This is a genomic window from Enterobacter cloacae complex sp. P14RS (genome assembly GCF_014895895.1).
GTDB lineage: Bacteria > Pseudomonadota > Gammaproteobacteria > Enterobacterales > Enterobacteriaceae > Enterobacter > Enterobacter bugandensis.
Genome location: NZ_JADBQM010000014.1, coordinates 1 through 56669, shown reverse-complemented (window position 1 = coordinate 56669; position 56669 = coordinate 1). Strand labels below are relative to the sequence as shown.

The 56669-nt window shown below is 59.0% G+C and carries 54 protein-coding genes and 1 pseudogene (1 of these 55 running past the window's edge); 25 read left to right on the top strand and 30 right to left on the bottom strand.

Going from position 1 to position 56669, the window contains the following annotated elements; genetic code table 11:
* The 3 genes in view from entF to fes are tightly spaced (at most 10 nt apart) and all read right to left on the bottom strand, a layout consistent with a single transcriptional unit that may run on beyond the window.
* Window positions 1–384 carry the beginning of an enterobactin non-ribosomal peptide synthetase EntF gene (entF, locus tag IM295_RS12835; RefSeq protein ID WP_193066778.1) on the bottom strand. It extends 3474 nt beyond the left edge of the window, so the window shows 384 of its 3858 coding nt (coding positions 1–384); the start codon lies at window positions 382–384; the stop codon falls past the left edge of the window.
* Complete coding sequence (locus IM295_RS12830) at window positions 381–593, bottom strand: MbtH family NRPS accessory protein (protein ID WP_028012289.1); 213 nt, start codon at window positions 591–593, stop codon at window positions 381–383. Before IM295_RS12830 ends, entF begins: the two co-directional genes overlap by 4 nt.
* 10 nt (window positions 594–603) lie before the next feature.
* On the bottom strand, window positions 604–1803 hold the full coding sequence (fes, locus tag IM295_RS12825; RefSeq protein ID WP_193066777.1) for an enterochelin esterase: 1200 nt from the start codon (window positions 1801–1803) through the stop codon (window positions 604–606).
* 145 nt (window positions 1804–1948) lie between these two features.
* On the opposite strand from fes, the gene IM295_RS12820 reads away from it, so the two are divergent.
* Together IM295_RS12820 and entD are read left to right on the top strand one after the other, a co-directional pair.
* Window positions 1949–4189: a TonB-dependent siderophore receptor gene (locus tag IM295_RS12820; protein ID WP_045631298.1), complete on the top strand. Its 2241-nt coding sequence runs from the start codon at window positions 1949–1951 to the stop codon at window positions 4187–4189.
* A gap of 81 nt (window positions 4190–4270) precedes the next feature.
* Complete coding sequence (entD, locus tag IM295_RS12815) at window positions 4271–4960, top strand: enterobactin synthase subunit EntD (protein WP_193066776.1); 690 nt, start codon at window positions 4271–4273, stop codon at window positions 4958–4960.
* Here entD and IM295_RS12810 read toward each other — a convergent pair.
* The 7 genes from IM295_RS12810 to betT form a co-directional block, all read right to left on the bottom strand.
* Window positions 4896–5735, bottom strand: a complete 840-nt coding sequence (locus tag IM295_RS12810) for a metal ABC transporter permease (RefSeq protein WP_193066775.1) — start codon at window positions 5733–5735, stop codon at window positions 4896–4898. The two genes, entD and IM295_RS12810, sit on opposite strands and share 65 nt — an antisense overlap.
* Window positions 5732–6580, bottom strand: coding sequence for an iron/manganese ABC transporter permease subunit SitC (sitC, locus tag IM295_RS12805; RefSeq protein ID WP_048998924.1), 849 nt, complete (start codon window positions 6578–6580; stop codon window positions 5732–5734). The genes IM295_RS12810 and sitC overlap by 4 nt, the downstream gene beginning before the upstream one ends.
* Window positions 6577–7383, bottom strand: coding sequence for a manganese/iron ABC transporter ATP-binding protein (locus IM295_RS12800; RefSeq protein ID WP_047367689.1), 807 nt, complete (start codon window positions 7381–7383; stop codon window positions 6577–6579). The genes sitC and IM295_RS12800 overlap by 4 nt, the downstream gene beginning before the upstream one ends.
* 2 nt (window positions 7384–7385) lie before the next feature.
* Window positions 7386–8297: a metal ABC transporter substrate-binding protein gene (locus IM295_RS12795; RefSeq protein WP_047362700.1), complete on the bottom strand. Its 912-nt coding sequence runs from the start codon at window positions 8295–8297 to the stop codon at window positions 7386–7388.
* Between the two features lie 203 nt (window positions 8298–8500).
* Window positions 8501–8785, bottom strand: a complete 285-nt coding sequence (nadS, locus tag IM295_RS12790) for a NadS family protein (RefSeq protein ID WP_041910964.1) — start codon at window positions 8783–8785, stop codon at window positions 8501–8503.
* 2 nt (window positions 8786–8787) lie between these two features.
* The gene (locus IM295_RS12785) at window positions 8788–9174 is read right to left on the bottom strand and encodes a type II toxin-antitoxin system RelE/ParE family toxin (protein ID WP_041912044.1); all 387 of its coding nucleotides are present in this window, start codon (window positions 9172–9174) and stop codon (window positions 8788–8790) included.
* A gap of 138 nt (window positions 9175–9312) precedes the next feature.
* Entirely contained in the window at window positions 9313–11346 is a 2034-nt protein-coding gene (gene betT, locus IM295_RS12780; protein ID WP_045260749.1) for a choline BCCT transporter BetT, read from the bottom strand.
* A 128-nt stretch (window positions 11347–11474) separates the two neighbouring features.
* On the opposite strand from betT, the gene betI reads away from it, so the two are divergent.
* From betI to IM295_RS12740, 8 genes are all read left to right on the top strand, one after another.
* Window positions 11475–12062 (top strand): transcriptional regulator BetI, encoded by a 588-nt coding sequence (gene betI / locus IM295_RS12775; protein WP_023334836.1) that lies wholly within the window; start codon window positions 11475–11477, stop codon window positions 12060–12062.
* Between the two features lie 13 nt (window positions 12063–12075).
* Window positions 12076–13548, top strand: coding sequence for a betaine-aldehyde dehydrogenase (betB, locus tag IM295_RS12770; protein ID WP_193066774.1), 1473 nt, complete (start codon window positions 12076–12078; stop codon window positions 13546–13548).
* A 13-nt stretch (window positions 13549–13561) separates the two neighbouring features.
* Entirely contained in the window at window positions 13562–15226 is a 1665-nt protein-coding gene (betA, locus tag IM295_RS12765) for a choline dehydrogenase (protein ID WP_193066773.1), read from the top strand.
* Between the two features lie 149 nt (window positions 15227–15375).
* Window positions 15376–15939, top strand: a complete 564-nt coding sequence (locus tag IM295_RS12760) for a fasciclin domain-containing protein (RefSeq protein ID WP_193066814.1) — start codon at window positions 15376–15378, stop codon at window positions 15937–15939.
* A gap of 43 nt (window positions 15940–15982) precedes the next feature.
* Window positions 15983–16537, top strand: a complete 555-nt coding sequence (locus tag IM295_RS12755; protein WP_045260746.1) for an RNA polymerase sigma factor — start codon at window positions 15983–15985, stop codon at window positions 16535–16537.
* The gene (locus IM295_RS12750; protein WP_028012274.1) at window positions 16534–17181 is read left to right on the top strand and encodes an anti-sigma factor domain-containing protein; all 648 of its coding nucleotides are present in this window, start codon (window positions 16534–16536) and stop codon (window positions 17179–17181) included. Before IM295_RS12755 ends, IM295_RS12750 begins: the two co-directional genes overlap by 4 nt.
* Window positions 17182–17453: 272 nt before the next feature.
* Complete coding sequence (locus IM295_RS12745) at window positions 17454–18194, top strand: SDR family oxidoreductase (protein ID WP_047367684.1); 741 nt, start codon at window positions 17454–17456, stop codon at window positions 18192–18194.
* A 33-nt stretch (window positions 18195–18227) separates the two neighbouring features.
* On the top strand, window positions 18228–19922 hold the full coding sequence (locus tag IM295_RS12740; protein ID WP_193066772.1) for a thiamine pyrophosphate-binding protein: 1695 nt from the start codon (window positions 18228–18230) through the stop codon (window positions 19920–19922).
* 34 nt (window positions 19923–19956) lie between these two features.
* On the opposite strand, the gene IM295_RS12735 is transcribed toward IM295_RS12740, so the two are convergent.
* Window positions 19957–20655 (bottom strand): GNAT family N-acetyltransferase, encoded by a 699-nt coding sequence (locus tag IM295_RS12735; protein WP_048998934.1) that lies wholly within the window; start codon window positions 20653–20655, stop codon window positions 19957–19959.
* Window positions 20656–20855: 200 nt separating this feature from the next.
* On the opposite strand from IM295_RS12735, the gene IM295_RS12730 reads away from it, so the two are divergent.
* From IM295_RS12730 to IM295_RS12710, 5 genes are all read left to right on the top strand, one after another.
* Window positions 20856–22424 (top strand): ABC transporter substrate-binding protein, encoded by a 1569-nt coding sequence (locus IM295_RS12730; RefSeq protein ID WP_193066771.1) that lies wholly within the window; start codon window positions 20856–20858, stop codon window positions 22422–22424.
* Between the two features lie 69 nt (window positions 22425–22493).
* Window positions 22494–23507: an ABC transporter permease gene (locus IM295_RS12725; RefSeq protein WP_048961395.1), complete on the top strand. Its 1014-nt coding sequence runs from the start codon at window positions 22494–22496 to the stop codon at window positions 23505–23507.
* The gene (locus IM295_RS12720; protein ID WP_193066770.1) at window positions 23507–24340 is read left to right on the top strand and encodes an ABC transporter permease; all 834 of its coding nucleotides are present in this window, start codon (window positions 23507–23509) and stop codon (window positions 24338–24340) included. Before IM295_RS12725 ends, IM295_RS12720 begins: the two co-directional genes overlap by 1 nt.
* The gene (locus IM295_RS12715; protein WP_193066769.1) at window positions 24333–25169 is read left to right on the top strand and encodes an ABC transporter ATP-binding protein; all 837 of its coding nucleotides are present in this window, start codon (window positions 24333–24335) and stop codon (window positions 25167–25169) included. The genes IM295_RS12720 and IM295_RS12715 overlap by 8 nt, the downstream gene beginning before the upstream one ends.
* The gene (locus tag IM295_RS12710; RefSeq protein ID WP_048998940.1) at window positions 25156–25860 is read left to right on the top strand and encodes an ABC transporter ATP-binding protein; all 705 of its coding nucleotides are present in this window, start codon (window positions 25156–25158) and stop codon (window positions 25858–25860) included. Before IM295_RS12715 ends, IM295_RS12710 begins: the two co-directional genes overlap by 14 nt.
* A 43-nt stretch (window positions 25861–25903) precedes the next feature.
* Here the strand turns inward: IM295_RS12710 and IM295_RS12705 are convergent, their stop codons facing one another.
* From IM295_RS12705 to budA, 4 genes are all read right to left on the bottom strand, one after another.
* Window positions 25904–26377, bottom strand: coding sequence for a cold-shock protein (locus IM295_RS12705; RefSeq protein WP_045260739.1), 474 nt, complete (start codon window positions 26375–26377; stop codon window positions 25904–25906).
* A 131-nt stretch (window positions 26378–26508) separates the two neighbouring features.
* Window positions 26509–27279: a (S)-acetoin forming diacetyl reductase gene (locus IM295_RS12700; protein ID WP_088205188.1), complete on the bottom strand. Its 771-nt coding sequence runs from the start codon at window positions 27277–27279 to the stop codon at window positions 26509–26511.
* 20 nt (window positions 27280–27299) lie between these two features.
* Complete coding sequence (gene alsS, locus IM295_RS12695) at window positions 27300–29021, bottom strand: acetolactate synthase AlsS (protein ID WP_226859483.1); 1722 nt, start codon at window positions 29019–29021, stop codon at window positions 27300–27302.
* A complete protein-coding gene (gene budA, locus IM295_RS12690) occupies window positions 28993–29772 on the bottom strand; it encodes an acetolactate decarboxylase (protein WP_028012263.1) in 780 nt (259 codons plus the stop codon). Before budA ends, alsS begins: the two co-directional genes overlap by 29 nt.
* 105 nt (window positions 29773–29877) lie before the next feature.
* Between budA and IM295_RS12685 the strand changes: the two genes are divergently transcribed.
* Complete coding sequence (locus tag IM295_RS12685) at window positions 29878–30759, top strand: LysR family transcriptional regulator (RefSeq protein WP_045260736.1); 882 nt, start codon at window positions 29878–29880, stop codon at window positions 30757–30759.
* Window positions 30760–31041: 282 nt separating this feature from the next.
* Window positions 31042–31497 carry a hypothetical protein gene (locus IM295_RS12680; protein WP_028012261.1) on the top strand — a complete coding sequence of 152 codons (456 nt, stop codon included), beginning with the start codon at window positions 31042–31044 and terminating at the stop codon, window positions 31495–31497.
* 179 nt (window positions 31498–31676) lie between these two features.
* Here the strand turns inward: IM295_RS12680 and IM295_RS12675 are convergent, their stop codons facing one another.
* Complete coding sequence (locus tag IM295_RS12675; protein WP_028012260.1) at window positions 31677–32249, bottom strand: flavin reductase family protein; 573 nt, start codon at window positions 32247–32249, stop codon at window positions 31677–31679.
* A gap of 128 nt (window positions 32250–32377) precedes the next feature.
* Between IM295_RS12675 and IM295_RS12670 the strand changes: the two genes are divergently transcribed.
* Window positions 32378–33277 (top strand): LysR family transcriptional regulator, encoded by a 900-nt coding sequence (locus IM295_RS12670; RefSeq protein ID WP_028012259.1) that lies wholly within the window; start codon window positions 32378–32380, stop codon window positions 33275–33277.
* A gap of 170 nt (window positions 33278–33447) precedes the next feature.
* On the opposite strand, the gene IM295_RS12665 is transcribed toward IM295_RS12670, so the two are convergent.
* Window positions 33448–34338, bottom strand: a complete 891-nt coding sequence (locus IM295_RS12665; RefSeq protein ID WP_126300333.1) for an oxidoreductase — start codon at window positions 34336–34338, stop codon at window positions 33448–33450.
* Between the two features lie 105 nt (window positions 34339–34443).
* Between IM295_RS12665 and IM295_RS12660 the strand changes: the two genes are divergently transcribed.
* The gene (locus IM295_RS12660) at window positions 34444–35565 is read left to right on the top strand and encodes a YbdK family carboxylate-amine ligase (RefSeq protein WP_193066767.1); all 1122 of its coding nucleotides are present in this window, start codon (window positions 34444–34446) and stop codon (window positions 35563–35565) included.
* Here IM295_RS12660 and IM295_RS12655 read toward each other — a convergent pair.
* The 3 genes from IM295_RS12655 to IM295_RS12645 all read right to left on the bottom strand — a co-directional run bounded on the left by IM295_RS12655 (window position 35516) and on the right by IM295_RS12645 (window position 42516).
* Complete coding sequence (locus tag IM295_RS12655) at window positions 35516–38650, bottom strand: efflux RND transporter permease subunit (RefSeq protein WP_193066766.1); 3135 nt, start codon at window positions 38648–38650, stop codon at window positions 35516–35518. The two genes, IM295_RS12660 and IM295_RS12655, sit on opposite strands and share 50 nt — an antisense overlap.
* A 9-nt stretch (window positions 38651–38659) precedes the next feature.
* On the bottom strand, window positions 38660–39724 hold the full coding sequence (locus IM295_RS12650) for an efflux RND transporter periplasmic adaptor subunit (protein ID WP_028012255.1): 1065 nt from the start codon (window positions 39722–39724) through the stop codon (window positions 38660–38662).
* Between the two features lie 83 nt (window positions 39725–39807).
* Window positions 39808–42516, bottom strand: a complete 2709-nt coding sequence (locus IM295_RS12645) for a cation-transporting P-type ATPase (protein WP_193066813.1) — start codon at window positions 42514–42516, stop codon at window positions 39808–39810.
* Between the two features lie 488 nt (window positions 42517–43004).
* On the opposite strand from IM295_RS12645, the gene IM295_RS12640 reads away from it, so the two are divergent.
* A complete protein-coding gene (locus IM295_RS12640; RefSeq protein WP_041910998.1) occupies window positions 43005–43253 on the top strand; it encodes a DUF1158 domain-containing protein in 249 nt (82 codons plus the stop codon).
* Between the two features lie 56 nt (window positions 43254–43309).
* Here IM295_RS12640 and IM295_RS12635 read toward each other — a convergent pair whose 3' ends face one another.
* Both IM295_RS12635 and IM295_RS12630 read right to left on the bottom strand, forming a co-directional pair.
* Window positions 43310–43651, bottom strand: a complete 342-nt coding sequence (locus IM295_RS12635) for a RamA family antibiotic efflux transcriptional regulator (RefSeq protein ID WP_028012253.1) — start codon at window positions 43649–43651, stop codon at window positions 43310–43312.
* 32 nt (window positions 43652–43683) lie between these two features.
* Complete coding sequence (locus IM295_RS12630) at window positions 43684–44787, bottom strand: RomA family MBL fold metallo-hydrolase (RefSeq protein WP_048960930.1); 1104 nt, start codon at window positions 44785–44787, stop codon at window positions 43684–43686.
* A 190-nt stretch (window positions 44788–44977) separates the two neighbouring features.
* Here IM295_RS12630 and IM295_RS12625 point away from each other — a divergent pair.
* From IM295_RS12625 to nfsB, 3 genes and pseudogenes are all read left to right on the top strand, one after another.
* Window positions 44978–45567, top strand: a pseudogene (locus IM295_RS12625) (TetR/AcrR family transcriptional regulator).
* Window positions 45557–45925, top strand: a complete 369-nt coding sequence (locus IM295_RS12620) for an MmcQ/YjbR family DNA-binding protein (protein WP_028012250.1) — start codon at window positions 45557–45559, stop codon at window positions 45923–45925. The pseudogene IM295_RS12625 and the gene IM295_RS12620 overlap by 11 nt, the downstream one beginning before the upstream one ends.
* A gap of 120 nt (window positions 45926–46045) precedes the next feature.
* The gene (gene nfsB / locus IM295_RS12615; RefSeq protein WP_047367650.1) at window positions 46046–46699 is read left to right on the top strand and encodes an oxygen-insensitive NAD(P)H nitroreductase; all 654 of its coding nucleotides are present in this window, start codon (window positions 46046–46048) and stop codon (window positions 46697–46699) included.
* 27 nt (window positions 46700–46726) lie between these two features.
* Here nfsB and IM295_RS12610 read toward each other — a convergent pair whose 3' ends face one another.
* The 4 genes from IM295_RS12610 to IM295_RS12595 form a co-directional block, all read right to left on the bottom strand.
* Window positions 46727–47329, bottom strand: coding sequence for a hypothetical protein (locus IM295_RS12610; RefSeq protein ID WP_045260722.1), 603 nt, complete (start codon window positions 47327–47329; stop codon window positions 46727–46729).
* A 78-nt stretch (window positions 47330–47407) separates the two neighbouring features.
* The gene (locus IM295_RS12605; protein ID WP_028012247.1) at window positions 47408–47695 is read right to left on the bottom strand and encodes a helix-turn-helix domain-containing protein; all 288 of its coding nucleotides are present in this window, start codon (window positions 47693–47695) and stop codon (window positions 47408–47410) included.
* The gene (locus IM295_RS12600) at window positions 47676–48005 is read right to left on the bottom strand and encodes a type II toxin-antitoxin system RelE/ParE family toxin (RefSeq protein WP_028012246.1); all 330 of its coding nucleotides are present in this window, start codon (window positions 48003–48005) and stop codon (window positions 47676–47678) included. Before IM295_RS12600 ends, IM295_RS12605 begins: the two co-directional genes overlap by 20 nt.
* A gap of 139 nt (window positions 48006–48144) precedes the next feature.
* Entirely contained in the window at window positions 48145–49014 is an 870-nt protein-coding gene (locus IM295_RS12595; protein WP_193066765.1) for a helix-turn-helix transcriptional regulator, read from the bottom strand.
* A 107-nt stretch (window positions 49015–49121) separates the two neighbouring features.
* Between IM295_RS12595 and IM295_RS12590 the strand changes: the two genes are divergently transcribed.
* Both IM295_RS12590 and IM295_RS12585 read left to right on the top strand, forming a co-directional pair.
* Complete coding sequence (locus tag IM295_RS12590) at window positions 49122–50558, top strand: MFS transporter (protein ID WP_193066764.1); 1437 nt, start codon at window positions 49122–49124, stop codon at window positions 50556–50558.
* A 65-nt stretch (window positions 50559–50623) separates the two neighbouring features.
* Window positions 50624–51868 carry a mechanosensitive ion channel family protein gene (locus IM295_RS12585; protein WP_041911005.1) on the top strand — a complete coding sequence of 415 codons (1245 nt, stop codon included), beginning with the start codon at window positions 50624–50626 and terminating at the stop codon, window positions 51866–51868.
* Here IM295_RS12585 and IM295_RS12580 read toward each other — a convergent pair whose 3' ends face one another.
* The 4 genes from IM295_RS12580 to IM295_RS12565 form a co-directional block, all read right to left on the bottom strand.
* The gene (locus IM295_RS12580; RefSeq protein WP_045260719.1) at window positions 51869–52840 is read right to left on the bottom strand and encodes a LacI family DNA-binding transcriptional regulator; all 972 of its coding nucleotides are present in this window, start codon (window positions 52838–52840) and stop codon (window positions 51869–51871) included.
* A gap of 75 nt (window positions 52841–52915) precedes the next feature.
* Window positions 52916–54058 (bottom strand): Gfo/Idh/MocA family protein, encoded by a 1143-nt coding sequence (locus tag IM295_RS12575; RefSeq protein ID WP_193066763.1) that lies wholly within the window; start codon window positions 54056–54058, stop codon window positions 52916–52918.
* A complete protein-coding gene (locus IM295_RS12570) occupies window positions 54051–55076 on the bottom strand; it encodes a sugar phosphate isomerase/epimerase (protein WP_045260717.1) in 1026 nt (341 codons plus the stop codon). Before IM295_RS12570 ends, IM295_RS12575 begins: the two co-directional genes overlap by 8 nt.
* Before the next feature lie 15 nt (window positions 55077–55091).
* Window positions 55092–56327: an MFS transporter gene (locus IM295_RS12565; protein WP_193066762.1), complete on the bottom strand. Its 1236-nt coding sequence runs from the start codon at window positions 56325–56327 to the stop codon at window positions 55092–55094.
* Window positions 56328–56669: the final 342 nt, after the last annotated feature.

Below are 56669 nucleotides of genomic sequence, written 5' to 3'. Positions count from 1 at the left end.
ATACCAGTACCAGTGGTTTTCACCGACCTGAATCAGCTGATGAAAGGCCAGCGGCTGCCCGCTGTCGACGCGCAGGTTCTGGTTAAGATCGGCGTTCATCAGCGCCACGGCGGCGGCGTGGGAATCAACGCGAACAATGGACGGTTCCGGCAGAATGAAGGTGTCATCCACCCACTGCCACACCTCGCCGTTATCTTCAGCGAAACGCGTGCGCAGGGTATCGGCCTGCATCATGCCCTCGGCGATGGCGTTAGCCAACAGCGGCGCGTCGATATTCCCTTTCAGCTCGGTGTAGTGCGCCACGCTCCAGGCGTTTGGTAGCGAGGAAAGCTGCTCTGCCATCCAGATACCCGGCTGGGCGGCGACGAGAGGGAGACGGTTCATGCGCGCTCCCCCGCAAAAGAGGACGGCTCAAGCGTCTGCCAGCGTTGCGCCAGCCACTGCTGGCACGCCTCCTGAGAGTGCGGCTCGCAGACCACGCGCCAGCCCGCGGGCAACTCGCACTGCTGCGGCCACAGGCTGTACTGCCCCTGGTCATTTTGCAAAATGGCGAACTGTCCCTGCGGATTATCGAAAGGATTGCTGAATTCCATACAGACTCCGTTAGTGAATGAGCGGCTGCCAGAGGGTCATCAGCCCCTGCGTCAGCCCACCGCGCCAGCAAAGCGCATCGTGTCCGCCGTCAACCTGACGCCAGATAACCGGTTGCTGAGTGTGTAGTTCGGCGAGGATCGCCTGGTTTGCGCGCAAGATAAGCGGCTCGTTGCGCCCGGCTTCAAGAAGGATGCGTAGCCCGCGAGGGGATATTTCGCCGGTTTTAAGTTGTTCGATTAACAGCCCGTCCTGCTGCCCGCCGCGGTGCGGCCACCAGTAGGATCCGGACTGGCTGAGCACGCAGCCAAAACGCTGCGGCCAGTGCAGTGCGGCATAAAGGGAGGAGAGACCGCCAAAGCTTTGCCCTGCGACCACCGTACGGTCGGCGCGGTCGCTAAACGGCGCGCGTTGTTGGACAAGGGGGAGAAGTTCTTCCTGCACCGCCAGCCAGAAGTCGGGATTGCACGGCAGCTCGCGGTTACGGTGCTCCATATTAATAACATCGATTGAGACGTAGACCGCAGGCGGCAGGTTGCGCTCGGCGGTGAGCGATGCCAGCGCAGGCCAGACCGGCATGCTTTCGGCCCAGAACTGCCCGTCAAGCAGCACCGCCAGCGGGCGCTCGGGGCTTTCATCCCCGGTGGTAAAAATCCACACGCAGCGACGGTTCTTCAGGCGCGCGCTGTGCCACTCAATGCAGACAGGCTTTTTGTAAGGCGTATCAGGATGGTTCCAGCCCGGCTGTACGGGCGCCTCCGGCATTTCCAGCGCCGAGACGGCGTGCCCGCGCCCGCCGCGCCAGCTCTGCGGATTCAGCGGGTCTGAAACCGCGTGAGGCAGCAGCTTGCGCCAGCCTTCGCGCAGCGCCATGCGGTCCGGCTGCTCGCCTTCAAATACTGCATCGGCAAAATCGTTTTCGTTATCGGAGGGGATAAAACAGTAGCTGCCGCGCCATTCGGGGCTGAACTCCCCCTGCCACTGCCAGACGTCGGTATCGGGAATGCGTTCAAGCGATTGCGGGCGGGCATTCTGATGGTGGTCGGTCACGCCGGTAACGTAGAGCCAGACGCGTTTAACCGTTGAGGTCTGCTGGGTTCCCGCCGGGTCCCGCCACCAGAATGTGACGCGATAGTTTTCCTCATGACGTTGCCATTCCGGCCCGTTTTTCGACTGCCACCACGCTTCACTTCCGGTTGTTAACGCCGTCACCCTTATAACCCCATGTTTAGCAATATTTTTTGTTTCAGAGCAAATTTTATTGATAATATTATTGATAACTATTTGCATTTGCAATAGCGTATTGCCCGCGCTGTGGGAAGCGCGTTCATAAATAACCATAAAAGCGGGACGTACAATGAATAAGAAGATTCACTCTCTGGCCTTGCTGGTCAATTTAGGGATTTATGGCGTCGCGCTGCCTGCCATGGCAGACGACAACGCCGCTTCTGCGCAGCACGAAGACACGATGGTGATCACCGCCGCCGAGCAGAATTTGCAGGCGCCTGGCGTGTCGACCATCACCGCCGATGAGATCCGCAAAAACCCGCCCGCGCGGGACGTGGCGGAAATCATCCGCACCATGCCGGGCGTTAACCTGACCGGGAACTCCACCAGCGGCCAGCGCGGGAACAACCGTCAGATCGACATTCGCGGCATGGGCCCGGAAAACACCCTGATCCTGATCGACGGCAAGCCCGTCACCAGCCGCAACTCCATCCGCCTGGGCTGGCGCGGCGAGCGTGATACCCGCGGCGATACCGGCTGGGTACCGCCGGAGATGATCGAGCGCATCGAAGTGATCCGCGGCCCGGCCGCCGCACGCTACGGTAACGGCGCGGCGGGCGGCGTGGTGAATATCATCACCAAAAAGTTCGACGACCAGTGGCACGGCTCCTGGAACACCTACCTGAACGCGCCTGAACACAAGGATGAAGGTTCTACCAAGCGCACCAACTTCAGCCTGAGCGGCCCGCTGGGCGGCGACTTCAGCTTCCGCATGTTTGGTAACCTGGATAAGACTCAGGCCGACGCGTGGGACATCAACCAGGGCCACCAGTCTGAGCGTACCGGAGCCTACGCCAACACCCTGCCCGCGGGCCGCGAGGGTGTAGAGAACAAAGACATCAACGGCGTGGTGCGCTGGGACTTCGCGCCGATGCAGTCGCTGGAGTTTGAGGCGGGCTACAGCCGCCAGAACAACCTCTATGCGGGTGACACGCAAAACACCAACAACGACAACGCGCTGGTGAAGAAGAACTACGGCAAAGAGACGAACCGTATTTATCGCCAGAACTTCGCCGTGACCTGGAACGGCGGCTGGGACAACGGCATTACCACCAGCAACTGGGCGCAGTACGAACACACCCGCAACTCCCGCCTGGGCGAAGGGCTGGCGGGCGGTACGGAAGGCCTGTTCAACAGCAATAAATTCACCGATACCGACCTGGCCGACGTGATGCTGCACAGCGAAATCAACCTGCCGATTGATTTCATTGTGAACCAGAACCTGACGCTCGGCACCGAGTGGAACCAGCAGCGGATGAAGGATTCAACCTCCTTCTCGCAAACCCAGCAGGGTGGCACCATCCCGGGCATGAGCGAAGACCGTAGCCCGTACACGTCAGCGGAGATCTTCTCCCTGTTCGCTGAGAACAACATGGAGCTGACCGACAGCACCATGCTGACCCCTGCCCTGCGCTTCGACCACCACACCATCGTGGGCAATAACTGGAGCCCGTCCCTGAACCTGTCGCAGGGTCTGGGGGATGACTTCACCCTGAAGATGGGCATCGCGCGTGCCTACAAAGCACCAAGCCTGTACCAGACTAACCCGAACTACCTGTTGTACAGTAAAGGCCAGGGCTGCTACGCAAGCTCCGACGGCGTGGGCTGCTACATGATGGGTAACGACGATCTGAAAGCGGAAACCAGCATCAACAAAGAGATTGGCCTGGAGTGGAAACGCGACGGCTGGCTGGCGGGCGTGACCTGGTTCCGCAACGACTATCGCAACAAGATTGAAGCGGGTTACGCGCCGATTGGCCAGACCTCCACCGGTAAAGTCACCACCGATATCTACCAGTGGGAAAACGTGCCGAAGGCGGTGGTGGAAGGTCTGGAAGGCTCCCTGAACGTGCCGGTCAGCGACACCATCAACTGGACCAATAACATCACCTATATGCTGCAGAGCAAGAACAAGGAGACCGGCGACCGTCTGTCGATCATTCCGGAGTACACGCTGAACTCAACCCTGAGCTGGCAGGTGCACCAGGATGTGTCATTGCAGTCGACCTTCACCTGGTACGGCAAGCAGCAGCCGAAGAAGTACAACTACAAAGGCCAGCCGGTGACCGGGTCTGAAAAAGACGAGGTCAGCCCGTACAGCATCGTTGGCCTGAGCGCCACCTGGGACGTGACGAAAAACGTCAGCCTGACCGGCGGCGTGGACAACGTCTTCGACAAGCGCCAGTGGCGCGCGGGTAATGCCCAGACCACGGGGAACGCGACAACCGGCGCGTATATGTACGGTGCGGGGGCGTATACGTATAATGAACCGGGTCGCACCTGGTACATGAGCGTAAACACAAGATTCTGATACAGGCAGTGACCTACCCCTCTCCCTGTGGGAGAGGGTTGGGGTGAGGGCATCAGTCCGCACAATTCAGAGGGAAAAACCATGCACACCGCCCACAGCACATTTTCTCTCGCCGGCCTCACCCTCCACCGCATCACCTTCGACCCCGCCACCTTCGCCGACGCCGATCTCCTCTGGCTCCCCCATCACGCCCAGCTCGCTGACGCCGGACGTAAACGCAAGGCTGACCATCTGGCAGGACGCATCGCCGCCGCGCACGCCTTACCTGACCACACCGTTCCCGCCATCGGCCCCAGCGGGGAACCGCTCTGGCCGGACGGAATTTCCGGCAGCATCACCCACAGCGGCACGGAGGCGATGGCTGTCGTCGCGCCATACCCTGCGCTTATCGGTATCGATAGTGAAGCGATCCTCGCCGAAAATGAAGCAAGGGAAATCAAAGATGGCATTATAGATGCCCAGGAAGAGCGCGTGCTTTCCCGCTCGGGTTACCCGTTCGCCCTCGCCCTGACGCTGGTTTTCAGCGCCAAAGAGAGCCTGTTTAAGGCCCTCTTTCCGCAGGTGCAGGCTTACATGGGGTTTGACAGCGCGCGCGTCACCCTGCTCGACGATAACACGCTTACGCTGGCGTTGACCCGTCAACTGTCAGGCTTTAACGAAGGCTCCGCCTTCACCCTGCACTGGCAACTGCGCGGCGAGCAGGCGATCACCCTGCTGTCACACGTTCCTGCCGACGCGCCTTCACGCTGGTCACCACAAACGTCACGATAAACACCACCGCGAACAGGACCACTATGGTCGGCGCGGGCGCACTGTCGAGATAAAACGAGGCATACACGCCGCTGAGCGAGACCAGTACTGATACCACCACTGCCACCAGCAGCGCCGTGTGAAAGCGTCGGGCGATCAGCACCGCCACCGCGCCGGGGGCAATCAGCAGCGAAATCGACAAAATAATCCCCACCGCCTTCAGCGTCGCCACGATGGTCAGCGACACCATGCACAGTAAGCCATAGTGCAGCCAGCGGGCGCGCAGGCCGCTCGCCTGCGCCTGCTGATAGTCAAAGCAGAACAGCAGGAAATCGCGCCATTTCAGGCCAATCACCAGCGCAATCAGCCCCGTGACGAGACCGCTTTGCAGAATGTCCATCCCGTTAATGCCCAGCATATCGCCGAACAGAATGTGGTCGAGATGCACCTCAGGTTTGACGGCGATATAGAGGATCAGCCCCGCGCCGAACATCCCGGAAAAGACAATCCCCATCACCGTATCCTGCTTGATCCGGCTGTTGTCCTTGAGGTAGCCGGTGGCGACCGCGCAAAACAGACCGGCAACGAACGCGCCCAGCGCCAGCGGCAGGCCCATCACCCACGCCAGCACCACGCCGGGAAACACCGCGTGGCTCATGGCGTCGCCCATCAGCGCCCAGCCTTTCAGCACCAAAAAAACCGACAGCAGCGCGCAGGGCACGGCTACCAGAAGTGAAATCAGCAGCGCGTTGTTCATGAACGCAAACTGGAAGGGTTCAAGGAGCAGCGCCATCATGGGTGTGCCTCCTTCGCGCGACGACGGCTGGCGAGCAGCCCGTGCTTCGGCGCAAAGACGAACGCCAGCAGGAACAGCAGCGTCTGGGCGACCACAATAATGCCGCCGGTGGCGCCGTCCAGGTAATAGCTGGCCCACGCGCCGAGGAAGCTGGTGAGGCTGCCAATGGCGACGGCAATCATCAGCAGACGCGGGAAGCGGTCGGTCAGCAGCCACGCGGTTGCGCCGGGCGTAACCACCAGGCAAATCACCAGAAACGCGCCGACGGTTTGCAGCGCCGCCACGGTAGAGACCGCCAGCAGCGTGAAGAACAGGATCTTCAGGCGCTCAGGGCGCAGGCCGATGGCGCGGGCGTGGTTCTCATCAAAAAAGGTCACCATCAGATCTTTCCATTTGAACAGCAGGATAACCATCGACACCACGCCGATAATCGCCAGCTGGACGATATCCTCCGGAGCGATAGCCAGAATATTGCCGAGCACGATGGTCTGAATATTCACCGAGGTTGGGTTGAGCGAGACCATAAACAGCCCCAGCCCGAAAAAAGAGGAGAAGATCAGCCCGATAATGGCGTCCTCCTTCAGGCGGCTGCGCTGGTTGAGAAACAGCATGCTGCCCGCCGCCAGCCCGCCCGATAAAAACGCCCCCAGCGAGAACGGCAGCCCGAGCATGTAAGCCCCCGCTACGCCCGGCACGATGGAGTGCGAGAGCGCATCGCCGATTAGCGACCAGCCTTTGAGCATCAGGTAGCAGGAGAGAAACGCACACAGCCCACCCACCATCGCCGAGACCCACATCGCGTTGAGCATGTACTCATAGCTGAAGGGTTCGAGAAGCGCGTTCATTTTGCCTCCTGCCGGTGCGTAACGAAGGGCCGCTCGTCGTCGGTGATAATGCGGTCTTCAGAACCGCTGAGCACCACGTGGCGCAGCACGCCGCTGAAGGCGCGCTCAAGGTTTTCGGCGGTGAAGGTGGTTTCCGTCGGGCCGCTCGCCAGCACGGTGCCTTTGACCATCACCGTGTAATCGCAAAACTCCGTGACCGAGCCTAAATTGTGGGTCGAGACCAGCATGGTTTTGCCCTCGTCGCGCAACTCGCGCAGCAGGCTGATGATTCTGGCTTCGGTTTTAACGTCCACGCCGGTAAACGGCTCGTCGAGCAGGATCACCTCGCCCTGCTGGGCAATCGCCCGCGCCAGGAAGACGCGCTTCTTTTGCCCGCCGGAGAGCTCGCCAATCTGCCGGTGGCGCAGCTCGAGCATATCCACGCGCTTCAGGGCGTCGGTCACGATCTGCCGATCCTGCGCTTTAGGCCGCCGCAGAAACCCCATATGCCCGTAGCGCCCCATCATCACCACGTCCTCGACCAGCACCGGAAACGACCAGTCGACCTCTTCCGACTGCGGCACGTAGGCGACCAGGTTCTGGCGCAGCGCCCGGTGAGGCGGCAGCCCATTGAGGGTGATAGTGCCGCTCGCCGCCCGCACAAAGCCCATCACCGCCTTAAACAGCGTGGACTTGCCGGAGCCGTTCACCCCCACCAGCGCGGCAATCGATCCGCCGGGCACGCTGAACGACGCATTGCGCAGCGCCGTGTGGCCGTTGCGGTAGGTCACGGTCACGTCCGTGACGACAATCCCCTTCTGCATGGTCACTCCTTCATGCCGTCGCGAATGCCCTGCACCAGCGTGCGGGTGGTGACGTTCAGCAGATCGATATAGGTCGGCACCGGGCCGTTTTCCGCGCTCAGGGAGTCAACGTACAGCACACCGCCGTAGTGGGCGCCGGTTTCCCGCGCCACCTGACGCGCCGGCTTATCGGAGACCGTGCTTTCGCTGAATACCGCCGGGATGCGATGTTTCTTCACCAGATCGATCACCTTGCGCACCTGCTGCGGCGTGCCCTGCCGATCGGCGTTGATCGGCCACAGGTAAAGTTCCTTCATGCCCAGATCCCGCGCAAGATAGGAGAAGGCGCCCTCGCTGGTCACCATCCAGCGTTTGTCTTCCGGGATCTCCGCCACCTGCTTGCGCAGCGGTTCGAGGGTCGCGACGATCTTCTGCTTGTAGGCCTCAGCGTTGCGTTGGTAGACCTGCGCGTTGGCCGGGTCGTACTTCACCAGCGCGTCGCGGATGTTATCAACGTAAATCAGCGCGTTGTCCGGCGACATCCACGCGTGCGGGTTAGGCTTGCCATCGTACGGCCCCTCGCTGATGCCCATCGGGGTGATGCCCTGGGTGACAATCACCTCCGGCACGCCGTTCAGGTGCTGATAAAAACGCTGGAACCACAGCTCCAGGTTCATGCCGTTCGCCAGGATCAGCTGCGCCTTTTGCGCGCGCTTGATATCCCCCGGCGTGGGCTGGTACTCGTGGATTTCAGCGCCCGGTTTAGTGATGGAGGTGACTTCTGCGGCATCCCCCGCCACGTTTTTCGCCATATCCGCGATGACGGTAAAGGTGGTGATGACCTGGAACTTTTCAGCCGCCAGCGCGCCCGTGCTGGTCGTAGCCGTGAGCAGCGCGCCGAGCAACAGACGCTTTAATCCTTGCAGTGGGTGCATCGCAGAAGTCTCCTGAGGTGGTGAAATTCAAAGCAAAATTAGCCCGTGCTATAAGGTATAGCACAGGCTATATTTAAATGAAAATGGTTATCATTAAAGTTATGTCAATGAAGGGCGGGCCTGACGGCGCTTCGCTTATCAGGCCTACGGAAAAGCAGTTTTGAAGGCCGGGTAAGCGCAGCGCCACCCGGCATAAGGGCGACTCACAGCCCGGCAAGTGCCTTGTAAAATGCAGGATTCTCCCTAATCACATTAAGTACCTTCGCCGCCAGCCCGGTTGGATTGCGGCGTTTGGACTCCCAGCTCTTTATCGTATCGACGCTCGTGCCAAGCGCCTTCGCCATTTCGCTTTGCGTGATATTGAGCTGCTCTCTGATGGCACGCACATCAGCAACTTCATAGCGGGTTACTCGGGAAGCGGCTTTTCTTCCGTTATGGATCTCAACGGCCTCTTCAAGCGAAGATTTTAATTCATTAAAAATACTCATTATCAGCCTCCACCTGCCTGATTGGGGTACATAGTACACCTCTCATTTACGGCACTGGAAGCAGTATTTTTCAGAATGGAAGTCAGCTTTTTAAGTTCTGCTTTCTCTGCCTCTGTCAGGCTGTCCTTTATGCATTTTGGATAGGCCATAATGAAATAGATCACCTCCTCCGTGGCCAGAAAGTAAATCACTCTGATACCCCCTCTCTTTCCCTTTGAGGCTGCCGCCATCCTTATTTTACGTAAACCACCCGTCTGCTGGATCAGGTCACCTTTATCAGGCCACGCAATAAGTTCCTTTTGCAGATCCTTTAATTCATCATCCGTAGCAATGCTTTTAATCTGTCGGGTAAAGAGTGATGTTTCGATAAACTCTATCGCATGACTCATCCATAGTTCCTTCCCTAAACGCAGCAAAAGCCCGAATGCTTCAACACCAGGCTCATGCTGCATGGTTACTCTTCCTTGAGTAATGCTGCGCCAAATAACTGTATTTATATACAGATTAAAGGTATTTTAAGAATCCGTTTAGACATCCGGGAACATCACGCTATTCCCCGGCGCTTCCCGGTGCAGGTGGATAAAGTTCAGGTGCCGTTCATACTGGTCCAGAATATCCGTAATCACCTGCTCCTTGCTGTAGTCCATCAAATCATTCCCCTGGCTACCCTCCAGTAAGAAGGTTTCCAGCCGGTAGTAGGTTGATTTCCCGCTGCGCGCCCGGTAGGTAAAGCCAGGCACCGAGTACTGCTGCGGCCAGATCTGATAGACAAAGTTCTGCTCGTCGCCCATGTGCACCAGCAGATCCAGGTGCCCCAGGGTTTCGCCCTCCTCCGGCGGCAGGTTTTTCAGCTCCACGTAGGCACCACGCAGCTTCAGCTCCTGCGCCACCTCTTCCATCGCCGGGAAGCAGACCGTCTCCATCATCTGTTTGGTGTAGCGCGTGCCCGGGTAGTTCATCAGGCGCGACAGGCGTTTCTTCCAGCTCAGCCTGTCCTGAGCGCCCATTGGCCGCGGTGCGGTGTCGCGGCTGGCGCTGACGCGGCGGTAGTCTTCCACCTTGAGCGATTTATACAGCCCGGCCATCACGAAGAAGATCACAAAGCTGAACGGCAGGCCCATGATCACCGTGGTGTTCTGCAGCGCCGAAATGCCGTTGGTCATCAGCATGCCGAGCGTCAGCAGGCCGATGGCGACCGACCAGAAGATGCGCAGCCAGTTCGGCGCGTCGCTGTTGATGTCCTTCAGCTTTGAGGTGAAGTTCCCCAGCACCAGCGCGCCGGAATCCGCCGAGGTGACGTAAAACAGCAGGCCGGTGATGGTCGCCACGGAGGCGCTAAAGGTGAACGCCGGATACTGCGCCAGCAGGCTGTAGAAGCCGCGCTCCGGGTGCGCCATCGCTTCCTGGGCAAAGGTTGCGTTGCCGTGGATGATCTCGTGCAGCGCGCTGTTGCCGAAAATCGACAGCCACAGCAGGGTAAAGGTGAACGGGATAATCAGCGTGCCCATCACAAACTGGCGGATGGTACGGCCACGCGAAATGCGCGCCAGGAACAGGCCGACAAACGGCGACCACGCAACCCACCACGCCCAGAAGAAGAGCGTCCAGCTGTTCATCCACTCTACCGGGCGGTCGAAGGCGAAACTGTTCAGCGTCATGCCCATAAAGCGGTTCACGTAGTCGCCCACGTTCAGCACCAGGGCGTTGAGCAGGAACGACGTGTCGCCCATAAACAGCACGAACAGGATCAGGCCCAGCGCCAGCGCCACGTTCAGCTCAGAGAGCACGCGGATGCCCTTATCCACGCCGGAGGTCACCGAAATGGTGGCGATAATCACCGAGAGCGCAATCAGCGCCGCTTTCGCCGCCATCGAATCCGGGATATCAAACAGCACGCTTAGCCCATAGTTGAGCTGGACCACGCCAATGCCGAGCGTCGTCGCGATGCCGAAGATGGTGCCAATTACCGCCGCAATATCGACGCTGTGGCCAATCGGGCCGTTAATTCTTTTCCCGAAAATCGGGTACAGCGCGGAGCGGATGGTGAGAGGCAAATTATAACGATAGCTAAAGTATCCGAGCGCCATGCCCATCAGGGCATACATCGACCATCCTGTCAGGCCGTAGTGGAACAGCGTCCAGACCATCGCCTGGCGCGCGGCCTCCATCGTCTGCCCTGCCCCTTCCGGCGGCTGCATATACTGCGTGACCGGCTCGGCTACCGAGAAGAACATCAGATCGATGCCGATGCCCGCGGCAAACAGCATCGCCGCCCAGCTCAGCAGGCTGAACTCGGGCTTGGACTGCTCTGGCCCGAGCTTCACCGAGCCGAAGCGCGAGCAGGCAATGCAGACCACGAAGACGATATAGAGCGTCGCCGCCAGCAGGTAGTACCAGCCGAAGGTCTTCGACACCCAGTTCAGGGTGCGGCCAATCCACTCGGCAGAAAAATCGTTAAAGAAAATGGTCGTCAGGGAAAACAACAAAATCAGCCCGGCGGACGTATAAAAAACGACCGGGTTGATTTTGTCTTTTTCTCTGTCTTGTGAAAGGTCTGTCATCCAGTATCCCCACTGTTTTTGTAACTATTGAAATCCAAATTCGCAACAATTAAGACACATTTTATATTGAACGTCCAATCAAAAACCGCTTTAATAGATTACCAACGCTGATGAATGGAGTGGCAAAAATGCCCAAAGTGGGGATGCAGCCGATCCGGCGCAGGCAGCTTATCGACGCCACGCTGGAAGCAATTAATGAAGTGGGCATGCATGACGCAACCATTGCGCAGATCGCCCGTCGGGCGGGCGTGTCCACGGGGATCATCAGCCACTATTTCAAAGATAAAAACGGCCTGCTGGAAGCGACCATGCGCGACATCACCGGCCAGCTGCGCGATGCGGTATTAAGCCGCTTACGCGCCCTGCCGAACGGCAGCGCGGAGCAGCGTTTGCAGGCGATTGTCGGCGGCAATTTTGATGAAACCCAGGTCAGCGGCGCGGCGATGAAGGCCTGGCTGGCCTTCTGGGCGAGCAGCATGCATCAGCCGATGCTCTACCGTTTGCAGCAGGTCAGCAGCCGCCGGTTGCTCTCAAACCTGGTGTACGAGTTCCGCCGCGAGCTGCCGCGTGAACAGGCTGAAGAGGCGGGCTACGGGCTGGCGGCGCTGATCGACGGGCTGTGGCTGCGCGCCGCGCTGAGCGGCAAGCCGCTGGACAAAACCCTCGCGCAATCGCTCACCAGCCACTTTATCAGCCAGCATTTACCGACCGAATAACCGAGGAGAATTTATGTCCCGAATGGCAGAACAGCAGCTTTATATCAATGGTGGTTATACATCGGCCACCAGCGGTCGCACCTTCGAGACCATCAACCCGGCCAACGGTGAAGTCCTGGCGACCGTGCATGCCGCCGGGCGCGAAGACGTCGATCGCGCCGTAGAAAGCGCAACGCGCGGGCAAAAAATCTGGGCGGCGATGACCGCCATGGAGCGCTCCCGCATCCTGCGTCGCGCCGTCGACATCCTGCGCGAGCGCAACGACGAGCTGGCAAAGCTGGAAACCCTCGACACCGGCAAGGCGTTTTCTGAAACCTCGACCGTCGACATCGTCACCGGCGCGGACGTGCTGGAGTACTACGCGGGGCTGATCCCGGCGCTGGAAGGCAGCCAGATCCCGCTGCGCGAGACCTCATTCGTCTACACCCGCCGCGAGCCGCTGGGCGTGGTGGCGGGCATCGGCGCGTGGAACTACCCGATCCAGATCGCCCTGTGGAAATCGGCCCCGGCGCTGGCGGCGGGCAACGCGATGATCTTCAAACCGAGCGAGGTCACCCCGCTCACCGCCCTGAAGCTTGCGGAGATCTACACCGAGGCGGGCCTGCCGGACGGCGTGTTTAACGTCCTGCCGGGCGTGGGCGCGGAGACCGGCCAGTACCTGACCGAGCATCCGGGCATTGCCAAAGTCTCCTTTACCGGCGGCGTCGCCAGCGGCAAAAAGGTGATGGCGAACGCCGCGGCCTCGTCCCTGAAAGAGGTGACGATGGAGCTGGGCGGCAAATCGCCGCTGATTGTGTTTGACGATGCGGATCTGGATCTCGCGGCGGACATCGCCATGATGGCCAACTTCTTCAGCTCCGGCCAGGTGTGCACCAACGGCACCCGCGTGTTTATTCCGGCTAAATTCAAGGCCGCGTTTGAGCAGAAAATCGTCGAGCGCGTGGGCCGCATCCGCGCGGGCGATCTGTTCGATGAAAACACCAACTTTGGTCCGATGGTCAGCTTCCCGCACCGCGACAGCGTGCTGCGCTACATCGCCAAAGGCAAAGAAGAAGGCGCGCGCGTGCTGTGCGGCGGCGACGTGCTGAAGGGCGACGGCTTTGACAACGGCGCGTGGGTGGCCCCGACCGTGTTCACCGACTGCACCGACGAGATGACCATCGTGCGCGAAGAGATCTTCGGCCCGGTGATGTCCATCCTCACCTATGAAAGCGATGAAGAAGCCATTCGCCGCGCCAACGACACCGACTACGGTCTGGCGGCGGGCATCGTCACCGCCGATCTGAACCGCGCCCACGGCGCCATTCATCAGCTCGAAGCGGGCATCTGCTGGATCAACACCTGGGGTGAATCCGCCGCGGAGATGCCGGTTGGCGGCTACAAGCACTCCGGCATTGGCCGCGAGAACGGCGTGATGACGCTTCAGAGCTACACCCAGGTGAAGTCCATCCAGGTTGAGATGGGTAAATTCCAGTCCATATTTTAACCGGGAGGTTTATTTGCAATTTGACTACATCATTATCGGGGCCGGCTCTGCCGGCAACGTACTGGCTACACGACTGACTGAAGATCCGAACACCACCGTCCTGCTGCTTGAGGCGGGCGGGCCGGACTACCGCTTTGACTTCCGCACCCAGATGCCCGCCGCGCTGGCCTTCCCGCTGCAGGGCAAGCGCTACAACTGGGCGTACGAAACCGAGCCAGAGCCTTTCATGAACAACCGCCGCATGGAGTGCGGACGCGGAAAAGGGCTGGGCGGTTCGTCGCTGATCAACGGCATGTGCTACGTGCGCGGCAACGCGATGGATCTGGACAACTGGGCGAAAGAGCCGGGTCTGGAGCACTGGAGCTACCTCAACTGTCTGCCCTACTACCGCAAGGCAGAGACCCGCGACGTGGGGCCGAACGACTACCACGGCGGCGACGGTCCGGTGAGCGTTACCACCTCGAAACCGGGCGTGAACCCGCTGTTTGAAGCAATGGTGGAAGCAGGCGTGCAGGCGGGCTATCCGCGCACAGACGATCTAAACGGCTATCAGCAGGAGGGCTTCGGCCCGATGGACCGCACGGTCACGCCGCAAGGCCGACGCGCCAGCACCGCGCGCGGCTATCTGGACCAGGCGAAACCGCGCCCAAACCTGACCATCCGCCCCCACGCCATGACCGATCGCATCCTCTTTGAGGGCAAGCGCGCGGTGGGCGTTGAGTGGCTGGAAGGCGAAAGCACTATTCCGTCCAAAGCAACCGCGAAGAAAGAAGTCCTCTTGAGCGCCGGGGCGATTGCCTCCCCGCAGATCCTCCAGCGCTCCGGCGTGGGCAACGCTGACCTGCTGAAGCAGTTTGATATCCCGCTGGTGCACGATCTGCCCGGCGTGGGGGAAAACCTGCAGGATCATCTGGAGATGTACCTCCAGTACGAATGCAAAGAGCCGGTCTCCCTCTACCCTGCCCTGCAGTGGTGGAACCAGCCGAAGATTGGCGCCGAGTGGCTGTTTGGCGGCACCGGCGTAGGTGCGAGCAACCACTTCGAAGCGGGCGGATTTATCCGCAGCCGCGAGGAGTTCGAATGGCCAAATATTCAGTACCACTTCCTGCCGGTGGCGATTAACTACAACGGCTCGAACGCGGTGAAAGAGCACGGCTTCCAGTGCCACGTCGGCTCCATGCGCTCCCCGAGCCGTGGACACGTGCGCATTCAGTCGCGCGATCCGCACCAGCATCCGGCGATCCTGTTCAACTATATGTCCCACGAGCAGGACTGGCAGGAGTTTCGCGACGCGATCCGCATCACCCGCGAGATCATGCACCAGCCCGCGCTGGACAAGTACCGCGGCCGCGAAATCAGTCCGGGTATTGACTGCCAGACCGATGAGCAGCTGGACGAGTTCGTGCGTAACCATGCCGAAACCGCGTTCCATCCGTGCGGCACCTGCAAAATGGGCTATGACGAGATGGCGGTGGTTGACGGTGAAGGCCGCGTTCACGGGCTGGAAGGGCTGCGCGTGGTGGATGCGTCGATTATGCCGCAGATCATCACCGGCAACCTGAACGCCACCACCATTATGATCGGCGAGAAGATTGCCGACGCGATCCGCGGGCGCGAGCCGCTGGCAAAAAGTACGGCCGCGTATTATGTGGCCAACGGGGCGCCGGTCAGACGCTGAGGATATTTCCTCTCCCCCTTGCCCTCTTCCATACGGGAGGGGGCTTCCCACCCAAAATTTATTTTTTATTTTTCTGCATCCAGTTCACCCCCTCCCCTCGTATATGTGTATGTGAGCAATCCCTTTGCTCCCTAAACCGAGGAAAGATGATGAAAAAGCTAACCCGTGTTGCACTCGTCGCCAGCGCTTTACTCTTCTGTGCAGGCACATCAGCCGCCATGACGTCAGGCTCCGTGATGGTAGGCGGAGCGGAAATGTTCCCGAGCAAAAATATCGTTGAAAACGCCGTGAACTCGAAAGATCACACCACGCTGGTGGCCGCCGTCAAAGCGGCTGGACTGGTGGATACGCTTCAGAGCAAAGGGCCCTTCACCGTATTTGCGCCGACCAATGCGGCGTTTGCGAAATTGCCTGCCGGCACGGTCGAGAACCTGGTCAAACCCGAAAATAAAGCCACGCTCACCAGCATCCTCACCTATCACGTGGTCGCCGGTAATTACGATATGAAGGCGCTGGAGCAGAAAATTAAACAGGGCGGCGGACACGCGGAGCTGAAGACCGTTAACGGTCAGCCGCTGTGGATCATGAGCAACGGCCCGCACAACATTCAGCTTAAGGACGGTAAAGGCAATGTGGCGAACATTAGCACCTATGACGTTCATCAAAAAAACGGCGTGATCGATGTGATTGATACCGTCCTGATGCCTAAGTAGTTGTCTATACTTCGGAAGTGTGACGTTACCTTCCGGGAAAAACATGGATAACGCGCTGGCAGAACAGCAGCAGAAATTAATGCAGGCGGTCGCAAACGGCGATCGCCGCGCATTTGAACAACTCTATCGACTCACATCGCCACACCTGTTTGCCGTCGCGCTGCGCATGCTGCGCGACCGCGCGTGGGCAGAAGAGATCCTTCACGACTGTTTTATCACCGTCTGGAGTAAAGCCGAAACCTACAACGCTGCACTGAGCTCCCCAATGACCTGGCTTACGCATATTGTTCGCAATCGCTGTATTGACTGGCTGCGCAGCGGGCAAACCCGCGCTGCCGAACGCGAGTCACCGTATAGCGAAGTGCTTTTGCCCGGCGAGAACGATGAACAGAATAACTGGCACGACGATGCGCAGGCAGAGCGGCTCAGGCATTGCCTCGAACATTTGAGCAGCGAGCAGCGCCAGAGCATTACGCTCGCCTACTATCAGGGAATGTCTCACAGCGACATTGCCGACTGGCTCCAGCAGCCTGTAGGCTCGGTGAAAAGCTGGATACGTCGGGCAATGGACCATCTTCGGGAGTGCGTGGGGCTATGAATGACGCAGAAAAACGCGACGACATGCTGGCAGCAGAGTATGCCCTCGGCACGCTGCGGGGAGGAGCACGGCTTCAGTTCCAGAAAAGGGTCCTCCGTGAACCGGCTCTGGCCGCCCGCGTGGCGTACTGGCAGGACATGTTCAGCACGCTGGATAGTCATCTTGTGCCCGTCCCTCCACCCGAGACGGTGTGGAAAAGAATCGCCCTCGACCTGCCGCCCAAAAAGCCTTTACGCCAAAGTCGGCCTTATCTCGGCTGGATGGTTGCGGCCTCACTCGCCGCCCTGACGGTCGTTGCCTGGTATGCCACCCGAGCCCCGGAACTCGCTCCGCTGATGGTACTCAACGATGCCCAACAGCACGGGCAGTGGGTCGTCAGCGCGGACGCCAGCCGCCAGCACCTGAGCATTGCCCCGCTTCGACCGACAGCTGTCGCCGCGCAACACAGCCTGCAGCTTTGGCTGATCCCAGGCGGGCAGGCGCCGGTATCCATGGGGCTGCTGCATAACGACATCCCCACACGCGTCACCCTCAGGAACGCAACGCTCCCTGCTGACGCCACGATAGCCATAAGCCTTGAACCAGAGGGCGGATCGCCCACCGGCCTCCCCACAGGCCCGGTGCTTTACAGTGGCAAACTGTAATCCTCAGGCCCTGTTTGCAGGGCCGTCATCGTCCCCCCTTTTATTTATATAATATTCTCGGTTACCTATAAGAATTAAATATTAGGCCTGCAATTAATTTAATTATTAAAAAACGACATTGACAGACGCTTGCGTACTCCATTAAGTTTTAAACGAACATCATTTTATTCCCGATACAGAATATATCAAAAACCGCATTAATGAATTTGTCATTATTCATTAACGCTTCTCTGCCTTTTATTTTTTGCATCACTCAATAGCGAGATAAGATCATGAATATTAGTGCAAACAAGGTGGTTGTCATCACCGGTGCCAGCAGCGGTATTGGTCAGGCCATTGCCCTCCATTTAGCGAATAACGCGTTTTCGCTGGTGCTGGTGGCGCGCCGTCTGGACAGAATTAATGCCCTGGTGGATCAGATTATTCAACAGGGCGGCAAGGCGATTGCCGTAAAGGCTGACGTGACCCGTCAGGAAGAGGTGCAGCGCGCGATTGACGCTGCCGTTGCCGCATACCAGCGCGTGGATGTGGTGATCAATAACGCGGGCTTTATGGCCATCGCCCCCCTCAGCGAGCTGAAAACCGACGAATGGGACAAGATGATTGATACCAATCTGAAGGGCGTGCTGTACGGCATCGCTGCCGCGCTCCCGGTGTTCCAGCGTCAGGGCAGCGGGCATTTTATTAACGTTGCCTCCGTTGCGGGCATCAAGGTGCTGGCCCCTGGCGGCGTGGTGTATAGCGCCACGAAATTCGCCGTCCGCGCGCTGAGCGAAGGCTTACGTCAGGAGGCAGGTAAAACTATCCGCACGACGCTAATTTCGCCCGGCGCCGTCGAAAGCGAACTGCAATTCGGCAGCTCTGACGAAGACAGCAAAAAATTTCTCCATGAGTTTTATAAGCAGGCTATTCCGGCTGACGCAGTTGCCCGCGCGGTTTTATTTGCCATAGAACAGCCTGGCGACGTTGATATTAATGAAATTGTTGTGCGTCCAACGCAGGAAGAATTTTAGCCTGCGTTAAATAATGCTGAATGAGGTGTCATTATGATTAAATCATTAACGTCCTTATCAGATCTCAATATGCGAACGGGTGCCGATATTCTTCTTGAAGTGCTGGAGAGTGAAGGCGTGGAATATATTTTTGGCAACCCCGGCACCACCGAACTTCCGCTCATTGATGCCCTGCTTCGCCATGAAAATATTCACTATATTCTGGCGCTTCAGGAGAGCACCGTGGTGGCGATTGCCGACGGCTATGCGAAAGCCTCCGGCAAAACGGGCTTTATCAATTTGCATACCGCCAGCGGCCTTGGGCACGGTATGGGGAATCTCATTAATTCGCGGAGTATGAAAACCCCGCTGGTGGTGACCGTTGGACAGCAGGATACGCGACACTACGTCCGCGACCCGCTTCTGTATGATGATATTGTTTCCATCGGCTCTCCAGTCATGAAGTGGGCGCAGGAGGTCACCAGCGCCGACCAGCTCCCGGTGCTGGTGCGCCGCGCGTTTCACGCTGCCAGCTATCCTCCTGGCGGCCCGGTACTGCTCTCCCTGCCGATGAACGTGATGGAAGAGCTGAGCGACGCCGGGATACAGACGGCGTCGAGAGTAAACTACCACACCGTTGCGGGCTCGCTGGACGAGCTGGCGGAGGCGCTCAGCGAGATAGCGCCGGGCAGGATCATGATTGTGGCGGGCGATGAGGTGCACTCCAGCGGCTCGACGCAGGAAATTGTACAGCTGGCGGAAGCGCTGGGCGCCCACGTCTACGGCTCCTCCTGGCCGCTGAATTTGCCATTTCCCACCCAGCACGCGCTCTGGCGAGGCAATATGCCTACCACCGCCAGCGAAATCGCCAGCGTCATCAATGCCTACGATGCCGTATTTATCATCGGCGGCAGAAGCCTGATCACCATTTTGTACAGCGAAGGCGAGGCCATTCCGGCAACCTGCGCGGTGTATCAGCTCTCGGCGGATATGCACGAGCTTGGCCGCACCTATGCCACTCGCCTTTCGGTGATGGGGGATATCAAACTGTCCCTGCACGAACTGCTGCCGAAGCTTGAGCAGCGCCTGATCGCCAATACGCTGGCCCACCAGCAGCTGCTGGTGGCGGCCCGCGACGAACGTGAGAAGGAGTGGCAGTTGCAGGAAGAACGTCTGGCCGCCGAGCGGCTTCGCCCGGCCCTTTCGCCGATGGTCGCAGCCTGGGAGGTCATCCGATCCATTCCGGCGGGTACCACCATCGTTGATGAGGCGATAGCGACCGCCAGGCATGTCCGCCGGTTCATCTCTGACCAGCAGCATCAGCGCTACTACTTTATGCGCGGCGGCGGACTGGGCTGGGGGATGCCTGCCTCCGTGGGGCATTCGCTGGGACGCGGACAGGAGCCGGTGGTCTGCCTGATCGGCGACGGGGCCTCCCTGTACTCGCCGCAGGCACTCTGGACGGCAGCACACGAAAATCTGCCGGTCACCTTTATCGTCATGAATAACAGGGAGTACAACATCCTGAAAAACTTTATGAAGAGCCAGGCCGACTACAGCTCAACGCGGCTGGGCCGTTTTATCGGGATGGACCTCGTGAACCCGCATATCGATTTTCAGTCGCTGGCCACCGCCATGGGCGTCCACTGCTGCCGGGTGACCGAGGCAGCGGATATCGCCGAAGCGGTAACGCGCGGCCTGCAGTCCGGAAAAACCAACCTGATTGAAATCGCTATTTCCGCGGATTAGCCGCGTGGTTGGGCTGTACCCTACACAAAAAAACTTATAACCGAAACGCCTCAAGCCGCTTTATTTGCCGTCCTTCCTCGTCAAAATTCGCCGCCGCCAGCCAGGCGCGCAGCTCCGCGTCTCTTTGCGGCCATTCGCCATCAATAATAGAAAGCATATCGCTGTCGCGGTTGCGGCCTTTCCGCACCAGCCGCTGGCGTAAGCGCCCTTCCCAGACGAATCCAAGCCGCTCCGCGGCGCTGCGCGATGCGGTATTCATCGAGTCGCACTTCCACTCCAGCCGTCGGTATTTGTGGTCAAAGGCGTTTTTCAGCAGCAGCCACACCGCCTCGGTGCCGATGCGGGTGCCTTTCATCCTGCGCGACCAGGTGACGTGGCCGATCTCCACCGAGCCCTGAAAGCGCTCTATCGCCATATAGCTCACCAGCCCGACCGCCTTTTCAGTGCGTAAATCCATCACGGCGAAGGGCACCAGATCATCATCCATCACCTTTCCGGACACCCAGTGTGCGGTGGCTTCCACGCTTTCAGGCCGGGTGCTGGCAAGCCACGTCCAGTCGCTGTCGTCGCCCAGCGCGTAGGCCTCAAAGAGATCCGCCGCGTGACGCCCGGCGTCCAGCGGCTCAAGACGGCAATACTGGCCGGTCAGCGCCGTGCGGGTTAATACCTGCGCGCACTTCCAGTCCGGGACGAGATCGTTAACGGTTTGACCATATTGATTGATTTCGGGCACGGGGGTGACTCCCTGAAAGGTAAGGATTTTGTTATAGCAGGTTAAAAGGGCGGCGAAAAGAGAGGCGTTTAATAACCAGGCCGCATGCGATATATCCGCATGGCATAAGCAAAGCAGAATTTCGACTTTGAAGAAATGTGGAGTCGACCTAACGTAGCGGAGCATAAAACAATCACAATATATTCTTCTCAGGGATCGCTATGACGAAAAAACTGTTGCCGTTACTGATGCTGGCTGCGCTCTCAGGCGCTACCCACGCCGCTACGCCGCCGACGACGCTGGTGGTTGCTCAGGGTCTTGATGACATCGTGAGCCTCGACCCGGCCGAAGCCAACGAGCTCTCCAGCATCCAGACCGTGCCGAGCCTGTACCAGCGTCTGGTACAGCCGGACCGCGATAATCCGGAAAAAATCACGCCGGTTCTGGCAGAAAGCTGGGACGCGGATGCGGCAGCAAAAACCCTGACCATCAAGCTTAAACCCGATGCAAAATTCGCCTCCGGCAACCCGCTGCGTCCGGAAGACGTGATTTTCTCTTATACCCGCGCCGTGACGCTGAACAAATCCCCGGCCTTTATCCTCAACGTGCTGGGCTGGGACGCGAGCAACATCGCCAGCCAGCTGAAAAAGGTGGACGATCATACCCTCCAGCTTCACTGGACGGCGGACGTTAGCCCCTCGGTGGCGCTGAATATTCTCTCCACGCCGATAGCCTCCATCGTCGATGAAAAGCAGGTCGCGGCAAACGTCAAGGATAACGATTTCGGCAACGCCTGGCTGAAAATGCACTCGGCGGGCAGCGGCGCGTTCAAAATGCGCGTCTATCAGCCGCATCAGGCCATCGTGCTGGAAGCCAACGATTCCGCCCCCGGCGGCGCGCCGAAGCTGAAAAGCATCATCATTAAGAACGTTCCCGATCCGGCTTCACGCCGCCTGCTGATCCAGCAGGGGGATGCGGACGTGGCGCGCGATCTGGGTGCAGACCAGATTAGCGCCCTGGACGGCAAGCCGGGCGTGAAGGTGCTGAGCATTCCGTCCGCCGAGCAGAATTACCTGGTGTTTAACACCGGCAACAGCGCCAATCCGCTGCTGAACAACCCGGCGTTCTGGGAAGCGTCGCGCTGGCTGGTCGACTATGACGGCATCACTAAAAACCTGCTGAAAGGCCAGTATTTTGTTCACCAGAGCTTCCTGCCGGTCGGCCTGCCGGGCGCGCTGGAAGACAATCGGTTTAAATTTGACCCGGCAAAAGCGAAGGCAATCCTCGCCAAAGCGGGCATTAAGGACGCGCACTTCACGCTGGACGTGGAGAACAAGCCGCCGTTTATCACTATTGCCCAGTCGATGCAGGCGAGCTTTGCTCAGGGTGGCGTGAAGGTGGATCTGCTGCCTGCCGCCGGGAGCCAGGTCTATGCCCGCGTGCGCGCTAAGCAGCATCAGGCGGCGATTCGTCTGTGGATCCCGGACTACTTCGATGCGCACTCAAACGCCAGCGCCTTCGCGTGGAACGACGGGAAGTCCAGCACCGTGGCCGGTCTGAACGGCTGGAAAATCCCGGAGCTGAACAAGGCCACGCTGGCGGCGGTTGCCGAACCGGATCCGGCGAAGCGTCTGGATCTGTACAAGAAGATGCAGGAACAGCTGCAGCAGAGCTCGCCGTACGTGTTCGTCGATCAGGGCAAAACCCAGATCGCGGTGCGCGATAACGTGAAGGGATATCAGCAGGGGCTGAACGCGGATATGGTCTGGTACGATCGCGTCACGAAGTAGCCCTTGTCCTTCTCCCTCTCCCGTGGGAGAGGGGGTCGTCCGTGCATATTTTCTGGATAACGATTTCCCATGCCGCATCTTTCCACCCGCGTGCTTCAGGGTCTGCTGACCCTGCTGCTGACGCTCTTCGGGCTGCTGCTCGTCACGTTTGCGCTTTCGGCGTTTTCCCCGGTCGATCGCGTGCTGCAGATCGTCGGGGATCACGCCAGCCAGTCAACGTACGATCAGGTTCGCCACCAGCTCGGGCTGGATCGTCCCCTACCCGTGCAGTTCTGGCACTATCTGCAAAATCTCGCCCACGGTGATTTAGGCACCGCCAGCGCTACCGGGCAGCCGGTGCTGCAGGATCTGCTGCACGCCTTCCCCGCTACGCTGGAGCTGGCGACGCTGGCGTTAATCATTGGGTCCGTGCTCGGCGTGACGGCCGGGGTGCTGTGCGCCCGCTACGCCGGTTCGCCGCTCGATGTCGCGATCAGAACGCTTACCCTGCTCGGCAACTCGGTGCCGATTTTCTGGCTTGGCCTGCTGATGCTGGCCCTGTTCTACGCGAAGCTGCAGTGGAGCGTGGGCCCCGGCAGGCTGGACGATATCTGGCAGTTCACCGTCGAGCCGCGCACCGGCTTTGCGCTGATAGACACCTGGCTTTCCGGCGATCGCGAGGCATTCCGCAACGCCATCAGCCACCTGGTGCTGCCGGTGCTGCTGCTGGCCTATTACTCGCTGGCAAGCATTACCCGTCTGACCCGCTCGGCCTGCCTCAGCGAAATGAACAAGGAGTACATCCTGCTTGCCCGCGCCAAGGGTGCCGGGGAGATGGCCATTCTGCTGCGCCACGTGCTGCCGAACATTCGCAGCACCCTGCTGACGGTGATCGCCCTGGCCTATACCAGCATGCTGGAAGGGGCGGTATTAACCGAAACCGTGTTCTCGTGGCCGGGCATTGGACGCTATCTCACCACCGCCCTGTTCGCCGGAGACACGACCGCGGTTATGGGCGGTACGCTGCTGATTGGCGTCTGCTTTGTGCTGATCAATAACCTTACCGACCTGCTTGTGCGGGCGACCGATCCCAGGGTGCGCTGATGCCGTTTTATCTCTTCTTACGCCGCCTGCGCCGCTCCCCTGCCGCCGTTTGCGGACTGACTGGCCTCGTGCTGCTGGTGTTTATTGCCCTGTTCGCGCCCTGGCTGGCGCCGGTTGATCCGAACTGGCAGGACGCTGCCGCGCGCCTGGAGGCGCCTGGCGCCCGGCACTGGCTGGGCACCGACAGCTACGGGCGCGATCTGCTCTCGCGCCTGATTTACGGCACCCGTCCGGCGCTCGGGCTGGTGGCCCTGGTGACGGTCATTACCCTGCCCGCCGGGCTGCTGGTGGGCATTTTGTCCGGCTACTACGGCGGCTGGGTGGAGCGTATCCTGATGCGCTTTACCGACGTGGTGATGTCGATGCCGCGCCTGATCCTCGCCTTCGCGTTTGTGGCGATGCTTGGCCCGGGGCTGGTCAACGGCGCGCTGGCGCTGGCCTTAACCACCTGGCCCGCCTACGCGCGTCAGGCGCGGAGCGAGATTCAGCGTCTGCGCCACAGCGATTATCTGGCCGCCGCGGAGATGATGGGGATCCGCGGCCTGCGCCTGCTGGTCGGCCATATTCTGCCCCTGTGCCTGCCGTCCGCGATTGTGCGGCTGGCGCTGGATCTGGCGGGGATTATTCTGGCCGCCGCCGGTCTCGGCTTCCTCGGCCTTGGCGCGCGTCCGCCCATGGCCGAATGGGGGGCGATAATTGCCGACGGCATGCAGGTGATTTTCGACCAGTGGTGGATTGCCGCCATTCCGGGCGGCGCCATCCTGTTTGCCAGCCTGGCGTTTAACCTGCTGGGCGATGGCCTGCGCGACGTACTGGAGCCACAGCATGACTGAACACCGCGTTATCGTCGATGCGCTGAATATCGACTACCCCGCCGCGCGCGTGGTCAACAACCTGAGCTTTCGGCTTGGCAACGAGCGGCTGGCGCTGGTGGGAGAATCCGGCTCCGGTAAGTCGATGTCCGCCCGCGCCCTGATGGGTCTGGTGCGTAAACCCGGTATCGTGAGCGCGAACCGGCTTAACGTGCTTGGCAACGATCTGCTGACCCTGAACGCCCGCCGCTGGCAGGCGCTGCGCGGCAACGGGATTGCGATGGTCCTGCAGGACCCGCGCTACGCCCTAAACCCCGTGAAAAGCGTCGCCGCCCAGCTTGATGAGGCGCTCACGCTGCATCAGCGCCTGACGCGCCCGGAGCGTGCGGCGCGCATTCACGACATCATCAGCGCCGTCGGGCTGAACGAGAACGTGCTGTCACGCTATCCCGGCGAGCTTTCCGGGGGCATGGGCCAGCGGGTGATGATTGCGATTGCGCTGATCAACAACCCGCAGGTGCTGATTGCCGACGAACCGACCTCCGCGCTGGACGCCCGCCTGCGCAATCAGATCCTCGAGCTGCTGGTGCAGCAGTGCGAAGAACGCCAGATGGCGATGCTGTTAATCAGCCACGATCTGCCGCTGGTGGCGGAGCACTGCGACCGCGTGCTGGTGATGTATCAGGGTGAAAAGGTCGATGAGATGGCGGCAAGCCAGCTTCCGCAGGCGACGCATCCGTACACGCGCACCCTGTGGACCTGTCGTCCAGACGCCCATACTTATGGACAGATGCTGCCGACGCTCGATCGTTCGCAGCTGTGGAAGGAGGCCAGCGATGGCGCTCGTTGAGGTTAACCAGGTGCAGGTCACCTTCGGGGAAAAAACGGCGGTCTCTGCCGCCAGCTTTAGCATAGAGAGAGGCGAGACGTTCAGCCTGATTGGCGAATCCGGCTGCGGCAAATCAACCCTTCTGCGCGTGCTGGCAGGGCTACAGCGCGAGTGGCGCGGCAGTATTGCGCTGCTGGGAGAAACGTTAACGCCAGGGCGCCGCTTTGAAGGCAATCTTCGCCGCAACGTGCAGATGGTGTTTCAGGATCCGTGGGCGTCGCTGCATCCAAACCACACCATTGCGCGCACCCTGTCGGAGCCGTTAAGCCTCCACGGTGAAACGCAGGTTGCGGAAAAGGTGGCGGATGCGCTGCAGCAGGTGGGGCTTTCCGCCGAGGCGGGCAGGCGCTACCCGCACCAGCTTTCCGGCGGCCAGCGCCAGCGCGTTGCCATTGCCCGGGCGCTGCTGCTGCGCCCGCAGCTTCTGCTGCTGGATGAACCGACCTCGGCGCTGGATATGTCGGTGCAGGCGGAAATCCTGAACCTGCTTAACCGCCTGAAGGCCGAGCATGAGATGACCTATCTGCTGGTGAGCCACGACGCGGACGTGATTGCCCATATGTCCGACCGGGCAGCGTTTATGGCGCACGGGGCGATTCAGAAGGTGTTTGACCGTGAGGCGATGTTACGGGGCGAGCACAGAATGGGTTAAGTTTTGCAGGCCGGGTAAGGCATCGCCGCCACCCGGCAAACCATCACTTCAGCAGCTTCACCGTGGCATCAATGTCGATTTCATCTTCGGTAAAGATCATCGTCGTGTTCTGGAAGGTGGTGATCGCCAGCTTCTTCACCGTGCGCATTTCGCCCGGCTTCTTGTCGGATTTTGGTTTGATGCTGTTCATCAGCAGACCCACCGACAGCACCGCGTTCTCTTTGTCGATTTTGGTCTCAACGGGCTCTTCTTCGCTGAATACCACGAAGGATTTGATCGAGGTGAGCTTCACGCGCTCGCCCGCGATATAGAGATGCTTGCTCTCCGGGATCACCTTCACCGCATACGCGGAAAGGCCTTTGGTGTTGGTAGTTGGCTCGAAGGTCACCGCAGCGTCTTTTTTAATCAGATCGGGGTTCGCGACCTTAATCACATGAAAATAGCGGTTGTCGCCGTTTTCATCTTTGATAAATCCGAAGCCTTTATCTTTAAACCACGTTGTGATTGTACCGTTCATCGCTGTTACCGCCTGTCAGATCGTAATGACTAAAGTTTTGCAGCGCGCAGTGTAATGCACAATGGCGGAGGAGACAAAAAAAAGCCCCTGCACGGGGGCAGGGGAAAACTCATGTCAGAGCTTATTAGAATTTAGTTGAACACCATCCCACCATCGATGAGCAGAGACTGGCCGGTCATATAGTCAGAGTCTGGCCCGGCAAGATATGAAACGCAGGCGGCAACATCTTCCGGTTCGGACAGGCGGCCAAGCGTGATGCGTTTGGCAAAGGTCTCGGTCCCGTAGCCGAGCGGTTTACCCGCTGCCTCGGAGACCTGACGGTCGATCTCCGCCCACATCGGCGTTTTAACGATGCCCGGGCAGTAGGCGTTAACGGTGATCCCCAGCGGAGCAAGATCCCGTGCGGCGGTCTGGGTTAAGCCGCGCACCGCAAATTTACTGGAACTGTAGACGGCCAGCTCCGGGTTGCCGGTATGCCCCGCCTGTGAGCAGGCGTTGATGATTTTGCCGCCGTGTCCCTCTTTGCGGAACGCGTCAATCGCGGCCTGAATGCCCCAGATCACCCCTTTCACGTTGATGTTGTAAACCTTGTCGACAATCTCCGGCGTGATGGATTCGATCGGCGTGGACGGCGCGACCCCGGCGTTGTTGACGATAACGTTGAAGCCGCCCAGCGCGGTGCGGGCTTTCTCCACGGCCGCAAATACCTGCTCGCGGTCAGAGACATCCACCTTCACGGCAACGGCCTTCCCGCCGCTGCGGATGATTTCATCGGCAACCGCTTTCGCCGTCTCTTCGTTGTAATCGGCGATAGCGACGGCAAAACCATCCTTCACCAGACGAAGCGCGATCGCTTTGCCAATCCCCTGGCCTGAGCCGGTTACGAGAGCCACTTTTTGCATTTCTCTGTCCTTATGTTGATTCACAAAATCTGGCTGAGATGGAGCTGGCCCATCAGCAGCGGGTTATCGCTGTAGTCGACGGGAATGGCCACCACGGCCGGGCCATCGACATCCATTGCGGCACGCAGCGTCGGTTCGAGCGCGTCGGCACTCTCGACGGCAAAACCTTTTGCGCCGAACGCATCGGCATAGGCTTTGAAGTCGACCGGGCCGAACTCGACGCCGGAAAGACGCTGGTATTTTTTCTCTTCCTGAATGGCAACCATGTTGTAGGCGTTATCCACCCAGATGATGTGCAGCACGTTGGCGTTGAGGCGTACGGCGGTTTCCAGCTCCATGCTCGACTGCAAAAAGCCGCCGTCGCCGGAGACCGACACCACCTTGCGGCCCGGGTTGACCAGCCACGCGCCAATTGCCCACGGCAGCGCCACGCCCATGGTCTGCTGCCCGTTGGAGATCATCACCTGACGCGCGCGGAAGCTGTAGAGGTAGCGGGCGATCCAGATGTGGAAGCTGCCCATATCGACGGTAAGCGTCACGTCGTTGTTCACGATGTCCTGCATGGCGCGCACGATGCGCAGCGGATGCAGGGCAAACTGGTTAAGCGATGCGCCACGGCGGTCGAGGAGGTCCCGCTGATGCTGGCGATCGACCAGAATTTCCGAGGCGCGCTGGCTCAGTTCAAGCTTGTGCTCAATGCGGCTGGCGAGCAGGTTCAGCGTGGCGGCGATATCCCCCACCAGCTCCAGATCGGGAACATACTTGCGCTCCTCATAGGCGGGCAGTACGTCAATGTGCACCAGCGTCGCGTCGCCGCTGTTCCACATAGAAGGCTCGTACTCCACCGGGCTGTAGCCGATGCAGATAATCAGATCCGCCAGAAGCAGCAGCCGGTCGCCCGCCTGGTTGTTAAACAGGCCGACGCGTCCGGCAAAGCGGGTGAAGTGCTCCTGATTGACCGCCCCGGCGGCCTGGTAGGTACTGGTGACCGGGATACGGCTTTTCTCCAGCAGCTTGCGCAGCGCGGCGCTGTTGGCGGGCTGGCTGGCCATCAGGCCGAGTAAGATGACCGGGTTTTTGGCTTTTTCAATAAGCTTCGCCACGTCGTTAATGGCGGATTCCGGTGCCGGCCCCATCAGCGCGGGACCGCTGGCGGGCAAAATCGCCCCCGTGGTGGGCTGGTCGACAATATCCTGCGGCAGGCTGACAAACGCCCCGCCCGGCCTGCCGTGCTCGGCGGCGCGAAACGCGTTGGACACCACCTCGGCAATCGCGTCCGGGGAGTTCACTTCTACGGCGTATTTTGTCACCGGGCTGAACATCGCGACGGTGTCCATGCTCTGATGCACCAGCTTCGCTTTATCCGCCCGCTTCACCGCCCCACCCAGTGCTACCACCGGGTCGCCTTCGCTGTTGGCGGTGGCAATACCGGTGATCAGGTTCGAACAGCCCGGTCCGGAGGTGACCAGCGCCACCCCGGCTTTGCCGGTCAGACGCCCCACTGCCGCCGCCATAAACGCCGCGTTGGCCTCGTGGCGTACGGGAATGATCTCGATGGAGGAGTCCAGCAGGGAGTCAAAGACCTTGTCGATTTTTGCCCCCGGGATCCCGAACACCTGCTTCACGCCCTGCGCTTCCAGCTGGCCGACAACCATATCGGCGCCGTGCGCCCACTGACGTGACTGTTTCTCACTGTTCACGGTAGTTCTCCTGTTAGTTTTCGACGGCGCGGATAGCCGCATCAAGGTTGCTGGGGTGCAGGTTGGCCTGTAAAAACGCGCTGTCGGCGGGCAGGTCGATCATCAGCTTGTGAATTTCACCGAAGGTGAGCACGCCGCTCTCAAGCTGGTAGTCGAGCAGATGGCCGCCGCCCTGTCGGTCGTCGGTGATGAAGTGTTCGTGATAGCCCGCCACGTTGATGCCCTGCATATGCTGCGGCGTGCGGAACCCCACCAGCACGCCCTCGCGCTGGTTAAAGCGGAACACCGGCTGGTCGTCCAGCACGTCGGTCATCGCCCGGTACGGTGGCGTCTGGCGCGGTACGGTGCGGGTGTGCGCGTGACGGAAGTTGCCGTCGATGCGCAGCGCGCAGAACAGGTTGTCGGAGGGGATCTGCTGGTCGATCACATCGTGGATCTGCTGACGGCTGACCGGCCCGTCGAAGGTTTTGCGGTACTGCGGCTGGAACCAGGTCATCACCGCGAACGGCGTTTTTTGCTCCGGCTTCGCGGCCCGGGCGCTGCCGTCGGCGCGCAGCTGGTAGACCTGGCTGCTGAAGGCAATCATTTCGCCGTCCAGCTCGTTAAAGGTGCCGAGGCCAAAATCGCCGTGTGCCAGCAGGTCGGCGATGGTGGTCTCCCCTTCGTAGACGCCGCTTAGCAGGGCGCTCATTAGCGATGTCTGATAGATCACGCTGTCAGGATGTTGAGCCGAAAACCCGCGCAGGGTCTCGCATAAACTCGCCTCACAGTCGCATGCAGATGAATGCATCATCATGCTCGTCCTCTTCAACTTTATTTATAAAGGTTAAATAAATGTTGACCCGATTCAGCAGAGAGTTCCAATATAGAATCCATGCTGGTTTGAGACGTTTTTGATATGGAACTTCGTTATCTGCGCTATTTTGTCGCGGTAGCACGCGAGCGACACTTCACCAGGGCGGCCAACGCGCTGGGTATTTCACAACCTCCTCTGAGCCAGCAGATCAAACGGCTTGAGGAGGAAGTGGGCACGCCGCTGTTCAGGCGCCTGACGCGGGGCGTGGAGCTGACCGAGGCGGGAGAAGCCTTCTATGAGGACGCCTGTAAGATCCTGGCGCTGAGCGACGCCGCGCTGGAGAAAGCCCGGGGCATCGCGCGCGGGCTGAACGGCAGCCTGTCGATTGGCATTACCAGTTCGGATGCCTTTCATCCCAAAATCTTCGCCCTGATCCGCCAGTTTCAGGTGCAGAACATGGCAGTGCAGGTTCACCAGGTGGAAGCCAACATGTCGTCGCTGACCACGATGCTGGCGGAGGGTGAGCTGGATATCGCCTTTGTGCGCCTGCCGTGCGAGAGCAGCAAGGTATTCGAATTAAAAATCCTCGACCGGGAGCCAATGGTGGTGGCGCTGCATCGCGATCATCCCCTGGCGACGTGCGGCGATCTGGCGCTGGAGGAACTTCGGGATACGCCGGTGGTGCTGTTCCCGCAGGAGGTCGCGCCGGGTCTGTATGACCGGGTTTACGGCTGCTGCGAGCGGGCCGGAATAAACGTGCAGCGCGCGCTGCAGTCGTCGCAGCTTTCCTCTTCCCTGAGCATGGTCTCCGCCGGCGGCGGGTTCGCGCTGGTGCCGAAATCCATGGCGGCCATTTCACCGCCGAATGTGACCTACCACGCGCTGCGCTCGCCGGAGCTTTATACCGATATCGCGCTGTGCTGGCGGCGTTTTGAACGCTCGCGGACGGTGAAGCGGTTTCTGGCGATGATGAGCGAGGGGTGACGGCAGCGCGGCTGTGCCCGGCGGCGCTTCGCTTGCGCGGGCCTACGGTTCGTGTCGCTGTTGGGGCTTTGGATTTTGTAGGCCGGGTCAGGCGTAGCCGCCGCCCGGCAATGCCGTTCTGGAAGCCGCCTCGCAAACCTGCAAGCAACCTTATGTAATTCAGGTTTATCACTTTTCATCCCTTCTCCGTGGTCGTAAAGTGCCTGCGTTGCGGCACATCCGTAACCGGGCGTAGGAACCCGTTAGCATAACGTGACATTTTTTAGACAAAGAGGATGCTAAATGGCGACTACCCCTGAATTTTCCTACGCGCTTTCTGAGGAAAGCGTTGTTCATCAGCTCATCAACCACCCAATTTCCGATTCTGCGGATCTCTTCGAACTGGCCGATGCCTGCGCCGCTTACGTAAGCGTACTGGTGGAAACTTACGACGCAGTGACATTTGCCACGCTATGCGAGCGACTGCTGGCTGCGCTGAAACGGCTGCGCGAGTGCTGTGACTCAGAACTTCCACCGTATCTGGTGGAACGGCTCATTGCGGGGGAAAAGATAACCTCCTGCGTGCCAGAATGCTGGCAAGAAACGGCGCTACAGGTGGATTATGCCGTGGCGTTAACGCTGGCAGTAATGGGCGGGACATTACCTGCGAGCGTGGCGAAAGAGCTCACCGGGCTGCTGCATGATATGGTCTGGCTGCTGGCGGAGTTTGTGAAAGAGCCTTATATCACGGCGCACTGAGGCGGGTGATGGAAGGCCGGGGTCCTGCTGGGTAAAAAGCAGGACTTTGGCCTTAATAAAAGAATAGCGTTGTTTGTTGAATGTCCGTTAAGAGCGAAAAGCGGACATCTTAATTGTTTTTTTTTGCTACTACCTCTATGTAGACATGTTATATGGCTACATTTATACAGAAGTAAGGATTAGTCTTTTCCCGGACCATAATTAAATTTTGTACCTTTGCCAATGGCATAAAACTGTCCACCAGCTACGTAATGGACAGTACGTAATTCATCAGGCGCATCATCAAAAATCCAGTGCCCATTTCTGAAAACGCGGTCATCACTCCATGCTCCGACAATTTCCCCCAAGAACAAATTGTGCTGCTTTTCATTTTCTTCATTGGGTATGACCTTACATACTAACCAGCCAGCGCAACCTTCAACTAAAGGCAGATCAAACTCTTTCTGATAAAATAGTGGGATTTTACTATTTTTATCTGGTGTGTCGGAATAACTGTGGCCTCCAGCATATAAAACCATTTCCATCTGATTTACTACTGGGATCTGGACAGCGTAATATCCGCTTTTTTCTACAAGCCCGCGAGTAAATGCCTGTGGACCTATAAAAGCCATCACTTTGTTATTGCCTACTAATCCCACCCAGGCCGCTGCCATGACATTTTCAATGCCATCATTTTTAGCCGATATCATCGTGGTTGGCCCGACCTGTAATAAACGATAGGCTTTGTTTAACTCTACTGGTTGAATTGACATAATTTACTCTTTTGAGTTCTGATAAAAAGTAAGACAGGTTACTTATTTGATTGTTCGATTATATGGCTGGAATAGTTGCAAATTAATTGCTATTATCAAAATACATTATTGCAAATTTCACAATAATCATGAACAAACTTGATGCACTAAAATTTTTCATCATCGCCTCTGAGACCTTGAACTTCCGCGAAGCAGCCATCAAACTGTCGGTTTCACCATCAGTAGTAACCCGAACAGTCGCTGAGTTGGAGAAACAACTTGGTGAACCTTTATTCAAACGCAATACTCGTTCGATCTTTCTCACCAGTTTCGGCGAACTATTTTTACCCCAAGCGAAGCGACTGCTGGAAGATTCTGAAAAATTATTTCAGATGGCGAAAGATGATAATGAAATGAAAGGTATTGTTCGCATCACATTACTTCGATTTCCAAATCATGAACAAATCTTGTATGAACTCTTGACTGCACTACGCCCCTATCCTGATTTATTTATTGACTGGCGTTTAGATATGATGAAACTTGATACTATTGAGCATCGTATCGATATAGGTATACGCGTAGGGCGAGAACCTAATCCAAACTTTATCATTAAAAACATCGGACAAGTTGAACATATTTTGGTTGCATCCCCTGAACTTATTGAGCGTCTGGGAGCACCTACTGATTTAGAAGATCTTCGACAGCGTTATCCATTTAGTGGTTTAATTAATCCTGAGACAGGAAAATCATTTGAGTTTATGAGTGACGCAGTGAATACTTTTGTCCCTCGTCATATTGAGTTTTATACTACAGACCCATACGCCGAAATTCAGGCTGCATTGGCCGGAAAAACGGTTGTACAATCCAGCGATTTTATCTGTAGGGAGTACTTAGCAAGCGGCCAACTTGTTCCCCCACTGCCAGAACTCCGACAGGAGAAATGGCAATTTTATTTATATCGACCTTACCAGCTGATTACTCCCAAAAGGGTGACGGTCGTTTTCTCGCTATTAGAAAAAATATTACGCAAATATTTCACATCAAAATAATATTCTCCTCAACGTCTGCTGCTGGCACAGAGCGGACATTCATATTCATCTCCCTTCCTCTCTATCGGCCCGCCTCCACTCTCAGGTATGAATGCGTTTATCATTTTGTTTAGAAAAGCGATGGGCAGCACGGCCGCCCATTACTTTGCCGAATGGAAAAACAGCGGCCGTTAGCCCGGCCCCTCGCTCCCCGCCGCCAGCAGCGGCACCACTACATCGCTGATGGGCACCGCAATGCCGTGTTTGCGGCCGTAGCGCTGGATGACGCCGTTACGGATATCCCACTCCATCGGGCGATCCGCCTGACGGTCAGCGAGAATCGACGTACCCAAATCCACGGGCGCGCGTTGGAAGTTCGCCAGAATCTCCTGCGCCACGTCATCGTTCAGCTTCGCCCCTTCAGCGCGGGCGACGGTCAGCCCTTCGCGCAGGTAGGCCAGCGCCAGCTCGCTGACATCCTCTCGCCTGAACATCCCGGCGCGGCGGTTGGCCAGCACCATAAGCCCGGCGACCGCGTTTTGCAGCAGCTTGCGCCAGGCGACGGTGGCGAAATCTTCCGAGAGCTCAACCGCGCAGCGCGTATCACGAAGCGCTTCGACCACCCGCTGCGCCTGGGGCGCGTCCGGTAGCGTCAGGCGCGGCTTCGCCCGGAGCCAGACGGAGGCATCCGGCTCGCGCTGCGCCGGGAACCAGACCACCGACGGCAACACCGTTGCGCCACTGACCAATGGCTCAAGCTGCGCCTTCTGCTCTACGCCGTTTTGCAGGGCGCAGACCACGGTGTTTTCATCGCACAGCGCGCGCAGCCACCCGGCGCTGTCGGAATTTTGCGTCGTTTTTACCGCCACAAAAACAAGATCTGCGGGGCGAGTAATGACGGACGGATCGGTGAATACCGGACCGGGCACAACCGTTTCCCCCTCGTCGTAACGCAGGCGTAATTCCGGATGCGCGGTGCGTCCGCAGAGCAGCGGCGTGCGGCCAGCGTCATGCAACACCGCGGCAATGGTGGTGCCAATCGCACCGGGACCAATCAGCGCAATCACTGGATTCTCAGACATGGTTAACCCCTCTTTTCGCTAAGCCTGCTAACAGTTATACCACCCTGAAAAGTGAGCGCCACGTCGTTGTCTATACTCAACACACAACAGACAACGGAGTGCGCCATGCCTTTACCTGATTTCAAATCCTCTGAACCGTTCACCCTCGGCATCGAACTCGAACTGCAGGTGGTTAACCCGCCGGGCTACGATCTGAGCCAGGACTCCTCTGCCCTCATCGCCGCCGTCAAAGACGACATCAAAGGCGGTGAAGTCAAACACGACATCACCGAAAGCATGCTCGAAATCGCCACCGGCGTGTGCCAGACCATTGACCAGGCGGCGGCGCAGTTCTCGGTGATGCAGCAGAGCATCCTGCGCGCGGCGGCGGAGCAGCACATCCAGATCTGCGGCGGCGGGACGCATCCGTTCCAGAAGTGGCAGCGTCAGGAGGTGTGCGACGACGAGCGCTATAACGTCACGCTGGAGCGCTTTGGCTACCTGATTTTGCAGGCAACGGTGTTCGGACAGCACGTGCACGTCGGCTGCCGGACCGGGGATGACGCCATTTATCTCCTGCACGGCCTGTCGCGCTTCGTGCCGCACTTTATCGCCCTAACTGCCGCCTCGCCGTACATGCAGGGCACCGACACGAAGTTCTCCTCGTCGCGTCTCAACATCTTCTCCGGGTTCCCGGATAACGGCCAGATGCCTTGGGTTAACAGCTGGCAGGAGTTCGAAGGGCTGTTCCGCCGCCTGAGCGCTACCAGCATGATCGACAGCATTAAAGATCTGCACTGGGACATCCGCCCCAGCCCGCACTTCGGTACCGTCGAGGTACGGGTGATGGATACCCCGCTGACGCTCGGCCACGCGATTAATATCGCCGGGCTGATCCAGGCGACGTCCCACTGGCTGCTGACCACGCGGCCGTATAAGCATCAGGAGCGGGATTTTCTGCTGTACCGCTTTAACCGTTTTCAGGCGTGTCGCTACGGGCTGGAGGGGGTTCTGACGGACGTGCATACCGGCGAGCACAAAACCGTGGCGGACGATATCGCCTGGCTGCTGGAGCAGGTTGCGCCGTCGGCCGAGAAGCTCGGCGCAACGAGCGCAATTAATGAAATTGCCCTGCTGTTAAAGCAGGGCAAGAGCGAGGCGCAGCGCATGCGGGACTTCATCGCTGACGGCGGCTCGCTTATTTCTCTGGTTCAGAAGCACTGCGAGCTGTGGGCGACGAGTCCGTAAGGCCGTGGCCCCACTCGCGCAGGCGCTGGAACAGCACGAACAGCGCGGGGATAAACACAATCCCTACCACGGTTGCCACCAGCATGCCGCTGAACACCGTGGTGCCAATGATGCGGCGGCTCTGGGCACCCGCCCCGGTCGCCAGCATCATTGGCAGGACGCCGATGATGAACGACACGGCGGTCATCATCACCGCGCGGAAGCGGCGCGATGCCCCTTCCCGCGCGGCATCGACAATCGCCATCCCGTCCATCCGCCGCGCGCGGGCGAACTCCACGATAAGAATCGCGTTTTTCGCCGCTAACGCGATCAGCAAGACCAGACCGATCTGCACGTACACGTCGTTGGCGTAGCCCGCCAGCCACAGCCAGACCAGCGCCCCGCCGATGGCGAACAGCACCGAAAGCATCACGCTCGCCGGGAGCGTCCAGCTCTCGTACTGGGCGACGAGGAACAGCCACGCCATCACCACCGCCGCCAGCACAATCCATACCGCCTGGTTGCCGGTTCGCTGCTCCTGATACGACATGCCGCTCCAGGCGTAGTCGTACCCGGCAGGCAGGCTCTGCGCCAGAATTTCGCCCATCGCCGCCATCGCGGTGCTGCTGCTTACCCCTTCCGCTGCTGAGCCGCTTACCGATACCGACGGGAACTGGTTGTACTGCTGGATAAATGGCGCGCCGACGGTCGGCGTGATGGTGACGAGGTTGCTCAGACGCACCCGTTCGCCGCTGTTGCTGCGCACGAACAGCTCGCTGATTTGCTCCGCGCGCTCGCGCCACTGCATCTCGTTCTGCATCACCACGTGGTAAACGCGGTTGTTGACGCTGAAATCCCCGGCGCGGGTGCCGCCGAAGGCGGTTTGCAGGCTGCTGAAGATGCGCGACACCGGCACGTCGAGCCGGGCCGCACGCTCGCGGTCAACGGTCAGCGTCAGCTGCGGCACGTTGCTGCTCCAGGTGGTGAACACGCGGCTCAGCTGCGGATGCTGGTTGGCTTTCGCCAGCACCTCACGCGTGACGCGCTCCAGCTCCGCCGGGCTCTGCCCCGCCTGCGCCTGAATGCGCAGGTCGAAGCCAGAGGCGTTGCCCAGCCCCGGCAGCGTCGGCGGCGCGAAGGTCATGATGGTAGCTTCCGGCAGGGCCAGCAGCTGGCGCTGAAGGGTGCCCATCACCTCGTCCAGCGGCGGGCGCTCGCTCCAGTCTTTCAGCATGATGGAGATAAACCCGCCGTTCGACGCGCTGGTACCATTGAGGATGTTAAACCCGGAGACCTGAATGACGTCTTCCACCGCCGGGTTTTTAGCGATCAGCTCGCGCGCGGTAGCCATCACCGCTTCGGTGCGCTCCAGCGAGGCCGCCTCCGGCAGCTGGACGCTGGCGAAGAAGTAGCCCTGATCTTCCTGGGGCAGGAAGCCCTTTGGCATCGACATAAAGCTGAACGCCACTACTGCCGCCGCGCCTGCGGTGGCCAGCAGCGCCAGCCAAGGACGGAGGTTGAACACGCTCACGATCCGGGTGTAAAGCGTGCGCGTGGCGTCCAGCCCACGGTTGAACCCACGGAAAATGGCGGCAGGCTTCGCCGGACGCGGGCGCAGTAGCATCGCGCAGAGCGCGGGCGTCAGGGTCAGCGCCACCAGGCTTGAGAGCGTGACGGCAGTGGAGAGCGTCACCGCGAACTGGCGGTACAGCTCGCCCACAATTCCCGGCAGGAGCGCCACCGGCACAAACACCGCCAGCAGCACCAGCGTGGTAGCAATCACCGGTCCGGCAATCTGGCGCAGCGCCAGCGCGGTCGCCGCCGTGCGGCTCTGCCCTTCCGCCATCAGGGTTTCGACGCTCTCAACCACCACGATGGCATCATCCACCACCATGGTCAGCGCCAGAATAATGGCGAACAGGCTCAGCGTGTTGGCGGAGTAGCCGAGCGCGTAGAGCACTGCAAAGGTGCCCACCAGCGACACCGGAATGGCGAGGGCGACAATCAGCGTCGCGCGCCAGCTTTGCAGGAACAGAGAAACGACCACCACAACCGCCAGCATGGTCAGCGCCAGCGAGACGCCAATCTCTTTAATGGTGGCGGCAACGAAGGTAGTGGTGTCGAATTTTACCTCGTAGACCAGGTCGTCCGGGAAGCGCGTCGAGAGACGCTCCAGCTCCGCGCGCACCGCGTCGGCCACGCGCAGGGCGTTGGCGGACGGCGTTGGGTAGATGCCAAGGTAAGCAGAGTCGTGCCCGTTCAGCTGCGCGCCGGAGCTGTAGCTGCGCGAGCCGAGCTCGATGGCGGCGACGTCCTTCAGGCGCACCAGCTGGCCCATCTCGCCCGCGCGGATAATGATGTCGGCAAAGTCGTCGGCCTGGCTTAAGCGCCCCAGCCCGTTGATGGTCAGGGTCTGCTGCTGGCCGTTGAACACCGGCGGCGTGCCCACCTGACCTGCCGCCCCCTGCACGTTCTGCTCGCGCAGCGCCTGCGCCACGTCATCGGTGGTCACGTTCAGGGCGTTCATGCGGTCCGGACGCAGCCAGATGCGCATGCTGTAGTCCCGCGCGCCAAACATCTGCACCTGTCCCACGCCCGGCAGACGCGACAGCGCCTCGCGCACCTGCGTGCTGGCGTAGTTGCTGACAAACAGCGGCGTGTGGGTGTTGTTCGGTGAGTAAAGGCTTACTCCCATCATCAGGTTGGTGGCGCGCTTGCGCACCTGTACCCCGTTTTGCTGTGCCTCGGTCGGCAGCTGCGCCACGGCCTGCGCCACGCGGTTTTGCACGTCGATGGCGGCGAGGTCCGGATCGGTCCCCGCCGCAAAGGTGATATTCAGGCTGTAGGTGCCTTCATCCGAACTGGTGGACTCCATATAGAGCATGTGATCCACCCCGTTAAGCTGCGTCTCCAGCGGCGTGGCGATGGCCTCCGCCACGTCAGCCGAGCTGGCGCCCGGCCAGCTGGCAGAGACATTCACCACCGGCGGGGTGATCTGCGGGTACTGCTCCACCGGAATGATCCTCAGCGCGATGGCCCCCAGCAGGGTGATGACCAGCGCAATCACCATCGCGAAGCGCGGGCGTTTGATGAAAAACGTCAGCATGATGGCTCCTTAATTGAGTATCTGGACGGCAGCGCCGGGCTGCACGCGCTGCGCGCCGTCGGTAATCGCTCGCTCACCGGGCTTCACGCCGGAGGCAATCTGAAACTGCTGGCCGATCTGGCCGGCCACGTTCAGCGGGCGCCTTTCGGCGTTGCCGTCGGCGTTAACCACCCAGGCGAAGAACCCGTCGCCGTTCTGCTGAACCGCGGCGGCAGGCAGCGTCAGCACCGGCTGCTCGCTCGCCGGACGCAGGTAGACGTTCACGTTGCCGCCGGGCAGCAGCTGGTGGCGCGGGTTAGCAAACTCGGCGCGCAGCATCACGCTGGCGGTGCGCGGGTCGATCCGGTTGTCCACGGAGGTAAGTTCCCCGCCGACGCGCTGGCCGTTGCTGTCGATCAGCGCCTGCCAGGCCTGCTTCATGGCGCTGATATCCGCGTGCTGTCCGACTTTGGTGGCAAACGCCCCCTCTTCCAGCGCAAAGGCGATGCGGATGGGATCGAGCTGCACCACCTCCACCAGCACGCCGCTGGCAGGATTCACCAGGCTGCCCACGTGGAACTGGCTGTGGCCCACGCGACCGTCAATCGGCGAGGTGATGCGGGTGTAGTTCAGGGTGACGCTGCGGGTGTCGAGCCGGGCTTTCGCCTGCTCCAGCGCGGCGCTCGCCACGTCGCGCTGCATGCGGGCGTTGTCCACGTCGTGACGGCTGATGGCGTTGCTGCTGCCCAGGCTTTCGAAGCGGGAAAGCTGCTGCTGCGCCTGACGCAGCGTGGCTTCAGCGCTTCTCACTTCAGCCTGCGCCAGACGCAGGGCAGCGCGCGGCTCGGCGTCGTCCAGCTCGAACAGCACGTCGCCTTTTTTCACGTACTGCCCGTCGCGGAAGTTGATTTTCGTTATCACGCCTTCCGTACGCGCGCGCAGCTCAACGGTGTGAATGGCTTCGATGCGGCCCGGGATCTGGCGCTCGGCGGCGTGGGCGGTCTGCTCCACGGTGGCGACGCGAACGGGGACCGCGGCGGCGAAGACGGGTTGCAGGGTACTGACAAGAAGGGCGAACAGGAGTGGAAGTTTCATGGGAGTACCTCAGCGTTGTTTCTCCCCTCACCCCGGCCCTCTCCCCAAAGGGGCGAGGGTTAGGGTGAGGGGTAAGATTTTCGTTATGCAGCCTTACGGAACCTGCGGGTCAGTCGCTTCTCGATTTCGACGACGAAGAACATCACCCCAGCCACCGCCAGCGTCACGAACCAGTAGCGCAGCGGCAGCGCTTCGGTGCCGAACAGCATCTGCATAAACGGCAGGTAGATAATGGCCGCCTGGAGCAGGAACAGTACGCCCGTCACCAGCCAGATCCCTTTGTTCGCCAGCAGGCCGCGGTTCAGGGAGAACCCTTCGGTGTTGCGGCAGTTAATCATGTACACCCACTGGGCGCAGACCAGCATCTGGAGCAGCACGGTGCGGATGAACTCCGCGCTGTGCCCGCGCGGGGCCAGCCAGGCTTCAAGCGCAAAGGCGGCGATGGCAATCATGGTGCCGACGAAGGCCACGCGCCACACGGCGTAGGCGTCCATTACGTGCTGCCCGGTCTGGCGCGGCGGGCGGCGCATGATGTTGCGCTCGGCGGCCTCAAAGGCCAGGCCGAAGGAGAGCGTGGCGGAGGTCGCCATGTTCATCCACAAAATCAGCACTGGCGTTAGCGGAATGATGTTCCCCGCCAGCAGCGCAATCACAATCAGCAGCCCCTGCGCCAGGTTGGTCGGCATGATGAACAGGATGGTTTTCTTCAGGTTGTCGTAAACGCGACGCCCCTCTTTCACCGCGCTGGCGATGGTGGCGAAGTTATCATCCGTCAGGACCATGTCTGCCGCCTCTTTGGTGACTTCCGTGCCTTTGATGCCCATCGCGATGCCGACGTCCGCCTGGCGCAGCGCCGGGGCATCGTTTACGCCGTCACCGGTCATGCCGACGATTTCACCTTTGTCCTGCAGCGCTTTCACCAGGCGCAGCTTATGCTCCGGGCTGGTACGGGCGAAGATGTCATACTTCACCGCCGCTTCCGCCAGCTCGGCGTCGTCCATTTTCTCCAGCTGATAGCCGGTGACCGCCTGCTCGCTGTTGCTGATCCCCAGCATCTGGCCGATGCTCATCGCCGTCTGCGGGTGATCGCCGGTGATCATCTTGACGCGGATCCCCGCCTGCTGGCAGGCGTTAATCGCATCAATCGCTTCCGGGCGCGGCGGATCCATCATTCCGGCGATGCCGAGGAAGATCAGGCCGTGGCTCAGGTCGTCGTGCGTCAGCTCCTGCCCGCCGTTCGCCGGCTTGAACGCCGCGGCGACCATGCGCAGCCCCTGACGCGCATAGCGCTCCATCTCCGTTTCCCAGTACGCGCGGTTGAACGCTTGCGCACCGTTACGCGTCTGCTGCTGGTTGCACAGGGCGAAAATGACGTCCGGCGCGCCGGTAATCAAAATCTGCTCCTCACCGCCAATCTGGTAGTGGGTGCTCATATACTTGTACTGCGAGTCGAACGGGATCTTGTTAACCAGCGTGGTCGCCACCGGCTCGAGGTGGGCCTTGGCCGCCAGCACCTTCAGCGCGCCCTCGGTTGGCCCACCGGTAATGCCCCACAGGCCGCGCTCGTCCTGAATCAGCTGGCTGTCGTTGCACAGGTCAACGGTGCGCAGATACTGCTCCAGGACGGTGCCTGGCTGGATCTGCACCGGCTCGTCGCTGCCTTCCAGGTAGATATTGCCTACCGGCTCGTAGCTGTTGCCGTCCACGCGGTAGCAGACGTCGGCGGTGATGATGGCTTTTACCGTCATCTCGTTCATGGTCAGGGTCCCGGTTTTATCCGAGCAGACCACGGTCATCGCGCCCAGCGTTTCAACCGTCGGCAGCTTGCGGATAATCGCCCGTTTGCGCGCCATCGCCTGCACGCCCAGGGAGAGGATGATGGAGATAATCGCCGGCAGACCTTCCGGTACGGAGGCAACCGCCAGGCTGATCAGGGAGAGCAGCAGCTCGCCCATCGGGATCTCGCGGAACATCAGGCTGAAGACGAACAGCGCGGCCATCATCGCCAGAATAATGACGAAGATGGCTTTACCGAGCTTGTCCATCTGCACCAGCAGCGGGGTACGGTGCTTTTCAATGCCCGCCATCATCTGGTTGATGTGGCCGAGTTCCGTATCCTTACCAGTCGCGGTGACCACGCCGACGCCGCCGCCCGCGCTCACGGTCGTTCCTGAGAAGACCATATTGGTGCGGTCTCCCAGCGGTAATTCGCCGCTCAGCGGATTCGTGTGTTTATCCACCACGGTGGACTCACCGGTGAGAATCGCCTCCTCCACGCGTAAATTATGCGCTTCGATTAAACGCATATCCGCCGGAATCCGATCCCCCGCGCGCAATACAATAATATCGCCCGGAACTATTTCCGTCGTCGGTATGGTTTCATGGCTGCCGTTACGAATAACGCGCGCCTCGCTGGAAAGCATATTGCGAATACTCTTTAGCGATTTTTCCGCGTTGCTTTCCTGAATGTGGCCAATTAGCGCATTGATGACCGCCACGCCCAAAATTACCAGCGTATCGACCCAGTGACCCATTACCGCCGTTAATACCGCGGCGGCCAGCAGGACATAAATCAGCACATCATTAAAATGGGCTAAGAAACGCAGCCAGGCGGGTTTACCTTTTTTCTCCGGCAGCGCGTTCGGCCCTGTTTTTTGCAGACGCGCCTGCGCCTCTGCACGATCCAGACCGCTGGCCTGGCTCTGCACGTGGGTAAGCACCTGCTCTGCGGTCTGCTGGTATGCCAGCCCGCCGGAAGGCGGCACGTTTGGGGAGTATTTTTTTTCAGTCATCATATTTTTCCTTCAATTTCCGGTGAACAGAAGCCTGAATTCCTTTCTGGCTTAAATAAATTGATTTTAAAGTCTTGCGGGTAAAATTGATCTACCGCAATATATTTACCACTGGGTTATTCAAAATTGATTAAAATTATTTCGACGAGCTGATTTTTACAAAATATTTCTAAACCAATCCTAAACGAGGGGGAACCATGTTTGGTATTTATCGCGGACGGCGCCTGGCGTTATACATTGTCGCAGCCATTGTTATTGCGACGTTAATTGGATATAGCACCTATATGTTTGTAAAATTATTTTCGTGATGCAGACATTTATTTACATAGCGCGATATTAATTTAATCATCAGGATTAAATTATTCTCCTTCCGCGCATTATTCTTCGGGGGAAGGAATTATTTAATTAAAAAAGGGCCGACGGGTTGATATTGCTTTACGTTAAAGGATGCCGGACAATGACATTTTTAACTGACGATTAACATTACGATGAAACACCCGTTGGAATCGCTGCTGACTGCGGGGGGCATTTTATTGATGGCCCTGATCTCTTGCTTACTGCTACCCGCGCCGTCGCTGGGTCTGGTGCTGGCGCAGAAGCTGGTTCAAACCTTTCATATGGTCGACCTGAACCAGCTCTACACCATTTTGTTCTGCGTGTGGTTTTTACTGCTCGGCGCTATCGAATTCTTCATCCTGCGTTTCGTCTGGCGCCGCTGGTTTTCACTGGCGTCGTAGGCCAATAAAAAAGCCGGGTAGCAGCGATGCCTTACCCGGCCTTTGTTTCGTCAATTTCAATGCGCCCGACTATGGTTCTCTTTGCGGTAAGCCCCGGGCGGCTGATGGAAGGTGCGGGTAAAGATGCGCGTAAACGTCTGCTGCGATTCAAAGCCGTAGCGCAGGCAGATTTCGTACACGCGCTCGTCAGATTCACGCAGATCCCGCGCCGCCAGCAGCAGCTTGCGCTCGCGGATGTAGCGCCCCAGGCTTTCGCCTTTGTACTGCATAAACAGCCGCTGTAAATGCCACTTGGAGTAACCCGCGTGGCGGGCGATCTCTTCGATGCGTAGCGGCTGGTGTAGGTTGTCATCGATCCATTCGACAATCGTATCAATGACCTGAGCGGAAATCGTCATGCTGCTCTCCCCCTCTGTTTCTTGGTTCAACATTATTCCCACCACTCACGAAATTGTTGCGTGCTATCGCTCACCCGGACCGGCTCACCCAGCTCCGGCGTCAGCAGCCGATAATTTTTGTCCTTGCTGGCCCGCGCCAGCTGGATCAGCGGATCGTTCCAGGTGTGTTTCGCCAGCACGAAGCGTCCGTTATGCCCCGGCACCACCGCTTTCGCATTGAGGTCCGCCGAGGCCTGCGCCGTTTCATCCGGCAGCATGTGGATGTACTTCCAGTCCTGGTCGTACTGGCCGTTTTCCATGATGGCTAAATCCACTTCGCCAAACTGCTCGCCGATGGCCTTAAAGTGCGGGCCATAACCGGAATCGCCGCTGTAGTAGACCTTCTGCTCTGGCGTGACAAACATGAAGCTGCCCCACAGGGTCTGGTCACGCTTAATGCCGCGCCCCGAGAAGTGGCGCGCGGGCAGAACATGAACCGTCAGCGCATCGCTGATGTGCACCGACTGGTTCCAGTCCCGTTCGTCGATAATTTCAGGCTTCATTCCCCAGTAGCGCAGGTGGGATCCCACGCCGAGCGGCGTGACGACGCGCTTCACCTTCGGCAGCAGCGCCCGGATGGTGGCATAGTCCAGATGGTCGTAGTGATCGTGCGAGATGATCAGCAGGTCGATTTCCGGCATGCTCTCCGCGCGCCACGGATACTCTCCCGCAAACGCTTTATTGAGGAACGAGAACGGCGCGGCGTAGTTGCCGAGGACCGGGTCGATCAGAATGCGTTTTCCCGCCAGCTGCATATACCACGAGGAGTGGCCGAGCCACACCAGCGTATCCTGCTCCAGAGGCAGGCTCGCCAGATCGGTTTTCACCAGCGGCAGCGGCTGCGCCGGACGAGCGTTTTCGGTTTTACGGGTCAGGAACTGCCACCACGCCACCAGCATGTTTTGCTGCCCGGTAAAGCCAGGCGTCGGGAGCGCGTTGTGGAACTTCCCGTCGCGATAGTGCGGAGAAGCCTCCACTTCCGTGAGCTGCGCACCCTGCGGCGGCTGGCCAAATCCGGCATTCAGAACAAACGGTAAACTCGCAGCTGAAGCAATAATCATGAGGAACACCACGCAGATGAAGAGAGGCTTTTTCATATCCTGACCCGAAAACGCGCGCCATCCGATGGTTTACGCGGGGGAAACTTGATTATGAGTGAGTAAGCACTCATTATAGATATGATGATAAAGTCGTCAAGCCGTTTTCGATCTTTGACATTCCGCGTTGCAGCGTGTCAAAACACGTGTTTCAATCAGGGTTTTTATAATTGAAAGGGGGAAAAATTTAGTGGCACGTCCGAAGAGTGAAGATAAAAAACAGGCCTTACTGGAAGCCGCGACGGTGGCATTTGCACAGTCAGGTATTGCCGCCTCAACGGCGTTAATTGCCCGTAATGCGGGCGTCGCTGAAGGCACGCTGTTTCGCTACTTTGCTACAAAAGACGATCTGCTGAATGCCCTTTACCTGCACCTCAAGCAGGATCTCTGCCAGACCATGCTGGCGAACCTCGATCGCACCCTCACGCTTCCTAAAGAGCATACCCGCAATATCTGGAACAGCTACGTGGACTGGGGGATTCGTAACCCCGTGGCGCATGCGGCGATCCGCCAGATTGGCGTGAGTGAAAAGCTGAGCGCTGAAACGGAACAGGCGGTGAAAGAGATGTTTCCGGAACTTCACGAGCTATGCCGCCGTTCGGTGCGCCCGGTGTTTATGTCCGATGAATTCAAAACGTTTGGCGATGCGCTTTTCTTATCGCTGGCGGAAACCACCATGGAGTTTGCCACCCGCGATCCGTCCCGCGCCACCGATTTTAAAGCGCTGGGTTTTGAAGCCATGTGGCGCGGCTGGCTCAGGAGGATAACGATGGACAGTAAATCCCTGCAGGCGCACGCAAAACGCGTCGCGCTGGAGATGCCTTTCACCGAACACTGCTGGCCGTTTGGCCCCGAGTACGACGTGTTTAAGGTGGGCGGGAAAATTTTTATGCTGATGGCCACCGCGCACGGACGCCCCCACGTTAGCCTGAAATCCGACCCGGAAAAATCCCTGTTAAATCAGCAGATTTACCGTGGCGTTGAGCCGGGCTACCACCTCAATAAAAAACACTGGATTTCGCTCTACGGCACCGAGGACATCACGCCAGAACTGGTCGCCGACCTGATCGAGGATTCGTGGAACCTGGTCGTCGATAAGCTGCCGAAAAAAGACCAGAAATGGATACGCCCTGCCTGATTGTTCGTCTGTGCCGAACAGTATAACCGCTCGAATCGCACTTATCTTTTGCCGCTTCGCGCGGTAATCTGCTCTCCTTTCGCGCCCGCGCACGGGCGAATTTCATTACCAGGAGTAGTCATGGATATCATTTCTGTCGCCCTGAAACGCCACTCTACCAAGGCGTTCGACCCAACCAAAAAACTGACCGCTGAAGAAGCGGAGAAAATCAAAACCCTGCTGCAGTACAGCCCTTCCAGCACCAACTCCCAGCCGTGGCACTTCATTGTGGCCAGCACCGAGGAAGGAAAAGCCCGCGTGGCAAAATCCGCCGCAGGCACTTACGTGTTCAACGAACGCAAAATGCTGGACGCCTCTCACGTGGTGGTGTTCTGCGCGAAAACCGCGATGGACGACGCCTGGCTGGAACGCGTTGTCGACCAGGAAGAGGCCGATGGCCGTTTCAACACGCCGGAAGCTAAAGCCGCGAACCATAAGGGCCGCACCTACTTCGCCGACATGCACCGCGTGGATCTGAAAGATGACGACCAGTGGATGGCGAAACAGGTTTACCTGAACGTCGGTAACTTCCTGCTGGGCGTGGGCGCGATGGGTCTGGACGCGGTACCGATTGAAGGCTTTGACGCGGCGATTCTGGATGAAGAGTTTGGCCTGAAAGAGAAAGGCTTCACCAGCCTGGTGGTGGTCCCGGTCGGGCACCACAGCGTGGAAGATTTTAACGCCACGCTGCCGAAGTCTCGTCTGCCGCTGAGCACGATTGTGACCGAGTGCTGATTCAAACGGGCCGCTGCACGCGGCCCGTTACGTTTTACTGATAACCAGCCTGCGGTGTGGATGTACATCGCGATCGCTTCCCCAGGCAAAGGCAATCCAGCGCTCTTCCAGCTCGGCGTAAGAGTTTACGGGCGTTAACGTCCATTCTTCTCCCACTGTACCGTCTGCCACGCTAATGCGATAGTTCATGGTGAACGCCCAGTCGATCATGCGCAGCCAGAACCGTTGCCCGTCCCCCGTTTGCTCGCTGTCGGAGACTACGATGTCGTATTCGCTGAGCACCCACTGGAAAAATAATTGCGGTAATCCGCTTATTACGCGCTGGTGGACGGCGCGCGGGGTGCGCCATACCATCACCTGCGTGGCGGCACCGTGGGGAAAGGTAATTTCTTTGTGAAATGTAAGCTTCACGGCATACGCCGTATAAGGCTTACCGTCATCGGTCGTCACGAGACGATATTCATCACCATAACGCGATTTTAAAAGCCGGTATCCGACAGGCAGCAAGAACCCCGGCAGATGAAAATCCGCAGTACCCCGCGCCAGAAATGCTTCGGTATGTTCGACGTTTCGGGAGATAAGCCCGAGTTTTTGGCTGAACTCTGCGGAATCAATCATTAGTGGCGACATTAGTTGTTTCTCATCGCATAAGTATAGTCAACTTAACTTCCAATAGAAATCGCGTAAATTCAGTAAGTTGATTAAGCGTCAATAGAGCGTAATCTGCGGATGCTTTATCCCGCACACCAGCGCATAACGCGTTAATGTATCGAGACTCGCCCGGGTAATATTCGCTTCCATTCTTGATACCGTTGGTGCGCTGACGCCCATCCGCTCCGCCACCTGGGCGCGCGTCAGGCCAGCATGATTGCGCCATTGCGCCAGCATCTCCCGCAAACGCTCCTTGCGCTCTTCTGCATCAAAGGAAGCCTGAACCTCTGAATCGCTTAACAGTTCAGCCCTGAGTTCATCCCAGTCAATAATCTTCTTGCTCATCCAACATCTCCTGTTGTCGCTTCAGTGCCAGACGAAGTTCAGCAGAGGGCGTTTTTTGCGTCTTCTTAACAAACACGCGCAAAAGAAAAATCGTCTTTTCCCGCTGGTAAACATAGATACCTCGGGTATGGATCAGCCCAACGGTCCTTATTTCAAACAGGCCATGCGGCAATGGTTTGCTGTCAGGTTCCCGAAGAGCCGTCGGGTTTAAACGCAATTTATCAAGCTGGCGAATCAGCTTCGCCTTCACCCCAGCAGGTAGTAAGAGAATCTCTTCCCTTACCGCCTCATGAACGATAAGTCTGAACACGATATTTCATCCCTGATGATATTAGCATATAAGGCAATTTGCATTAAAGGCTAATTTAGCTTTTCGTGTCCCACCTTACCCATTTTTAACAGGAAGAACCGGAGCCGCTTTGATTACCTGAAAGCGCCTCGCAAAAAACTTACTTCCCCTGCGCCGCCAGCCATTCCATCGCCCTTTCCCCCGCCTCATCCACCGGGAGATACACCAGTAGCCGCGATCCGTTTCGCGGCGCGGAGTACCAGTACATCTGCTGCAGCGTAAAATCTCCCAGTTCTGGATGGGTAAACAGCTTGAGCTGGTTCTCCACGCCGCGCACGTCGTTGCGCTGGTGCCACAGGGTTTTGAACTCTTCGGACACCGCGAAGAAGCGCGCCAGTTTGGCTTCCCACAGCGGGTCGCCCCGGTGCTCGGCCATCGCCGCGCGGAAATAGGAGACGAAAATCGGCAGCACGTCGTCGCGTCTGCCGAGACGCGCGCGCCACGCCGGATGGGTAAGGAACAGATAAATACAGTCGCGGTCTTCCGGCGGGATGGCGTTGAAATCGACGCCCATGAGATGCCCGAAGCTGTCATTCCACGCGACGATGTCGAAGTTGGGCTTCTGAATGCTGGCGGGTTTAGGCATCAGGGTATCGAGCAGGCGGCGCGTGCCTTCGCTGATGCCCTCGCAGCAGACCGCCTGCGGGGCTTCACCCGGCGGCAAGCCGGCGAGCACGAAAAGATGCCGGGCCTCGGTCGGGGTGCACTGCAGCGCTTTTGCGATGGCGGCCATCACTGCGCTGGAGGGGTTGACGTCCCTGCCCTGCTCAAGCCAGGTGTACCAGGTCACGCCCACGTCAGCGAGCATCGCCACCTCTTCCCGGCGCAGGCCCGGCGTGCGCCGCCGACCGCTGCGCGGCAGGCCGAGACGCTGGGGATCGAGGCTTTCCCGCCGGGCACGTAAAAATGCCCCCAGCTGTTTTCGGGTGTCATCCTGAAGTGAGGTGACGGGTTCAGACATCAAGGCCATAAATCCCCCTGCATGGTAGTGCCAGTACCAGTATAAGCAAGAACTGGTACCCGTTTATCAGATGGTTGATGCTACGACCATCTGATGAATGACGCAATGGAGTTACCATGAATACGTCAGTTGTTTCACCGGGTCGCGCAGGCCTGATATTGCTGTTAACCGGCCAGATGCTGCCGATGATTGATACCTCAATCACCAACGTGGCGCTGGACGCCATCACCCACTCGCTGCATGCCACCGCTACCGAGCTGGAGCTCATTGTCGCTCTCTACGGCGTGGCCTTTGCCGTCTGCCTTGCGCTCGGCAGCAAGCTGGGGGATAACCTTGGCCGCCGTCGCCTGTTTATGTGGGGCGTGGCCGTTTTTGGGCTGGCCTCGCTGCTGTGCGGGATGGCGGGAAATATTGAACAACTGCTGGCCGCACGCATCGTTCAGGGCGCGGGGGCAGCGCTCATCATGCCGCAGATCCTCGCCACGCTGCACGTCACGCTAAAAGGTAGCGCCCACGCGAAAGCCATTAGCCTGTTTGGCGGCATTGGCGGGATTGCGTTTATCGTCGGGCAGATGGGCGGCGGCTGGCTGGTGTCGGCGGATATCGCCGGGCTGGGCTGGCGTAACGCCTTCTTTATCAACGTGCCGATTTGTCTGGTGGTGCTGGCGTTAAGCCGCCGCTACGTGCCGGAAACCCGTCGTGAAACACCGTCGCGCATCGACTGGACAGGCACCGTGCTGCTGGCCCTCATTCTTTGCTGCCTGCTGTTCCCGATGGCGCTCGGTCCCCAGTGGCACTGGCCGTGGTCGCTGAAGGTTATGCTTCTTGCCATTATTCCGCTGGCCTGGCTGATGGCGCGAAACGCGCGCAAAAAGGAGCGAGAGAATGCCCATCCGCTGATCCCGCCACGCCTGCTTCAGCTTCGCAGCGTTCGCTTTGGCATCGTGATTGCGCTGCTCTTTTTCAGCGTCTGGTCCGGGTTTATGTTCTGTATGGCGCTGACCATGCAAACCGGTCTGGGGATGGCGCCGTGGCAGTCCGGGAACAGCTTTATCGCCTTGGGCGTGACCTATTTTATCTCTGCCTGGTTCGCGCCGCGGTTGATTGCCCGCTACAGTACCAGCACGATTCTGCTGACGGGTCTGGCAATTCAGATAATCGGCCTGCTGGCGCTCATCGCGACGTTCCGGATTTGGGGCGTAAACAACACCGCGCTGACGCTGGCCCCTGCCACCGGGCTGGTGGGCTACGGTCAGGCGCTGATTGTAAACAGCTTCTACCGCATCGGGATGCGCGATATCCAGCCTGACGACGCAGGGGCCGCAAGCGCCATTCTCAGCACGCTGCAGCAGGCCGCGCTGGGTCTGGGACCGGCCATTTTCGGGGCGATTTTGCTGCACGGGCTGCAGCATTACCACGGGGATTACGCGCAGGCGATTACCCTTTTCCTGGCGGTGGAAACCTGCCTGATGGTTATCCTGGCGCTGGCGACGCTGCGCATGCGTCATCGTCTCTGCCTGCCGGTAGTGAAGGTCTGTGAGGCCGCCAAATAACCCTGTGAATTTGCATAATAGATCCGCAGCCGCCATTATGGGGCTGCAACAATACAGGAGACGTTATGCAGGAATTAATTGCTCAGGTTGAAGAGTTAGGGATTGAAATTAATCACACCACCTCTTTAGTGATTATCTTTGGTATTATTTTTCTCACCGCCATCATTGTTCATTTTATTTTGCACAAACTGGTGCTGCGCGCATTCGAGAAACGCGCGCAGGCCAGTAGCCATTTATGGCTGCAAATCATTACCCAGAATAAATTATTTCACCGTCTGGCCTTTACCCTGCAGGGGATAATCGTCAACGTTCAGGCGGTACTGTGGTTGCAAAAAGGCAGCGAAGCGGCGGAAATACTCACCACCTGCGCGAAGCTGTGGGTGATGGTGTATGCCCTGCTCTCCTTCTTCTCGCTGCTGGACGTGATATTTAATCTGTCGCAAAAGATGGCGACCGCCTCGCAGCTGCCGCTGAAGGGGATCTTCCAGGGCATCAAGCTGGTGAGCGCTATCCTGGTGGGGATATTGATTATCTCCCTGCTGATCGGCCAGTCCCCGGCGATTCTGATCAGCGGTCTGGGTGCGATGGCCGCCGTCCTGATGCTGGTGTTTAAAGACCCGATACTCGGCCTTGTGGCGGGTATTCAGCTTTCCGCCAACGACATGCTCAAGCTCGGCGACTGGCTGGAGATGCCGAAGTACGGCGCTAATGGTACGGTGACGGACATCGGCCTGACGACCGTTAAAGTACGCAACTTCGATAACACCATCACCACCATTCCGACGTGGGCGCTGGTCTCCGACGCCTTTATCAACTGGAGTGGGATGTCCGCCTCCGGCGGGCGACGCATCAAGCGCAGCCTGAATATCGATACCACCAGCATTCATTTTCTCGACGAGCAGGAGCAGCAGAAGCTGATTCAGGCAAAACTGCTGAAGCCTTATCTGGCCGCGCGCCATGAGGAAATTAGCCTGTGGAATCAGCAGAACGGCGAAGGGGAATCGGTATTAAACCTGCGCAAGATGACCAATATCGGCACCTTCCGCGCTTACCTGAATGAATATCTGCGTAATCATCCGCGTATTCGTAAAGATATGACGCTGATGGTGCGCCAGCTGGCGCCGGATGCCAACGGGCTGCCGATTGAAATATATGCCTTTACCAATACGGTAATCTGGGCGGAATACGAAGATATTCAGGCCGATATTTTCGACCATATTTTCGCGGTAGTGGATGAGTTTGGCCTGCGTATTCACCAGTCGCCGACCGGGAACGATATTCGCTCCCTGGCAGGCGTTATTGCCAGATAATCAGGTGCTGGCGCGGGAAATAAAGCGCCAGTCCATCATTACCCTTTCCGTGGGCGCATCCGGGTTGTCGATTTTGTTTAAGAGAAGATTGACCGCCTTGCGCCCGATATCCCGCGACGGCTGTTCGATGGTGGTAAGTGAAATCATGTCCGCCAGCTCCGTACCGTCAAAGCCGACCACGGCAATATCCTCCGGCACCCGCAGACCTGCCTGCTGAATGGCGCGCAACGCGCCCGCCGCCAGCGTATCGGAAACGGCAAATACCGCATCCGGGGGATTATCTTTTAACAGGTTTTGCATCGCCGCCATGCCCGCCCCGGAGCTGAGATCGCTGGCATACTCCACCGCCTGATAGTCCAGATCCCGCAGGTGGATCACGCTCTTGTAGCCGCGTTCGCGCAGGCGGGCATATTTGTAGCTGAGATCGTGGTTGATCATCGCGATACGCTTGCGGCCGTCGTCGGCCAGCTGGCTAACGGCATGCTGTGAAGCGTCCACATCATTGATGCCGACGCAGGAGACCGCGCCCGCATCGGCGTATTCGGCGCACTGCACCCACGGTGCAGAACCAATCAGCGCGGCAAGTTCCGGCAGCTTCGAGAAGGCGTCCATGGTGATAATGCCGTCGACGATTTTGCCGGAGAGCAGGCTCAAGCCCGAGCGGGAGCGCTCGATGTCCGAGCCGGAGTTGCATAGCAGAATGCGGTAGCCGTTTTTCTCCGCCTCGGCTTCGATGCCCTTCACCACTTCAGCGCAGAACGGGTTGGCGATGTTGGACACCATCACCAGGATCATATAGCTGCGGGCGGTGCGCAGCTGACGGGCGAGCAGGTTTGGCTGGTAGTTGCTCTCCTGAATCGCCTGCAGAACGCGCTCGCGGTTTTTCGCCTTCACGGTGTCGCTGTTATTCAGCACGCGAGACACCGTTGCCACGGAGACCCCGGCCAGCTGAGCGATTTTCTGAATTGACATAGCGACGATACATCCTGCGGTTAGCGTTTTGTGCAGGCTACCATAAATTTGTTGCCCGGCGAACCGGGCAATGCGTCAGCATTCCACGCGTACCCAGCGCTGTTGCTGATGGCTTTTCACAATGGCATCAATGATATACATCACGTTTGCGCCATCGTGAAACGTCGCAAACTGCGGCGTCTCCGGCATTGCGCCCGCCTGCACGGCGCGGTAGAACTGCGCCATCATATTTTTGAAGGCATCCGGCCAGCCTTCAATATGCCCGCCAGGGAAATGGGCGCTGTCGGCAACGTCAGGGTTCATCAGCTCCGGATCGTCGGTGAGCGTCTGGTTTGCCTGCGCACGATGGCCGATCCACAGCTGCTGCGGCACCTCCTGGTCCCACGCCAGCGAGAGCTCGCTGCCGTTGATCTCAAACGTCAGGCGGTTTTTACGCCCGGCGCTCACCTGCGAGACGCTAAAGCAGCCCTTGCTGCCGTCGTCAAAGCGGAACAGCACCGAGCCGAAGTCTTCGGTCGTGACTGGTTTGTCTTCATACTCCGCCTGTTCGTCATGGGAGAAGGTTTGATTCCCGCCCTTGCTGGCCCTGCGCGTCGGCCAGACGATGGATAAATCAGCCATCACCTCGGTAATGCGCCGCCCGGTGACGAACTGCACCGTGTCGCACCAGTGGGAGCCGATATCCGCCACCGCGCGCGATGCGCCGCCGAGCGCGGCATCCACCCGCCAGTTGTAGTCGGTTTCCAGCAGCATCCAGTCCTGTAGGTAGCTGCCGTGTGAGGCAAAAATCCGCCCGAGGCTGCTTGCGCGCAGCATGCTCGCCGCCTGACGCACCATCGCAAACTGGCGATAGACGAAGCTCACGCCATGCACCACGCCCGCCTGCTCCGCCAGCGCCACCAGCTCGCGCGCCTCCTCAGGCGTCATGCACAACGGCTTTTCGGAAAACACGTGCTTGCCCGCGCGCAGGATCTGGCGGTTAACCTGTGCGTGCAGGTGGTTCGGCGTGCAGTTGTGCACCACGTGCAAATCAGGGTGCGCGAGCAGCTCCTCAACGCTGCCGTACGCGTGCGGTACGTTTAGCAGGCGCGCCTTTTCCTGCGCCTTAACGAGCGAGCCGTCGCACAGCGCGACCACCTGAACAAACCCGAGGCGCCTGAGCGCCTCGATATGCGCCGGGCCAATAAACCCGCTGCCGACGATCCCGACGTTAATCATGACTGCCCCCTGCGGCGAAATCATCAAACGCCCGTCCGGAAACGGGAATGATATGGCGGCGGATAAATTCGCTGCCTTCGCGCGCGCCGGTATCGCCATCCTTCAGGCAGCACTCCCACTCCAGCACCGCCCAGCCGTCGTAGTCGTACTGGGTCAGCTTGCTGAAAATGCCCTTAAAGTCGATCTGCCCGTCACCGGGCGAACGGAAGCGACCGGCGCGGTTGATCCACGGCTGGTAGCCGCCGTACACGCCGCTGCGCCCGCTGGGGCGAAACTCGGCATCCTTCACGTGGAACGCCTTGATGCGCGCATGGAAGATGTCGATAAAGGCCAGATAGTCCATCTGCTGGAGCAGCATATGGCTCGGATCAAAGAGGATGTTGCAGCGCGGATGGTTATCCACCAGCGCCAGAAAACGCTCGAAGGTCACGCCGTCGTGCAGATCTTCCCCGGGATGCAGCTCAAAGCAGACGTCCACCCCCTGCTCGCCAAAGGTATCCAGTATTGGCCGCCAGCGGGTTGCCAGCTCCTCGAACGCTTCCTGAAAACGCTGCTCGTTATGCGGCGGCCACGGATAGAAAAACGGCCACGCCAGCGAGCCGGAGAAGGTGGCGTGCGCTTTCAGACCTAATCTTGCCGAGGCGACCGCCGCCTGCTTCAGCTTCTCCGTGGCCCACGCCCGACGCGCAGCATCGTTACCGCGCACTGATGCGGGCGCGAAGTGGTCAAACGCGTCGCTGTAGGCGGGGTTCACCGCCACGAGCTGCCCTTCCAGATGGGTAGACAGCTCGCTGATAACCAGCCCGTGCGCGGCCAGCGTAGCGGCGATGTCATCGCAGTAGGCCTGGCTCTCCGCCGCTTTCTCGACGTCAAAGATGTGCGGATGGTTGCAGGGGATCTGCACCGCCTTATAACCTTTACCTGCCGCCCATTCAGCCAGCCCGTCGAGCGAATTAAACGGCGCTTCTGCGCCAATAAACTGCGACAGAAAAATGCCGGGTCCTTTCATCGTCCTCATACCACCTCCTGAACGTTACGCCTTGTCATCGTCATACTTAAACGTGAGAAGGAAAATCAGCGCGATCGCCGCGGCCGCTACCGCCGGGATCCACCAGAATGTCACCCACGCCTGCGGCACGGTCTGCCCTGCCACCAGGCGGTTATAGAGCGCGCCGGAAATTTGCGAGCCAAGCAGCATGCCGATGCCGTAGGTGAACATCACGATCATGCTCTGGGCCTGGCCTTTCACCTTTTCGCCTGCCACCCGGTCGGTGTAGATAAAGCCGACGACAAAGAAGAAATCGTAGCAGACACCGTGGAGCAGAATGCCGAGATACAGCAGAATGCGCCCCTCCTCGCTGACGCCCAGCGCGAACATGGCGTAGCGCACGAACCACGCCAGCATGCCGATCAGCAGCATGACCTTCACGCCCAGACGGCGGAACAGCAGCGGAATGACCAGCATGAAGACGATCTCGGACATCTGCCCGAAGGACATGGCGGTGCTGACGTCGGCAATTCCTGCATCCGCCAGATACGAGGCGGTGTAGGCGTAATAGGTGCCGAGCGGGACGGAGATCAGCATCGCGCAGACGGAGAAGACGAAAAAGTGGCGGGTTTTGAGCAACGCGAACGCATCCGCGCAGAAGAGATCGCGCACCTTCACCGGCAGGCCTTTCGCGGGCGCAGGCGTGTGCGGCAGCGTCAGGCTGTAAAGCGCCAGCAGCACGGAGCTGGCCGCCGCTACCTTAAAGATGGTAACGCTGGACGCCACGCCGGTGACGCCGATGAAAATGCCCGCCACGATCCAGCCGATGGTGCCGAACACGCGCACCACCGGGAAGGTTTTATCCACGTTCGCCAGGCTATGGAACGCGATGTTGTTGGTCAGCGCCAGCGTCGGCATGTAGCAGAGCGTGTAGCCAAACAGCAGGCCAATCAGCAGCGCGCCGTTCTCGGCAATCAGCGCCCCCGGCACGAACCAGAGGATCGCCGCGCCCGCGAGGTGCATCACCGCCATCACCTTCTGCGAGGCGAAGAAGCGGTCCACCAGCATCCCGAGCACGAACGGCGAGAGAATCGAGGCGATTGGCCCGGCGGAGAACGCATCGCCAATCAGCAGAGACATGTTGTGCTGGGTCATCACCAGGCCGAGCGTGACCGACCAGCTACCCCAGATAAAAAATTGCAGAAACATCATCAGCGACAGCCGCGGCACCAATAGCCGGTGCTGCACTATCGCCTTTTCACTACTTTCAGTTGACACCATGATAAGCCTCACCCGGAAAAAGTAATCGATTACAAAACAGTTCAAATAAAAAGTAATCGATTACAAAATAAAGATCCTGTGGATCGTAGAAGATTTGGGAGGGGGGTCACGATAAAGATGAAGCAGTGTTTTGTAGGCCCGGTAAGCGCAGCGCCACCGGGCGTGAAGGCAGGTGCGGTCTGGTTTGGTGCGGTCTGTTGCCCTCACCCCGGCCCTCTCCCACAGGGAGAGGGAGAAAAAACGTACGCCGGGTAAGCGCAGCGCCACCCGGCATAAAACTTAACTAAACCAGCTGCCAACCCAGCTATGGAATTTCATCAACAACAAATCCCACATCACGCG

What these genes read in the sequence shown, in the direction of transcription:
- IM295_RS12650 (WP_028012255.1), bottom strand. Translation starts at nt 39,724, where the DNA reads ATGAAACTTCCACTCCTGTTCGCCCTTCTTGTCAGTACCCTGCAACCC.
- IM295_RS12830 (WP_028012289.1), bottom strand. Translation starts at nt 593, where the DNA reads ATGGAATTCAGCAATCCTTTCGATAATCCGCAGGGACAGTTCGCCATT.
- IM295_RS12685 (WP_045260736.1), top strand. Translation starts at nt 29,878, where the DNA reads ATGGAACTTCGTTATCTGCGCTATTTTGTCGCGGTAGCACGCGAGCGA.
- IM295_RS12670 (WP_028012259.1), top strand. Translation starts at nt 32,378, where the DNA reads ATGAACAAACTTGATGCACTAAAATTTTTCATCATCGCCTCTGAGACC.
- budA (WP_028012263.1), bottom strand. Translation starts at nt 29,772, where the DNA reads ATGATGCATTCATCTGCATGCGACTGTGAGGCGAGTTTATGCGAGACC.
- entD (WP_193066776.1), top strand. Translation starts at nt 4,271, where the DNA reads ATGCACACCGCCCACAGCACATTTTCTCTCGCCGGCCTCACCCTCCAC.
- IM295_RS12595 (WP_193066765.1), bottom strand. Translation starts at nt 49,014, where the DNA reads ATGGCCTTGATGTCTGAACCCGTCACCTCACTTCAGGATGACACCCGA.
- IM295_RS12645 (WP_193066813.1), bottom strand. Translation starts at nt 42,516, where the DNA reads ATGACTGAAAAAAAATACTCCCCAAACGTGCCGCCTTCCGGCGGGCTG.
- alsS (WP_226859483.1), bottom strand. Translation starts at nt 29,021, where the DNA reads ATGCGGCTATCCGCGCCGTCGAAAACTAACAGGAGAACTACCGTGAAC.
- IM295_RS12665 (WP_126300333.1), bottom strand. Translation starts at nt 34,338, where the DNA reads ATGTCTGAGAATCCAGTGATTGCGCTGATTGGTCCCGGTGCGATTGGC.
- IM295_RS12755 (WP_045260746.1), top strand. Translation starts at nt 15,983, where the DNA reads ATGGATAACGCGCTGGCAGAACAGCAGCAGAAATTAATGCAGGCGGTC.
- IM295_RS12745 (WP_047367684.1), top strand. Translation starts at nt 17,454, where the DNA reads ATGAATATTAGTGCAAACAAGGTGGTTGTCATCACCGGTGCCAGCAGC.
- betB (WP_193066774.1), top strand. Translation starts at nt 12,076, where the DNA reads ATGTCCCGAATGGCAGAACAGCAGCTTTATATCAATGGTGGTTATACA.
- IM295_RS12810 (WP_193066775.1), bottom strand. Translation starts at nt 5,735, where the DNA reads ATGATGGCGCTGCTCCTTGAACCCTTCCAGTTTGCGTTCATGAACAAC.
- IM295_RS12710 (WP_048998940.1), top strand. Translation starts at nt 25,156, where the DNA reads ATGGCGCTCGTTGAGGTTAACCAGGTGCAGGTCACCTTCGGGGAAAAA.
- IM295_RS12655 (WP_193066766.1), bottom strand. Translation starts at nt 38,650, where the DNA reads ATGCTGACGTTTTTCATCAAACGCCCGCGCTTCGCGATGGTGATTGCG.
- IM295_RS12705 (WP_045260739.1), bottom strand. Translation starts at nt 26,377, where the DNA reads ATGAACGGTACAATCACAACGTGGTTTAAAGATAAAGGCTTCGGATTT.
- IM295_RS12700 (WP_088205188.1), bottom strand. Translation starts at nt 27,279, where the DNA reads ATGCAAAAAGTGGCTCTCGTAACCGGCTCAGGCCAGGGGATTGGCAAA.
- IM295_RS12740 (WP_193066772.1), top strand. Translation starts at nt 18,228, where the DNA reads ATGATTAAATCATTAACGTCCTTATCAGATCTCAATATGCGAACGGGT.
- IM295_RS12715 (WP_193066769.1), top strand. Translation starts at nt 24,333, where the DNA reads ATGACTGAACACCGCGTTATCGTCGATGCGCTGAATATCGACTACCCC.
- IM295_RS12760 (WP_193066814.1), top strand. Translation starts at nt 15,376, where the DNA reads ATGAAAAAGCTAACCCGTGTTGCACTCGTCGCCAGCGCTTTACTCTTC.
- IM295_RS12580 (WP_045260719.1), bottom strand. Translation starts at nt 52,840, where the DNA reads ATGTCAATTCAGAAAATCGCTCAGCTGGCCGGGGTCTCCGTGGCAACG.
- IM295_RS12575 (WP_193066763.1), bottom strand. Translation starts at nt 54,058, where the DNA reads ATGATTAACGTCGGGATCGTCGGCAGCGGGTTTATTGGCCCGGCGCAT.
- IM295_RS12605 (WP_028012247.1), bottom strand. Translation starts at nt 47,695, where the DNA reads ATGAGCAAGAAGATTATTGACTGGGATGAACTCAGGGCTGAACTGTTA.
- IM295_RS12640 (WP_041910998.1), top strand. Translation starts at nt 43,005, where the DNA reads ATGAAACACCCGTTGGAATCGCTGCTGACTGCGGGGGGCATTTTATTG.
- nfsB (WP_047367650.1), top strand. Translation starts at nt 46,046, where the DNA reads ATGGATATCATTTCTGTCGCCCTGAAACGCCACTCTACCAAGGCGTTC.
- IM295_RS12680 (WP_028012261.1), top strand. Translation starts at nt 31,042, where the DNA reads ATGGCGACTACCCCTGAATTTTCCTACGCGCTTTCTGAGGAAAGCGTT.
- IM295_RS12635 (WP_028012253.1), bottom strand. Translation starts at nt 43,651, where the DNA reads ATGACGATTTCCGCTCAGGTCATTGATACGATTGTCGAATGGATCGAT.
- IM295_RS12610 (WP_045260722.1), bottom strand. Translation starts at nt 47,329, where the DNA reads ATGTCGCCACTAATGATTGATTCCGCAGAGTTCAGCCAAAAACTCGGG.
- IM295_RS12800 (WP_047367689.1), bottom strand. Translation starts at nt 7,383, where the DNA reads ATGCAGAAGGGGATTGTCGTCACGGACGTGACCGTGACCTACCGCAAC.
- betI (WP_023334836.1), top strand. Translation starts at nt 11,475, where the DNA reads ATGCCCAAAGTGGGGATGCAGCCGATCCGGCGCAGGCAGCTTATCGAC.
- IM295_RS12660 (WP_193066767.1), top strand. Translation starts at nt 34,444, where the DNA reads ATGCCTTTACCTGATTTCAAATCCTCTGAACCGTTCACCCTCGGCATC.
- IM295_RS12585 (WP_041911005.1), top strand. Translation starts at nt 50,624, where the DNA reads ATGCAGGAATTAATTGCTCAGGTTGAAGAGTTAGGGATTGAAATTAAT.
- IM295_RS12620 (WP_028012250.1), top strand. Translation starts at nt 45,557, where the DNA reads ATGGACAGTAAATCCCTGCAGGCGCACGCAAAACGCGTCGCGCTGGAG.
- sitC (WP_048998924.1), bottom strand. Translation starts at nt 6,580, where the DNA reads ATGAACGCGCTTCTCGAACCCTTCAGCTATGAGTACATGCTCAACGCG.
- IM295_RS12730 (WP_193066771.1), top strand. Translation starts at nt 20,856, where the DNA reads ATGACGAAAAAACTGTTGCCGTTACTGATGCTGGCTGCGCTCTCAGGC.
- IM295_RS12785 (WP_041912044.1), bottom strand. Translation starts at nt 9,174, where the DNA reads ATGAGTCATGCGATAGAGTTTATCGAAACATCACTCTTTACCCGACAG.
- betT (WP_045260749.1), bottom strand. Translation starts at nt 11,346, where the DNA reads ATGACAGACCTTTCACAAGACAGAGAAAAAGACAAAATCAACCCGGTC.
- IM295_RS12565 (WP_193066762.1), bottom strand. Translation starts at nt 56,327, where the DNA reads ATGGTGTCAACTGAAAGTAGTGAAAAGGCGATAGTGCAGCACCGGCTA.
- IM295_RS12675 (WP_028012260.1), bottom strand. Translation starts at nt 32,249, where the DNA reads ATGTCAATTCAACCAGTAGAGTTAAACAAAGCCTATCGTTTATTACAG.
- IM295_RS12750 (WP_028012274.1), top strand. Translation starts at nt 16,534, where the DNA reads ATGAATGACGCAGAAAAACGCGACGACATGCTGGCAGCAGAGTATGCC.
- IM295_RS12630 (WP_048960930.1), bottom strand. Translation starts at nt 44,787, where the DNA reads ATGAAAAAGCCTCTCTTCATCTGCGTGGTGTTCCTCATGATTATTGCT.
- nadS (WP_041910964.1), bottom strand. Translation starts at nt 8,785, where the DNA reads ATGAGTATTTTTAATGAATTAAAATCTTCGCTTGAAGAGGCCGTTGAG.
- IM295_RS12720 (WP_193066770.1), top strand. Translation starts at nt 23,507, where the DNA reads ATGCCGTTTTATCTCTTCTTACGCCGCCTGCGCCGCTCCCCTGCCGCC.
- IM295_RS12795 (WP_047362700.1), bottom strand. Translation starts at nt 8,297, where the DNA reads ATGCACCCACTGCAAGGATTAAAGCGTCTGTTGCTCGGCGCGCTGCTC.
- IM295_RS12725 (WP_048961395.1), top strand. Translation starts at nt 22,494, where the DNA reads ATGCCGCATCTTTCCACCCGCGTGCTTCAGGGTCTGCTGACCCTGCTG.
- IM295_RS12820 (WP_045631298.1), top strand. Translation starts at nt 1,949, where the DNA reads ATGAATAAGAAGATTCACTCTCTGGCCTTGCTGGTCAATTTAGGGATT.
- IM295_RS12590 (WP_193066764.1), top strand. Translation starts at nt 49,122, where the DNA reads ATGAATACGTCAGTTGTTTCACCGGGTCGCGCAGGCCTGATATTGCTG.
- IM295_RS12570 (WP_045260717.1), bottom strand. Translation starts at nt 55,076, where the DNA reads ATGAGGACGATGAAAGGACCCGGCATTTTTCTGTCGCAGTTTATTGGC.